The following is a 57,671-nucleotide window of genomic DNA, read 5'->3' on the forward strand; positions in this document are numbered from 1 at the left end:
TATTCTAAAATCAACCCCTTGAAATAATAAGAATGCTTTTAAGTGAATTCTACCACAGTGATTGTTGAACAATGCAATATTGAGTCTAATACGACATTATTATCAACAAACAATTATAATTAACATAAATTTCTAAAAAAATATTCCCAACAGCTCAACTTATGCATTTCGAAAGAAGCGAGGGGAGGACTTAAAACCTGTATCCAGAGCGGTGGTGGGTGGTGCATAGTGGTTAGCGGGTGGTGAATACGGTTTTTACCAAGAATCTGGACGCGTGACGTCGAAACAACCGCTCTTTCGAAGGACGGCTTCTAATGCTCTTCTTGCATCTCGCCTCTACCCGGCTCTTAGTTTTATCTCAAAGGTGCTACCTTTGTCTGGCTCGCTTACGAGATTTATCTCCCCTTTCATGGTTCCCACCAGCTCTCTGGCGATGGCGAGTCCCATTCCGCTTCCGGTGCTGTTGTGAGATCTTTCGGATTTGTAAAACCTTTCGAAGATTTTCTCATGTTCCACAGGTTCGATACCCGGACCGTTGTCTATCACCTGTATGTAAAGATATCCGTCGTTAAGAAAGCTTTTTAGAACAACTGTCGATCCGTCGTAGCTGAACTTCACCGCGTTCTCCAGAAGATTGCCAAGCGATGTGGTGAGCGGCTCTATCATCACGGTCGACACGAGGTTGTCTTCACATTCTATTTCTATCTCTATACCTCTCGGATCGGAGAGCGGTCTGTAAGACAAAGCGATGTCCTCCAGCAGTCTCTTTATGTTCACCGGTTCGGCTTTCGCCTTAATTTCCTGCGAGCTCTGTATTCTCGCCATTTTTATGAGCTGGTTCACGAGGTTTTGCATGTTCCTGGTCGCAGTGTCGATCATGCCGATCTTACTCGAAACCTCGGGATCGAGCTCCTTCTCTCCAAGCATATCTAGGCCGAGTCTTATTATCGAGAGCGGTGTTTTGAGCTCGTGCGAGGCATCGGCCGTAAAGCGCTGAAGTCTCTGGTAGCTCTCCTTAAAGGGATTTAGAACGTATCCGGCCAGTGCCAGACCGATTATCCACGATATCGCGGCCGTCAGCAAAACAAGACTCAGGAGCGCCCAGAGCAGGTTTCTCATGATATTGCTCAGCTCGCTAACCGGTTTGCCTACCCTCATGAACACGACCGACTGACCGGCAAGGCTGGTGAGCGATCTGGTCAGAAGCCTGTATTCGCTTTCCCTGTCGGAGTAATCGACCACCATACCGTTTGCGAAGCCTTCTTTGAGAGGAATTACACTGAGCAGTCTCCCTCCCAGCTGGAGAATGCTTTCACCCGAGGTGCTGAGGAACTGCATGTATTCGTTCTCGGCGGTGAAGAGATCGGGATTCTCGGCGTAGTTTCTAAGAATTCTCTCCAGGGTTATCAGGGGTGCCCTGCCTATTCTCGTGGCTATCCTGTCTGCCATCTGGTTGAGACCGGCGTAAGAAGACCTGGTTTCGTATCGCAGCGCGAAAAAGAAGACTATCACGCACAGGATCGAGACTATCGAAACGACGACTATGGTAAAAAATGTTGTCCATCGTATTCTTGCGCTTTTAAAGGATAGCTCCTCACTCTTCACTGATTTCATAACCCATACCCCGCACGGTTTTTATCAGTTTCTTTCTGTAACCGCCATCGATCTTCTTGCGCAGGTTCTTTATATGGCTCCGGATAACGTCCGACCAGAGTTCGTCCTCCTCGTTCCAGATATGATCTTCCAGCTCGCTCTTGGAGATCACTCTCCTCTTGTTGATCATCAGGTATTCGAGTATCTGGTACTCTTTCTTTCTCAGTTCGATCTTCGTCGAGCCCCGATAGACGCTCTTGTCGGATATATTCAGAACGAGATCTCCGCAAACGAGTTCGTTCGTAGGTGCCGCGACGGGCGCGGTTCTTCTCAGAAGCGACTGTATCCTCGCCAGTAGTTCGCGCATATCGAAGGGCTTGGAAAGATAATCATCGGCTCCCAGATTGAAACCCCTTATTTTGTTATCGACGCTATCTAGCGCGGTGAGCATCAGTACGGGCGTAGTACAGCCCTTTCGTCTCATCCCTTCAAGCACTTCCCAGCCCGATAGACCCGGCAGGAGAACATCCAGCACCACAAGATCGAAGGGGCCGTTAAGGGCCATGTAAAGCCCTTCCTCCCCTTCTGCGGAGAGCTCTGCCGCATAGTTGTTACTCTCGAGGACCTCTTTAAGAAGCAGTCCCAGGTCGTGTTCGTCTTCCACGACGAGTATCTTCACAACGATCCCACCTTTCGTGAGAATAATATCACGGTGGAAGCACGCAGAGAAATCCCGTAGGATAAGTAAGTACTTTACAGACCCTTCAACCGGGAAACGGACAGGATAGAATATAATATTATTGTGAAACTAATCACAACTGGAGCCGTACCTATGCTTATAAGAATCTGTATGGGAAGTGCGTGTTATGTTCTTGGAGCTTCGAAAATCGCCAAAAGATTGCAGGAGTTGATCGATGAGAAGGCTCTGGCCGACAGTATCGATTTCAAGGCCTCTTTCTGCATGGGCCCATGTTCTGAGGGTGTGGTGGTGGAAGTCGATGGCCAGAGGCATTGCCGGCTTTCACCGGAAAACGTCGAGGAGTTTTTTCAAAGGGAGATACTCAACCAAATCGAAAAAAGAAGCGATCGGTGAACCGGGCTCACATATCTTCGAGGGCCGGGAACTTCCTTCTCCAGGCTCTCATTCTTTCCACAGCCTCATCTTTCAATTCCCATATAAGCAGCTCTCCGACCTTTTCCACCTCGACTTCGTCTCCGTTGTGATCGATCAACATGGATTTTGTGCCGCCGTACTCCACTCCCTTTCCGTCGCTACCTGTCCTGTTTACCCCGAGAGTGAAGCATTGATTCTCGACCGCTCTGGCTCTTAGAAGTACTTCCCAGTGTCTGGCTCTTGCGGACGGCCAGTTAGCTATCACTACCAGCAGTTCGGCCGGAACGTTCTCCCTGAAAAGTTCGGGGAAGCGGAGATCGTAACATACGTTGAGAGATATTTCTATGCCTTGGTGAATCAGAGATATGGCCTGCCTGCCGGGAACGTAGCTTTTATGTTCATCAGCGTAAGTGAAGAGTTTGCGCTTTCCGTAGGTGACAGGTCCCAGATCGGTAGATAGGAACGAAGCGCAGTTGACATATCCGGACTCTTCTCTCTCCACGTGACCGTAGACGGCCGCGATCGAAGTTTTCCTCACCAGTCCATCGAAAAAGCTATCGCTGTATGGTGTACAGGTCTTTTCGGGATTCAGGGAGAAGCCGCTCAGAGACATTTCGGGAAAGACCAGCAACTCCACGTGTTTTTTAAAGGCCTGATCGAAGATATCCGCGATCTTTTCCATGTTTTTTGCCGGATCCTCCCAGGCTATGTCTAAGGCCGCTCCGCCGATGATCATCTTCCATCACCCACGATCACGTCTATCATCCGGGAGAGAATTGCGGCCGACAGGGCTGCGTCCATAGATGCCAGACCGTTCTTTCCAACCGTCTGCTGGGGGATGCAGGGTATGTGCACGAAACCGACCGGAAAATCTTTGCCCGTCGAGACCAGGTACTCCATCGTCCTGTAGAAGAGATAGTTGCAGACGAAGGTGCCTGCCGTGAATGAGAGCGATAAGGGCAGACCATCTCGCTGGAGCGAGTCGATTATCTCCACAAGCGGAAGTGTGGAAAAGTAAGCATCGGCGCCTGAGATTGAGATTCTCTCGCCCCGCGCGATGTAGCCGTTGTTATCGGCCTTCGTCGATTCCTTCCAGTTTATCGCTACCTTCTCGGGAGTGACGGCCGTCCTTCCGGCAGCCTGCCCTAGCATGATAATCGCTTCCGGCGCCGTTCTCTCTATCTCTGTCATCAAAGGGATGAAGGCGTCGTCGAAGACCGTGGGCAGTTCGACCACCCTCAGATCTGACCTCATACCCGCCACTTTCTGTGCGACGATCTTAGATGCGTTGATCCCGTCGCCGCCGAAGGGGTCAAAATGACTCAGGATAACCATTTCTCCACCTCGCAATCTCTATAAGACAATGATATCATTGATATCATTTTACTCGAACGTACAGTCTGAATGAGAGACTGCGGAAGATTTCTTTGACAAGGAGTGGTTGGTTTGAAGAAGATAAGACTCGAAGACGTTCACAGATACTCGGCCGTAGGCGATGTCCACTTTCTCCCAAACGGAAGGGAATTTCTCTTCGTCCACAAGACCATCGACAGGGAGAACAACAAATACCTGAGCAACATCTGGTCGGGTGACCTCTCCACCGGTAAGGTCACCCAGCTCACCAGGGGCGATAAAGACGGCTCACCCGTGGTCGACCCCGAAGGCAAGAGTTTGCTCTTCACGTCCAGAAGAGAGAAAGATGCGAAAGGCACGGAGCTCTACCTTCTGCAGCTGGGTGGAGGTGAAAGCAGGCTCGTTAAGACTCTCAAAGGGGGTTTCTCGTCTATATCCTGGGTCGACGAGGGAAATATACTCTTCACCACGAAAGTGGCTCCCGGCGAAAACCCGGAGAAACCGGCCGAGGAAGAACCGGTAGAGAAGAGAATCTACGTGATAGACAAAATCCCCTTTGTTTCAAATGGATCGGGCTTCACCGAAAACAGGATCTCTCAACTGCACACTCTGAACGTCGAGACCGGCAAGATGAAACCCCTGGAAGCCGTCAAGGGCGATGTTCAATCGGTCGAGCTCTCGCCCGATAGAAAGAGGGCGGCCATCATTGTCAAAGAGGATGCCGAGAGACGCCCGCGCTGGAACAATCTGTATATTCTCGATCTGAAAGGCGGAAGTACTGAGAGGATCGGAGATGATTCGATCTCCGTGTATGCCTGTGTATGGGCCTCCAGCGACGAACTCTTCGTTCTAGGTACCGATCTGGCAAAGGGCTTTCCGACGAACCCTTATTTCAACTTCGTGGATCTGGAGAGCAAAGAGCTGAAGCCTCTACGCAGGGATCTCGACCTCTATTTTGGAAACAGTCTCAACAGCGATGTTAGAGGCTTGTCTGGAGAGTCTCTCAGGGTGAAAAAGGGAAAGCTATACTCGATCATAACCTCGGGACCGGACTCCACGATCGTCTCACTGGATAAGTCAGGTGAAGTGGAGGACGTTATGCTCTCCGACGGGAGCATCGATTGCTTCGACATCAACGATTCAGGCGATCTTATTTATACGAAGATGACGCCGGTACAACCTCTAGAGCTATACTGCAGCAAGGCGACCGGCACGAAAAAATTAACCAATTTCAACTCCTGGATGAAAGGCTATCAGCTATCGGCGCCGGAAAGCTTCAAAATCCAGGCCTCCGACGGTGTCGTCATCGACGGCTGGATAATGAAGCCGGTGGACTTCGACGAAAAGGGCAGATACCCGGCAATAGTAGAGATACACGGAGGTCCAAAGACGGCTTATGGCAACGGTTACATACACGAGTTCCAGGCTCTGGCGGCCTCTGGATACGCGGTAGTTTACTGCAATCCCAGGGGAAGTTCGGGATACGGCACGGATTTTGCAGATATACGGGGCCACTACGGCGAACGGGATTTCGACGATATTATGGAAGTCCTGGAATTCGTTGTGAATGAGTACGATTTCATAGACGAGGAGAGGCTGGGTGTCACGGGCGGTTCCTACGGCGGTTTCATGACCAACTGGATCGTCGGCCACACCGACGTTTTCAAGGCGGCCGTTTCACAGCGGTCGATATCAAGCTGGATCTCTTTCTTCGGAACTACGGATATAGGATACTATTTCGCACCCGACCAGGTAGGCGACGACTTCTTCCAGAACCTGGAAGGCTATCTGCGCCAGTCGCCGCTTACTTACGCGCCGAACGTCGAGACGCCCATACTGTTCATACATTCTCTGGAAGACTACAGGTGCTGGGTGCCTGAAGCGATGCAGCTCTTCACCACCCTGAGGTACCTCGGCAAAGAGGCCAGGATGGTCCTCTTCCCAGGTGAAAACCACGAACTCTCCAGGGGCGGAATGCCGGTGCATCGTGAAAAGCGACTGAAAGCCATTGTTGAATGGTTCGACACCCATCTCAAAAAATAGACGGGGAGAGGTATATTGGATATAAGGTTCGCCACAAAAGAGGATAACGAAAAACTGCTGGATATCGAGCGTAGATCGGCGCAGGAGGGCAAAATCTGGGTCGTAGGCTATAAAGAAAACTTCTTCGACAGGCTGAAGTATTACGGTAACGGCTCCATTCTCCTGGCCGAGGAGAAGGGCGACATAATAGGCTGTATCGGTATAGCCTTCGACGAGTACCTTGTCGATTCCGTACCGAGAAAGGCGATATACCTCTTCGGGCTGAGAACCAACCCGGCCTACAGGATGAAGATAGCCCGCTGGTTGAAGGCTATAATACAGGAACTCGAGAACAGGTACGGGGAGAGCGAGTTCGATTTCGCCTACGCTTCCGTAAAGGCAGACAACACGGCATCGAAGAAGATTCTGGCGCACATGGGTTTTTCTCGCTTCGCGACACTAGATTTCTACGCCTGCCCCGTTCTGCATCGCATCAAAAGTACCGGGGTCTACGTGGAAAGGCCCGACATGAATAGAGTGCGCGGCCTTTACAGCGGCATGTCCGGTCGTTTCGACCTCGTTCCAAAGCATACGCGTATCTTCGAACCCATGATAGAAGAGGAGAGGTTGAAACTCTTCACCGGAGAGGGAGCCAGTGCGCTGGTCTTCGACACTTCGGGAGAGTCGGATTTCGGGATAGCGAAGTTGTCACCTGGATTGAGAGCCTTCCAGGTAGCAGGCAGGTCCCTCCTTTCGCCTCTGGCGCGTGTCCCGGGAATGAAGGAAAGGCTCAGGATCTGGGATGTGCTCATTCTAGATTACGGGACTCCCCGCGCCGCCAGAAGAGTGGTCGCGGAGATCCACAAAGAGGCCTGGAAAGAGAAAGTGACTCTGCTCAACTTTGCGCGGGACAGCACCCTTGGCAGCCTAAAGTCTGCGATCGGCCCTTTGAGTTTCAAAATACCCTTCGATATAATGATCTTCGAAAAGAAAGAAATACCCAGAAAGGGCCGGCCAGTGATCTGGGTGCCGGCCCTGTAAAGAACAGAGACACCGGAAGACCGGGGCGATGCTTTCGCCGCCGGTCTTCACTTTTTTCTTATTTTGTATCCATCACGGTCGTCGAGGATTTCGTACCCTTTCTCCGAGATCAGGTCCCTCAATTCGTCGGCCCTTTTCCAGTTCCTGTCTTTTCTGGCCTGTTTACGCTGCAGCGCGAGCTCTTCGATCTCTCCGGGTATCGTATCGCTCTCGACTTCAGCCAGCCCGAGCGCCAGAACTCTGTCAAACTGTTCTATCAGCGCGAGTTTTTCGCCGGCCGACAGATCTTCGCTGTCGATAACCTTCCAGAGCACCGCCAGGGCCCTGGGCGTGTTGAGATCGTCGTTTATGGCTTCGTGGAACTCTTCAAGCAGTTGCGGGTCGGCGAAGGCTGAAGGGCTTTGACTCTCCTTCAACTCAACTATACCGATCTTGAGTCTTTTCATGGCGTTCCTCGCGCCGTCGAGAGCTTCGAAGGTGAAGGCCAGCTGCTTTCTGTAATGAGCGCCGAGCAGGTAATACCTGTAATCCATCGGGTCGTATCCCATGTCGATCAGCGTCTGGAGGGTGATGAAGTTGCCCAGCGATTTCGACATCTTTTCACCCTCTCCGATCACGAGAAACTCCGAGTGCAACCAGTAATTGACCCACTCGTGGCCGAAGGCCGCCTCGCTCTGGGCTATTTCATTGGTGTGATGTATGGGGATATGGTCGATCCCGCCGGTGTGTATGTCGAACCTCTCGCCCAGGTATTTGGAGGACATGGCCGAGCACTCTATGTGCCAGCCGGGGAAGCCTCTTCCCCAGGGTGAATCCCACTGCATCGCGTGGTTGGTGTATTTGTACCGGGTGAACCAGAGCACGAAGTCGAAGGGATTTCTCTTGTATGGATCGCTTTCCACCCTCGATCTCATTCTATCTTCATCTAGTTGCAGTCTGGCGAGTTTGCCGTAATCGGGAAGTTTGGACGTGTCGAAATAGACGTTTCCGCCGGCAATGTAAGTGTAGCCGTTGGCCTCTATCTTTTTTATCATCTCTATCATGTCGCCCACGTGTTCGGTCGCCCTGCACGTGGTCGTGGGAAAGAGTATACGCAATCTTTCCAAATCTTTGAAAAAAGCCTTCGTGTAGAAATCGACGATCTCCCAGACGGTCTTTCCTTCTCGTCTGGCACCAGCCTCCATCTTGTCTTCGCCTTCATCTTCGTCGCCGGTGAGGTGGCCGACGTCTGTAATATTCATCACGTGGTTCACTTTGTAGCCGTTGAAAAGGAACATCCTCTTGAGGGTATCGGCAAAGATATAGGCCCTCAAGTTGCCTATGTGTGCGTAGTTGTAAACGGTCAGTCCACAGGTGTAGAGTTTCACCTCCCCCGCAGTCAGCGGTTTGAAGACTTCCTTCTCTCTCGACATCGTGTTGTTGAGTCGTATATCCATGCTCTGCCTTCCCTCCTTTCCCCGTCAGGGGATCAGATATTTATTATCAGGTCGTTCCTGGTCTTCATCTCTTCGGTTTTAGGACCGTAGGAGATGTAGTCGATCTCGACGCCGGTCTCTCTCTCGATGAAGGTCATGTACTTCAGGAAGTTTATGTGGTCGGTCGTGGGCCAGCCCTTTACCGTCTCATAGATTGGCTTTGCCCTGAAGAAATCGTACGAGGTAGAGGGCACTTCCTTCACTACCCCATCCACATCGTAAGCCACGCAGACTTTGACTTCTTCCAGTCCGTTGAGCACATCGCCTTTGGTTATGACGAATCCGGTGAGCCCCGATCTGATCCTGGCGTACCTCAACGCCGGCAGGTCGAGCCAGCCCACCCTCCTCGGCCTTCCGGTTGTAGCGCCGTACTCCTTGCCTATCTCGCGTATCTTCTCTCCAGTTTTGGTGAAGTCCTCGGTGGGGAAGGGACCGGCCCCCACTCTTGTGGTGTAGGCCTTCAGCACGCCGTAAACGCTGTCTAGCTCGAATGTAGAGAAACCAACCGACGAAACGCCATGTGCCATGCATGCTCCGGAGGTCACGAAGGGATAAGTTCCGAAATCGAGATCGAGCAGAACGCCCTGGGCTCCTTCGAAGAGTACCGAGGTACTCCTGAAGACGCGCGACATATCTACGGCGCTGGTGAAATTTACCTTCAGTCTTTCCAGTTCACCGCGCAGCTTCTGGAGGTATTTGAACATATCCTCCGGCGAAACGGTGAGCCTGTTGTTGTATATATTCTGTTTCATATGGTATATCGATTCCAACCTCTCCCTGAGCAGGTTCTCGTCGAAGAGTGTATAGAGTTTCAGGCCTTCTCGCGACACTTTGTCGGTGTAGGAGGGGCCAATCCCTCTGCCCGTGGTTCCGATAGGCTCTTTACGCATAGTCTCGAGCAGCACGTCCTCCTCTTTGTGCCAGGGGAGAACTGCGAAGGCCTCCGGGTCTATGTAGAACCGGCAGGAGATGCCCGGGAAGTCGGCCTCCAGAGTCTCGAACTCGTTTATTAGCTGCTCCACGTCTATTACCATTCCGGCCCCAAGAAAGCCCCTGGAAGCGTTCCTGGGTTGTATCGAAGGCAGAAGATGATTCACATATTTCTTGCCATCGACGTATATTGTGTGGCCGGCATTGGCCCCGCCGGAGAACCTGACTATCCACTCGAAATCCTTCGAGAAGTAATTGACTACCTTTCCCTTTCCTTCGTCGCCCCACTGGGCTCCCACAATGGCCAGTCTCTGCATTGGATCAGCCTCCGTCCAAGATTCTTTTGAAGATCGGATCTACGTTTCTCAGATAGTACTCAGGATCGAAGAGTTCATCTATTTCGCGCGAATCAATGTACTTTTCTATCTCACGGCTTTTCGCGACGGCTTCTTTGAAGTCCCGGCCTTCGTTCCAGCAGTTCAGGGAGAGCTCCTGGACAAGCTTGTAGGCTTCTTCCCTTGCCATGCCCTTTTCGACCAGCGTCAGCATTACGCGCTGGGAGAAGACCAGGTTTCTGGAAGCTTTGAAGTTTTCCAGCATCCTCTCTGGATACACTACCAGATCCTTCGCCAGATCGATAGACTTCTTCGCCATATAGTACAGAAGCATGGTGGCGTCGGGTAACATTATTCTCTCGACACTGGAATGAGAGATATCTCTTTCATGCCAGAGGGCTATGTCTTCCAGGGCCGCGCCGGCGTAACCTCTCAGAAGCCGGGCCATTCCGGTCAAGCGCTCGCAGATTATGGGATTCTTCTTGTGGGGCATGGCCGAAGAACCCCTCTGCCCCTTCTTAAAGGGTTCCTGGACTTCCAGGACTTCCGTCCTCTGAAGATGCCTGAACTCGACGGCCATTCTCTCGATTGAAGAGGCCGCAATCGCCATAGCCGAGATGAATTCGGCGTGGATATCCCTTGGCACGATCTGCGTCGATACCTCCGTAGGTCTCAGACCTATCTCCCTGAGGGCTATAGCCTCAACCTCTGGCGGTATGTTGGCGTAGTTGCCCACGGCGCCGCTAAGCTTTCCGACCGAAGAGGCCTCCACACTCCTGCGAAGTCGCTCGATATTCCTATCGGTCTCGACCATGAAGGAGAGAAACTTCAGGCCGAAGGAGGTCGGCTCGGCGTGTATTCCGTGGGTCCGTCCCATGCATACCGTATCCTTGTAGATGAGAGCCCGCTCAGCTAGAGCCTGCGAAAGCTCCGTCAGAGCCTGTATTATCGCCAGGCCCGATTTGCGCAAAGCCAAGGAAAGAGCCGTATCGACTATGTCCGACGATGTGAGGCCGAGATGGAAATAACGGGCCTCGTCGCCCATATCACCCGTGACGTATTTTATAAAGGCGATGACGTCGTGATCGACCACCTTTTCGATCTCTGCGATACCTTCGACATCTATTCTAGCCTTCGATCTTATCTTTTCCGCCATTCCGGCCGGTGCAAGACCGGTCTCTTCGTAGGCCTTCACCACCGCGAGCTCAACCTCCAGCCACCTCTCGTACTGGGCTTTGAGTTCCCAGAGCTCCTTCAGGGGCGAAAGTGCGTAACGTTCGATCATAATCAACCTCCCGTGCTGACAAACTCTAGTTTACATCAAATTCGACGCCTATGTCTTTCCTGAATGTCATCCCTTTGAAACGGATCTTTTCCAGCGCACCGTAAGCCTTCCTCACCGCTTCGCCAAAATCTCTCTCCAGTGCCGTCACGGCAAGCACCCTGCCGCCCGTCGTTACGACTTTCTCTCCGCTGTATCCCGTACCGGCTTGGAAGAGAGTGCAGTTGCCCTCGGTCAGTCCAGACACCTCGCAACCCGTTACGTAACGGCCCGGGTACCCTTTCGAACAGGCCACGACCGTCACGGCGCACTCCTGCTTTAGCCTGAGCCGCTCCTCTTTCAGCTGGCCTCTGGCGCAATCGTACAGAACTCGTGCCAGATCGAAGTCGATCCTGGGCAGTATCGCCTGCGTCTCGGGATCGCCGAAACGGCAGTTGAACTCCAGAACTTTCAGTCCGGCCGGCGTATTTATGAGGCCAAAATATAGAAGTCCCGTGTAGGTGAGACCTTCTCTCGCTAGCCCTTCCACCGTCGGGAGAAGGATTTTATCCCTGAACTCCTCGCGAAGCCGGTCCGTATAATCGGGTACGGGAGAGATGGCTCCCATTCCACCGGTGTTGGGGCCGAGGTCTCCGTCGAAGGCTTTCTTGAAATCCCGGGCCTCTGCCAGCTCAACCATACGCTTTCCGTCGGACAGGACGAAGACGGAAAGCTCTCTCCCGCTCAGGTATTCCTCTATAACAACACTTGAGCCGGCCTCTTTCAGAGAGTCGTCGATAAGCAAATCCTTGAGTATTCGATGCGCTTCCTCCTGCCGGTCTGCTATGAATACACCCTTGCCCGCGGCCAGTCCGTCGGCCTTTATCACCAGGGGTAGCTCAAAACTCTCCAGCTCGGCAAGAGCCTGCAGGTAGTACCTGGCGCTCGCGTGACGGGCTGTGGGAATACCGTGGCGGTTCATAAATCCTTTGGCGAAGATCTTGCTGGTTTCGAGCCTGGCACAATCTCTGGTGGGACCGAATACGGCCAGATCCCTTTCCCTGAAGCGATCGACCATGCCCATTGAAAGAGGTTTCTCCGGACCGACGATAGCCAGGTCTATCTCCTGTTCTTTTGCAAAGGTCAGCAGACCGTCTATATCGCAGGGATCTAACGGAACGTTTTCCGCGATTGAGGATGTTCCGGGGTTTCCCGGCGCGCAGAAGAGCCTCTCCAGCCCTTCGCTTTGGAAGAGTTTCCATGCAAGTGCGGCCTCACGGCCGCCGTTTCCTATTACCAGTATTCTCATGATTTTCGCCCTCAATGCTTGAAATGACGCATGCTCGTAAAGACCATCGAAAGCCCGAGTCTGTCGGCCGCCTCTATGGAGTCTTCATCTTTGATCGAACCCCCGGGCTGGATTATAGCTCCGATCCCGGCCTTCGCGGCCGCTTCCACACAGTCCGGGAAGGGAAAGAAACCATCCGATGCCAGAACGGCCCCACTCAGGTCGTAATTCGATTGTCTTATCGCGTTCTCCAGGGCCCAGATCCTGCTGGTCTGACCCGGTCCTATTCCAAGGGTCTGACCTTCCCTGGCCAGAACTATGGCGTTAGATTTGACGTGTTTTACGACCTTCCATGCGAAGAGCATATCTTCCATCTCCCTCTCGTCGGGTTTTTTTGCCGTAACGGTTCTCAATCCCTCCCCCAGCAGGGCGTTATCTCTGTCCTGAACCACCATTCCACCGGGGATCGATTTGAAATCGTACCCGTTGCTCTTGAAAACCGGATCGATCTCCAGGATCCTTATGTTCTTCCTGGCCGACAGCATCTCAAGCGCTTCGGATGTGAAGGCCGGCGCCATTATTATCTCAAGAAAGATGTTTTTCAGCTCTCCTGCCAGCGGGCCATCGACGGTCCCGTTGGTCGCCACTATGCCCCCGAACACAGATACCCGATCGCAACCGTAAGCCTTTTTCCACGCCTCTAAAGTTGTGTCGGCCAGGCCGACGCCGCAGGGATTGGTATGTTTCAGGGCTACAAGAGCCGTATCGCTGGTAAACTCTCTCAGCAGTTCAATCGCGGCTCCCGCGTCGGTGAGGTTGTTGAAGGAGAGCTCCTTTCCCTGTATCTGAACGTACCCTCCGAGCGGGTAACTCAAGGGATAGCGGTAAAGCGCCGCCCTCTGGTGCGGATTTTCACCGTACCTGAGGTCCTGGACCTTTTCGAGCGTAACGCTCATCTTCTCAGTCAGAGTCTCGCCGCACAATCCGCTCAGATGCGAGGCGATCATAGAATCGTAATGGGCCACGTGCCTGAAGACTTTTGAGGCCAGTTTGAGTCTGAAGATTCTGGAAGGACCGCCGGCGTCCAGTTCCCTTAAAACACCTGTGTAGTCGGCTGGATCGACCAGCACAATCACATCGCCGTAATTCTTCGCGGCCGAACGGAGCATGGCCGGACCTCCTATATCTATATTCTCTATCGCCTCCTCCAGCATGATGCCGTCGCCGGAGATCGCCTCTTTGAAGGGGTAAAGGTTCACGGCTACGAGATCTATCGTATCGATCCCCAGTTGCGCCAGCTTCTCCATGTGTGCAGGCAACTCCCTTCTGGCGAGTATTCCGGCGTGAACGGCCGGATGGAGCGTCTTCACACGTCCGTCAAGGCATTCCGGAAAACCGGTCAGATCCGATACGGCAAAAACCTCTACCCCAGAAGCGACCAGCTCCCTCTGTGTGCCTCCGCTGGAGAGAATCCGGAAACCTCTATCTGAAAGCTGTTTCGCGAAATCGACTATCCCTTCTTTGTTAGAGACGCTCAACAACGCTGTTTTCATACGAACCTCCTGTTATCAAAACTCTCTTTCCCCTGACGGTCAATCTATCCTTGCAGAAGAGAGAGACGGCCTTCGGCAGCAATCTGTGCTCGACCAGAGCCACCCTTCCGGAGAGGCTTTCGACCGTATCGTCGCAGAGGACAGGAACGGCTTCCTGCAGTATTATCGGACCGGTGTCGGTTCCTCCGTCGACGAAGTGAACCGTTGCGCCGGTTATCCTGACTCCGCTCTCGATAACCGCTCTGTGAACCCTCTCCCCGTACATCCCCTTCCCGCAGAAAGAGGGTATCAGAGAAGGGTGCAGATTTATTATCCTGTTCCTGAAACGCTCTATGATCTTTCCAGATAGGATCTTTAGAAATCCTGCGAGGACGATCAGATCTATTTCGCAATCTACGATGGTCTGTAAAATCACATCGCTGTAGGCGTCACAGGATCGACTGTTAAAATGCAATATGCGCGAGGGTATAGAGTGTCTCTTTGCTCTCTCAAGCGCGAAGGCCTTTTCGTTGCTAGAGATTACCAGCGAGATCTCTCCATCTATGAAGCCGGCCCTGGAGAGTTCGATCAATCTTTCAAGGTTGCTCCCGTTACCCGATACCAGGACGGCTATCCTCTTCGACAAAGTGTAACACCGCCCTCCCCGGCCACGACAGCACCGATCTCTACAGGTTTTTCATCCTTCATTCCGTGCAGAACGGCATCTACATCGTCGGGAGAGACCACGGTGACAAGACCGAGCCCCATGTTGAAGGTCCTGTAGGCTTCCCTGGTTTCGACGCTGCCCCTCTCGACAATGAACTCTATCAAAGGAGGCACCTCCCAGGAGTCGGTGTGTATCTCGCACTTCAAACCTTTGGGTATCACCCTCGGTACGTTCTCTAGAAGTCCCCCGCCGGTGATGTGTGCGATTCCTTTGGGCTTACAGAGCCCTTTCAATCTTTCAAAGAGCGAGACATATATCCTGGTGGGGGTGAGCAATTCGAGACCGATAGGCCTCGCGATGCCGGGGACGGTCTCGTGCAGATTTATCTTTTCATCGGAGAGGATCTTTCGAACGAGTGAAAAGCCGTTGGAGTGAAAGCCTGATGAGGGCCAGCCTATGAGGATGTCTCCATTCTCGATCGTCGAGCCGTCGATTATCTCCTGTCTATCGACCAGCCCCACGGAAAAACCGGCCAGGTCGTACTCGCCTGCTGCGTACAGCCCGGGCATCTCGGCAGTCTCTCCTCCGATAAGGGCGCTGGAGGCCTGTCGGCATCCTTCGCATACGCCGCTCACGATCTTCTCGATCTTAACTGGCTCAAGCCTTCCGATCGCTATATAATCTAGAAAGAAGAGCGGTGTCGCGCCCATGGAAATTATATCGTTGACGCACATAGCCACGCAATCTATTCCAACGCTATCGTGAATATCCATCGCGAAGGCAAGTTTCAATTTGGTGCCGACACCATCAGTTCCCGAGACCAGAACAGGTTCCTTCATTCCGTCAAAATCCGGACGAAAGAGTCCTCCAAAGGAGCCTATGCCTCCCAGAACCCCTGGCCTTCTGGTAGTCTCCACGTGTCGCTTCATGAGCTCTACGGCCCTGTCACCGGCGTCAATATCGACGCCGGAACTCCTGTAATCGCTCATGTTCTCACCTTCTGATCGGTATCCAGCGTGTACCTTCCGTCGGCGCCTTCTATATCCACCGGGTACTGTCCCGAGAAGCAGCCCGTGCAGAAGCCCGATCGGGAGGTGGCCTCGACTAGTCCCTCCAGGCTGAGGTAACCGATGCTGTCGGCTCCAACCAGCCGTCCGATCTCCTCCACAGAGAAACGCGCCCCGAGGAGCTCGTCCCTGGAGGGGGTGTCTATTCCGAAAAAGCAGGGCCACATAACGGGCGGCGCGCTGATCCGCAGATGTATCTCTCCCGCCCCACAGTCCCTGAGTCTGGAGATAAGCTTCTTTATGGTAGTTCCCCTGACGATAGAATCGTCAACGAGAACGATCGATTTCCCTCTTACAACTTCTTCCAGTACGTTTAGCTTAAGCGCCACTCCGATCTCTCTCTGATTTTGAGAAGGCTTTATGAACGTTCGGCCTACGTACCTGTTCTTCACAAGCCCCTCGAGAAAAGGTATTCCCGAGGCCTCGGAGAAGCCTATGGCCGAAGGCGTACCGGAATCGGGAACGGAACAGACGAAGTCGGCTTCGGCCGGAAACTCTCTGTACAGAATCTTCCCGGCCCTTTTTCGACTCATATATAGACTCTGGCCCTTCATTATGCTGTCGGGCCTGCCGAAATATATGAACTCGAAGATGCAAAGCTTCTCTTCGTTCTTCTCTTCGGGAAGATAGCCCTTCATTCCCGACCTGTCTATCACGACGATTTCGCCTGGCAACACGTCCCTCATAAGGTTCCCTCCAACCGTTTCGAAGGCGCAGCTCTCAGAGGAGAGCATCAGGTCGTTTCCTTTCCTTCCTATACACAAAGGTCTTATACCTAAGGGATCTCTAACGCCGATCAATCTGTCGCAGGTCATTATTATGAGAGCGTAAGCGCCCTTCAATTCCTTCATCACATTCCGTATAGAGACCACGAGATCTTCGTCGGGACTACCTGCCAGGAGCGCCGCGATGACCTCCGTATCTACCGTCGTCTGGAAGATAGATCCACGCTCTTTGAGACTTTCACGAAGTGCGAGAGAGTTGGCCAGATTACCGTTATGACAGAGGGCAATCGCCCCGTGCTTTGTCTTGAAAACTAGCGGCTGCGCGTTGATCACACTGCTGTCTCCCGAGGTTGAGTAGCGGACATGACCGACCGCGAGATCTCCCTTCAATTCCTCCAGCCTCGCATCGTCGAAGACCTCCCCGACCAGACCCATGGCCTTGTGCAGGCGTATGTCCTCGCCTTCCGAGATGGCTATTCCAGCACTCTCCTGCCCCCTGTGCTGGAGAGCGAAGAGACCGTAGTAGGTCGTCCTGGAGGCCCTTCCCTCTCTCGAGAATAAGCCGAAAACGCCGCATTCTTCCTTTAATTCCTCTCTCACGATCTCATCGCGCATTCGATCGCCCCCTTCCAGCGAGCTTCAAGCTCCCCGACCGGCACAGACAAGACCTCCCTGCCGCATACATCTATCTTCAGCTCACTACGGTCGACCCTGCCCAAGACCTGAACGGGCACGCCAAACTCTCCGGCCAGCCCGAGAAGAGAGCCTAACTTCGACTCATCCAGCGAGACCACGATCCTCGACTGGGCCTCCCCGAAGAGAAGCGCATCGATCGGCAAAGTATCGTTAAGTTCGATTTTCGCCCCGAGGCCTTTTCCAAAACAGCATTCGGAAAGCGCAACGGCCAGTCCGCCCTCGCTGCAATCATGCGCCGAGTTGAGTAGCCTCCTTTCTATGGCTTCAAGACAGAGCCTTTGAACTTTCTTCTCCCTTTCGAGATCTATCGCCGGACACTCTCCGATAGTTTTACCTGTGAGCATTCTGAGGTATTCACTACCGCCCAGTTCATGAGTATTCTCGCCAAGGAGGAGTATCGCGTCGCCCTCGTTGATGAAAAAGCTCTCTGTCACCTTAGAGATGTCCTCTATCACACCCACCATTCCAACTATGGGAGTGGGGAATATCGCGCCGGTCTCGGTTTCGTTGTAGAAGGAAACGTTTCCGCTTATAACAGGAGTCCCCAGAACGTTGCAGGCAGCGGCCAGACCGGCTATCGTCTCTTTGAATTGCCAGTAGATCTCTCTCTTTTCGGGATTTCCGAAATTCAGGCCGTCAGTTATCGCCAGCGGTCTGGCGCCCGAGCAAACCAGGTTTCTCGCCGCTTCAGCGACGGCTATCGCAGCGCCCCTGAATGGATCGAGATAACAGTAAGAACCGTTGCCGTCTATCGTTAGGGCTATCGCTCTATCCGTACCCCTTATGCGCAGTACGGCCGAGTCGCTTCCCGGAACCGTTACCGTGCTCGTCCTAACCATATGGTCGTACTGACTGTAAACCCATTCTTTGCCGGCTATAGTCGGTCTTGCCAGGAGCGCGATCAGCGTCTCTTTAATATTCATATCTTCACGTTCGTGTAGATCGAAAAGCCCGACACTTTCCAGGTAGGCCGGTCTGGTTGACTCTCTCGTATAGACGGGTGCATCGTCGGCCAGCAGTCTCGCCGGTAGCGAGGCGACGACTTTCCCTCTCTCCAGTACGGTGAAGAGCCCATCGTCTGTCACCTCTCCTATCACCGTTCCGCTGAGCCCCCACTTCTCGAAGATACTCCCGACCTCCTTCTCTCTTCCCCGTTTCACGACGACCAGCATCCTCTCCTGGGACTCCGAAAGCATTATCTCTACCGGCGTCATGGCCTCTTCTCTTCGCGGAACACAGGAAAGCTCTATCTTTATTCCGCTCCTGCCGCGGCTGGCCATCTCACAGCAGGAGGAGGTCAACCCGGCCGCCCCGAGGTCCTGTATGGCGATCACGGCATCGGTCTTGAAGAGTTCTATGCAGGCCTCTAGAAGCAGTTTCTCCATGAAGGGATCTCCAACCTGAACGGCCGATTTTCTCTCCAGAGACTGTTCGGTCAGCTCGACGGAGGCGAAGGCCGCCCCGCCCATACCGTCACGCCCCGTGGTGGCGCCCACGAGCATCACGGGGTTGCCAACTCCCTTTGCCCTGGCGTACTTTACCTCTTCGTGTCTCATTATTCCCACACACATCGCGTTGACCAGGGGATTGCCCGCGTAATGATCGTCGAAGTAGATCTCCCCGGCCACGGTCGGTATCCCCATACAGTTGCCGTAATCGCCTATCCCCTTCACCACGTTCTCGAATAGGTACCTGGTCCTGGACTTATCAAGTTCCCCAAACCTCAAAGAATTTAGCAGAGCGATCGGTCTTGCTCCCATGGTGAAGATATCCCTTATGATTCCACCGACGCCGGTTGCGGCCCCCTGGTAGGGCTCGACTGCCGAGGGATGGTTGTGACTCTCGACTTTCATCACTACCGCCAATCCCTCACCGATATCGACTATACCGGCGTTCTCGCCCGGACCCTGAAGGATCGCGTTGCCGCCTGTCGGAAGTGTCTTGAGGAGCGCTCTCGAGTTTTTGTAACTGCAATGCTCGGACCACATCACCCCGAACATGGCCAGCTCAAGTAAATTCGGCTCTCTGCAGAGTTTCTCGCAGATCAGGTCGAACTCCGATTGACTGAGACCTGCCAGCGAGTAATCAAGAGTTGACGAGCTCACCGGCCATACCCCCCTTCAGGAAAGAGATCATGGACTTGAAGAGAAGGAGTCCGTCGGTGCCTCCGGTGATCTCCTCACATACTCTCTCCGGGTGCGGCATCATTCCCAGAACGTTTCCCCGTGCATTGGAAACCCCGGCGATGTTCGAGACCGATCCGTTGGGGTTGAACTGCGGGGCGACTTCTCCATCAGCCGAGCAGTAGCGGAAGATCACCTGGCCGTTTTCTTCTAAACTCCAGAGCGTTTCTCCATCGACGAAGTAGTTTCCGTCCCCGTGAGCGACCGGTATCTTGAGAACGCTTCGGCTTTCGAGAGCCTTCGTGAAGGGGCTAGCAGTCGATTCGACCCTCAAAAAGACGTTCTTGCAGATAAATTTGAGATCCCTGTTTCTGAGCAGAACTCCCGGCAGGAGACCGGCTTCGGTCAGTATCTGGAAACCATTGCAAATACCCAGAACAGGCCTTCCACTTTCGGCCATCTCCCTGACGGACGCCATGATGGGTGAGAAACGGGCTATTGCACCGCACCTGAGATAGTCGCCATAAGAAAAGCCTCCTGGAAGTATGACCGCGTCGAAACCTTCGAGGCTCTTCTCCATGTGCCACACGTAACTCGCCTCTTCTCCGGCTTCTATAACGGCGTGATAGGCATCGAGATCGCAGTTGGATCCCGGAAAGACCACGATGGCCACCTTCATCTTTTCTCACCGCTCATTTCGAATGTGAAATCTTCCATGACCGTGTTGGCCAGAAGGGAACGACACATCTCTTCAACTTTTGTCTCGTCCAGACAGCCATCTTCAAGCTCTATCTCAATGATCTTGCCTATCCGCACTCTCTTCACCCCGTCGAAACCCATTGAATCGAGCGCGTTCCTGACCGCCAGTCCCTGTGGATCGGCGATGCCGTTTTTGAGAGTTACATAGACGGTTGCCTTCATTTTCCACCTCCGAGGACTCTTTTCAAAGCCTTCCTGTAACCTTCCTCGATGTTTCCCAGATCCCTCCTGAAACGATCCTTATCCATCTTCTCTCCCGTCTCGCTATCCCAGAACCGGCAAGTATCGGGACTGATCTCGTCGGCCAACAGGATCTCCCCGTTATCCAGCCTGCCGAACTCCAGTTTGAAATCTACCAGTGTTATTCCGGCTTTCGATAAATACTCCCTAAGTATCGTATTCACCCTCAGCGCCATCTCTCTCAACTTGGCGAGTTCTTCTTCATCTGCAAGGCCCAGTGCCAGGATATGGTCGTCGTTGACCAGCGGATCGCCCAGATCGTCCCTCTTGTAGGAGAACTCGACGACCGGCCTGGCGAGTTGCGTTCCTTCGGCAATTCCCAGTCTTGCGGACATAGAACCGGCAGCGATGTTTCTCACGATGACCTCGAGCGGGATTATCTCCACCCTTCTGACGACCATCTCGGTCGAACTCGTCTGTTCCACAAAATGGCTCTCCACACCTTCGCTCTGAAGTAGCTGGAAAAAGTAGGCCGACATGGTGTTGTTAATGGCGCCCTTTCCGATGATGCTGCCCTTTTTCTCTCCATTGAAGGCCGTTGCGTCATCCTTGTACCTTATGAGGTATCTGTCGTCCCTGTCTGTCAGGAAGACCTTCTTGGCCTTTCCCTCGTAAAGCAGATCTCTCGCTATCAACTCAAATCCCTCCCTCTGTATTCGAACGTAACTCTTCGTCGCTATTCAAGACTTCCTCTCGCATTTGCCGAATATACGATTCCAGTCTTTCCCTCACTTGCGGGTATTTTATGGACAGTATCCTGGCAGCCAGGAGCGCTGCGTTCTCGGCACCATCGATCGCCACCGTGGCCACCGGCACGCCTTTAGGCATCTGAACTGTGGATAGCAGCGAATCCAACCCATCGAGCGTGGAGGATTTGACCGGAAGGCCTATTACCGGCAGGCATGTGCAGGCGGCGATCACACCGGCCAGATGAGCCGCCTTCCCTGCTATGGCCACTATCACATCTATTCCTTTTTCCCTCGCCGAGAGTGCGTATTCCATTACAAAAGAAGGTGTGCGATGCGCGGACATGATTCTCAATTCAAAACCAACGGAAAGTCTTTCGAGTGTTTCGGTACATCTTCGGGCCACGGGGAGGTCGGACTTGCTCCCCATAACCACAGCCACTAAAGCCATTGAAAACCTCCACAATAGACTGACCCCGCAAAGGCGAGCCCGCGGGGTCGTTAAATCACAGGACTCACCCATAGCCAGGCAATTTACGGTTGCCGGTAGAGACTCGCGGGCCATATTCCCGCGATTATACAGGTGAAAAATAAAAACGAGAGCCTCAGGCGACTCTCGTTCGGTTATAAAAACGAAAAGTCACCTGTAGCCAGGCAATTTACGGTTGCCGGTAGAGACTCGCGGGCCATATTCCCGCGATTATACAGGCGATGCTTTATTCAATTTTCTTACTCTGAAATACTACCATAAAACGAGTAACGGGGAGTTTTTCTTTGATAATTTTCTCTGAACACTTCCTATCAGAAGAGAAGCCTTATAATCCACTCAAATAGCCCGCTGATCCCCTCGGTTTTCGAAGTGATGAAGCCCACTATCTGGTGAGCCGTGGCCGGCAGCCTCAGAAGGTAATCTCCAAGGCCTTTCTGGTAATAGACGGCGATTATCCCCCTTGCCTCGCCGCCTATGGCCACTCTGGCCGAAGCGAAACCACCGAGCGCATAGTTCTTCGCCAGTGCCGCTCCGCCTATGGCTATGTCGTAAGCGATCGCCAGGCCGCCGACGGCCATGTAAAGCGCTACGGCCAATCCACCGAAGGCTACCCAGAGGCTCGCCGAAACTCCGCCCAGCGATAGAGAGAGTGCCAGCGAAATACCACCTAGCGATATTACACCCAGCGAGATGCCGCCGAGCGAGATAACACCCACCGCGACACTCCCGATGGCTATTATCCCTTTCGCCAGGCCGAGCGGCCTTGTGTTGATATGAACCAGCGGGATTCCCATGACAGTGGTTTTTGAGGTGTACTCGTAGCCGTAGGAACGACCTGTGGTCCTTCCGCCACCTCCACCTATATACCTGGCCTTAGGGTAGATGGTCCGCATCTCGTCCAGGTATTCCCTGGCAAAGACGGATGGATCGCCCAGAACTTCGTAAGGGTCGTTTCGTCCACTGTCGAAGACTCTGTCCCTGACCATTGATAGAACCTCTCTCTCCATCCTCTTCTTAGTTTCTCGATCGGCCAGGATCCTCATCATAACGGCCCGACCGTACGCCTTTATCTTCTTCTCATCGATCATTTCGATTCGCCTCCAGACTGCAAAAACCATTTCTCTTCAGCAATTATAGCAATCCCGAACCAGAGGCATCAGGGGGTGCCTTCTATACTGAAGTAGAAACCGAATTTGCCATTGTAGTAGCTGAAGCCGATTTTGGGATATAAATCGCCAAGGCCGATCGTGGTACCGGCGTTAGCAAAAAGATAAACCAGGGCACCATCAAACGCCAGATTCTTGCCGAGGACCTTCGCACCCAGCCCGACCTCCTTGAAGAAGAGAAGGGGACTCCAGCCGCGGTCTATCCTGAAGAGCACCTGTGCCGCTCCCGCATACCAGTAAAATTCTTCGTCGAAGCCCACCCCTATCTCCACCAGCGTTCCAAGGGTCGGAACGAATAGAGCGTCGAGCGACAGAATCAATCCTATCTTCCCTGCCGTTAGCCTCAATCCAGGATTAAGCGTCAGGTTGAAGATATTTCCTCCCAGAGAAAGCGGCACTTTCATGGACAGATTGCCAGAAGTGTCTATCTGCAGAGTCGCCGAAGAACGGAACCTCGTAGAGGGGTTGATCGGCATCTGGAACAGCTCGGCCGATATCCCGGCGCTACCCAAAGGAAGGTCGGTCTTCCCGAGATTGAGATCGAGAGCGAGATCTATACCGCCTATTATTCTTCCGCTGTATTGAACAGTCAGGGAAGGCTTTAACGTTCCTAAATTGAACGAAGGATTCACGGTGAGCGTGTGCTCTCCGTCGAGCGACATATTCAAGAACAAAAAGCCCAGTGAAAAATCCTTACCGTCGTACTCGATTAGGGGTGCCCGCAGGATAGGGTTCACAAAGTGAAGGAAGGCCTTTTTAAGGTAATCTCCACTTTCGTACTCCGATTCGGCCGGCTCGAAGCTGTCGCTCTCCACCTCTTTAACTTCATAAGGAACGGCCGAGTAATCGAACCGGTAAATGGACATACCCTTCGCCAGGCGTGACTGTCCGAAACCGTATATATAGTCCTCAGATAGAACGGCCTTCTCGAGGTTGGCCCCCTCGGTGAGTCTGTAGATTTCCCCGGTGGAAAGATCCACTGCGAAGGCGTCCATATAACCCGCCTCGTAAGCGGCCGTATAAACTACCAGTCCATTACGGACATCGATCCCCCGGCCCTTCATGTAAGGATCGTCGAGGATTATCTTGAGCTCTCCCTCGCCGAAAAAGCCTATCGCTCCGTTGGTACCGTTTCTGGAGAGGAGCATGACGTAACTGCTATCTTCCGTGACGATCATATCCCTGACCAGCCAGGGGAGTCTCAGAACTTCCATTTTATCGAAGTAGACTGTCGATACGCCTTCTTTTTTGTTGTAAACGGCCGTTACCAGCTTCCCGTCGAAGACATCGAAGGCCGACATCTCGCCTTTATCGAGGAGTCTGACGTTGATCGCGGAACGCTGCTGCCATATCTCCCGCGATACACGGCCTCTCTCAGCGACGGAAGTCATGAGATATGTGCTTCCGTCTTTCCATTTGAGCGAGGTAGCCCCGAAATCGGAGAGTCTTCTATCGAAACCACTGTCGGTTATCTCTCCAAGACCGCGATCGTAAGCTCCAACCCATGCGCTGACCTCTCCGTTGCGTATGTAAGAGAAGACCACGCCCTCTCCCGTGCCTGCCATGTCCATGATCTGCCCGTTCTCGATGGTTTTGATTTCGGTCAGAGTCGCGTAGGCAGTGGATCTCAAAGCCACTTCTTTCTCCCAGTCACTGTATAGATCATCAAGAGTGGCGCCGAAGGCGTTTTTAGCCGAGGTGATCGTACCGATCACAGGCAACAGCCTGCCCGCTCTCTCACGATGAAAATCTTTGACGGCGTCTATTCCGAAGCGTCGGACGAGATAATCGTAAAAGGCCGCCATATAGTTGTAGTAAAGGGCGCCGCTCCGGTAGTCCTCCCTTGAAACGGCGAGAGCATATGCCAGATCAGGAAATACGCCGGCCACATAGTTCTGGTAGGCCAGTTCTCTTCCCCAGAGAGGGTTGTTCAATCTTCCCTCTGAAAGATAACTGGTCGATTCTGCGAAGACGGTCACACCCTCAATGAAGGGCGAGAGATTCTGAGGCGACAATAGCTCCGTTCCCAGAAGGATTCTAGAGATAAAGGCCGGTATGCCCGTAGTATAGGTCAGATGGACGATGTGCGTGAATTCGTGGATCAGCAACTGCCTGTAAAAGTTGGAAACGTTCAGCCTGTTTGACAATGCGGCATCCGATGGCCAGAGATATATATGGATCGTCTTGTGGTTGAAAGGAAGCGCAACGCCGTTCGTATCGGTGCCTTTGTCAAGGAGTACGATGTTGATTCTCCCGGGATCGTTCCCGATGAGATCTATGGCCTTCTGCCTTATAGATTCGAAAGTGTTGCCTATATAGACAGCCAGATCTTCGTAGTCCCCGGGGTAGTAAACGTCGGCGTTTGGAAAGACGAGCACATTTCTGGCCAAAACAAGAACGGGCAATATGAACAGAAGTAAAATAAAAAGCTTTTTCATGATACCCTCACCCTCCTGCCGAAAAGATTTCGGTCGTCCTGTGGATGTTCGATCCTTTGAAATCGTCCCGGGCTTTTTCCAGTTCCCTTACGACTCCTCTCAGATCGATCATCCGGTCGGTCAGCCGCTGCGATAGAATACCCTCGGGCAGAACCCGGGCACCGGGGATTGATTTTTCAGAAACCTCGAAGAATTTCCGGAGGACCCCGTACCAGCGTTGTTCACCGGAAAATAACCTAAAGACGAGGGGTTAATGTGATCTGGCCTGCCCGTTTCGAGTATATTCTAACATTGTTTTCAACCCTTCCGTTCCAAAAGACATTTTCCTATTGCATAATAGACTTTAAGGAGAAACTGATTTCACTTTCGGAGGTTAATATTATGTGGGCATTTCTGGACGGGGAGTTCGTCGAAGAAAAAGATAGGCATATCAAGCTGGAGAACAGGGGTTTGACCTTCGCCGACGGTCTCTTCGAAGTGATAAGGACCATCGAAAACAAGATCCTCTTCTTTGAAGATCATTTTTCGAGGATGCAAAAGAGCGCCGCTCACTTCGATATCACTCTCCCTTACGGCAGCGGCTACGTCAAAAACGCCGCTCTCGAACTTATAAAGAAGAACGGGATTGAGGACGGAGAGCTGTACCTGGAACTCACACGCGGCACCGATCTTCACAGAGAACACAGATTTCCCCCTAAGAGAACACCTTCCACTTTCTTCATGCTGGCACTACCCCTGAGGCACATAGACAGAGAGAGCTGGAAGAAGGGCGTTAAGCTGCTGACATACCCGGACCTGAGACACAGACTCTGCGAGCACAAGACGATAAACCTTTTGCCGAACGTCCTGGCCAAGAACTACGCCTATTCGAACGGTGGGTACGAAGCCCTCATGTATAGAGAAGAGGGTAGCTACAGATATGTTACCGAAGGCGGGAGCTCCAACTATTTCATGGTGAAGGACGGAGTCATTCACACGCCGGAGATAGACAACATACTACCGGGGATAACGAGGGGAAAGGTCGCGAAGATGATTTGCGAGCTCGGCTACGAACTGCACGAAAGAAGGGTAGGGGTAGAGGAGTTTCTCGCCGCCGACGAGGTCTTCCTGGTCAGCACGGTCTCACGCGTCATGCCCGTGCATTCCATAGATGATTTTCACTTCAATGCACCGGGCGCCGTTACTTTGAAAGTTCAAGAAGCTTATGAGAAGATTTTCTTCTCGTTTTTATGATCAGGGGAGTTTGGTAAAATGTACTTGTCGGTTGGCTTTATCTTCCCGATCTGAAGCCGTTCTGATATATAATAGTATCTATAATTGTAGTACCACATCATCTTTCTTGGAGGTGTTTCATAATGAAAAAGCTCCTAATTTCCACGTTACTGCTGCTCTTTGCGGTCATGACCTTTGCCCAGATCTCTCCCGAAGAGGCTGTTCCCATGATAGAGGGAAAGGGGATAATAACCGCCGCGGATGATTCCCCACTGACCTTCGAAGAGTTCAAGACCGCCGTAGAAAAGGCCTTCCCCGGCAAGGGGCAGCTTATAACTGGAACTGGAGAAGTCTCGAGAGCCGACTTCGCAATGGCCATGGTCAAGGTTCTTGGGCTGGAAGCCGAAGCGAACGTCGTGGAAGAGATCTGCACCACCGCTATCGACGAATGGGAAGCTCCCGAAGAAGCATGGGGCGCATTGACGGTAGCCTACAGAAGCAACAGACAGATTCTCGATTTCAGGTACGGTCACGTAATAGAGGCCACTTCTCCTATTACTAAGAAAGAAGCCGCCGTTTCCATCTACATGGCGATGAATCCTCCCGTCAAGGGGGGAATCGCGACAACCGCAGTAGCCGCCGACGCTCCCGGTTTCAACACTATCTTCACCTCTTCCGGTCTCACATGGACGATCTGCAACATAATCGGAGACGGATACACGGGAACGGACAACAACGGCTTCTATTTCCCGAGAATGATAAAGAGAATGCCAAGCCTAGAGAACGGTCTAATGAAGGCAAACGAAGACGGTTCTCTAACCATTACCTACGAGCTTCGCAAAGGTATGAAATGGCACGACGGCACACCGGTAACGGCAAGGGATGCCAAATTCCAGTGGGAAGTAATGACCAGCGGCGCCCCGGTGACCGCCAACTACTTCGAAAATTCCGTTTCCGAGGTCACGATAATCGACGATCTCACCTTCTCTATAACCCTTCCAGAAGCGCTTAGCAACGCCGAGCTGGGTTCCTCGGTTTACGCCTATTACTTCGGCTGGTTCCAGCTCCCCGAACACGTATACAGGAAGGATTTTGAACAGGCCAAGGCAAGCGGTATGTGGGACAGTTTCGTTGATAAGGCTACCAAGAATCCAGTTATGACCGGTCCTTACAAGCTCAAGGAATATGCCGAAGGCCAGTTCGTCATTCTAGAAGCCTTCGACGATTACTTCATGGGCAGACCGAACATAGACCAGATAGTGATGAAGATAATCCCCGACAGCGACGTTACCTTCGCTTCCACGCTCAACGGCGAAGTCGATTTCGGAAGATACACGCTAGACCTGAAGCAGTCCATACAGCTTCAGAATCAGCTTCCTAACGTGTTCAGCGTCTTCTTCACTCCAAACATCGCTTACGACAACCTGAACCTCAACCTCAGAGATCCAAAAAACACTTCGAACCCCAACAAATTCTTCGGTGACAAGAGAGTAAGACAGGCCGTTCTCCACGCGATAGACAGACAGCAGATAAGCAACGTCGTTTACTCGGGTCTGGCCGAAGTCGTGGATACATGGATCACCGACCTCCACCAGATGAGAGACGCCCTCAAGAGTCCCCTCGTAAAGCACTACGAGTACAACCCCGCCAGGGCGAAGGAACTGCTAGCCGAGGCTGGCTGGAAGCTTAACAACAGAGGCATACTCGAGAAGGACGGAGTTGTTTTTGAATTCTCCATAGTAGGTCCGGCAGGAAGCACGCAGTACCAGATGATGGCACAGATAATTCAGAGCATGCTCAAGCAGGTCGGCATATCCGTTAAGGTCGATCTCAAGCCTTCTCTGGTTGTCTGGACCGAAATAATGCCTTACGGAGATTTCGACGCGCTCCTCTCCGGCTGGGGCTACGGAGTCAGCGACGATGCTTCCAACTACTGGACCACCGATCTGATACCATCCGATGCCAACTACTGGGGCGGCACGAACTACACAGGCTGGGCTAACGCCGAGAACGACGAAATAATCTATGCTGCTGCCAGAGAGCTCGATCCAGCTAAGAAAGTCGCTCTCTACGAAAAGCACTTCGCGCTCTGGACCGAAGAGCTGCCGGTGCTCCCGCTGGTTGTTGCGCCGACTCCGCACTTTGCGAAGAAGTACATAAAGAGCTTCGATTCCGGTTACGATAACGGACTGGGCTGGATAATCCAGAACTGGTACATACAGAAGTAATTCTCTTTCGGCGGGGACGGGTCGATCCCGTCCCCGCTCTATCATAATTCCGGAGGTTTGACATGAAATTCACCGAGCTTATAGAAACAGTTCCCGATTACAAGAAATTTTTCACCGTCGAAGAGATGGACAGAAGATCACTGGCCCTGGCGGAGAAATACCCCGATAGAGTGAAGGTTTACGAGGCCGGGAAATCTAGGGCGGGCCATCCTATATACGTTCTTGAGATAGGCAAAGGCTCCAAAAACGCGCTCCTTTTCGGCTGCCCCCACCCGAACGAACCGATAGGCGCGATGATGCTCGACTACCTCAGCGAGAGACTCGCCAGCGACGACGAGCTGCTGAGCAAGTTCGACTACACCTGGCATATGATAAAGGTGATAGATGTCGATGGCACCAAGTTGAACGAAGGCTGGTTCAACGACTCCTCTTCCATAAGAAAATACGCGGCCAACTTTTACCGGCCACCGGGCCACGAGCAGGTCGAATGGACCTTCCCGATCGACTATAAAACGCTCCACTTCCACTCTCCACTCCCGGAGACCGAAGTGTTGATGAGACTGATGGAGGATAAGAAGCCTCAGTTCATGTACTCCCTCCACAATTCCGGCTTCGGAGGCGTCTATTATTACATAAGCGACGATGTCCCCGAGCTTTACGAGACCTTCAGCAAGCTGCCCGGTCTCTTCGGCCTCCCCCTTAACCTCGGAGAACCTGAGGCACCGTATCTGACAGAACTGGCTCCCGCCATATTCAAGCTTTTTGGAATGGCGCAGGACTACGATTACCTCGAAAAGAACCTCGGTCCGGACAAAGACCCGGCAAGCGTGATAAAGGCCGGAACGAGCTCGGACGACTACGCCTCGAGTGTGGCCAACACCTTCTCGCTCGTCTGTGAAATGCCATATTACTACGATCCGCGCGTCGAGGATCAGTCAGAGGCAGATATCTCCAGAAAAGAGGCCCTCAGATTCAACTACGAAAAGTCCGTTGAATCTTTCAACTTCACCAAAGAGATCATGACCTCGCTAGAACCGGAGATAAAGAACAGAAACTCACCCTTCTACAGGGTCTTCAAGAACGTTCTGGAGACCTATCCCGATCAGCTGCAGGCTCAGAAGAACTGGATCGAAAACGATCCCTCCCTCGAGAGAAAGGCTAAAAAGGCCGAGGTCTTCGACAACAAAATCGTGAGCCAGTTCTACCAATCGCTGATGCTTGGTATGCTTAGACGGCTTATAGCCGAGAACAACGATGGCTCGGCAAAATTGAGCGCGGTAGCGAACATGGCCGACGAAGCCTTTGACAGGAAGATCGAGTATCTCGAGGAGAACCTGGACTACACGACTATTCCAATAAAGAGTCTCGTCTGCGTTCAGTTGCTCGCAGGGCTGAACCTGGCGGATTATCTGCAAAGGAAGAGCGATAAGTGAAGGTATATTTTCTGAAGCGGTTCCTCGAACTCATACCGATCTTCTTTGCGATATCCATAATAATCTTCGTAATAATGAACTCGATGCCGGGCGATCCACTGCTCCAGATGCGAATGCAGAACCCCAGGGCGATGGCGAACGATCCCCAGCGAATGAAAGAACTCAGAGAGTACTACCGGCTGGACGACCCGCTGCCGCTCAAGTATTTCACCTGGCTGAAGAGCGTACTCACAGGAGATCTTGGATATTCCAGCATGTACAAGACACCGGTCATAGACCTGATCGCCTCCAGGCTTCCCAACACTCTGATACTTACGATCACGGCCTGGCTGATCGGTCTGGTCGTGGCGCTGCCTATTGGCATACTGTCGGCCGTGAAAAAATACTCGACCTTCGACTACACTACGACGGTTTTCGCCTTCATCGGGATCTCTCTGCCGAGTTTCTGGTTTGCCCTGATCGCGATAATCATCTTCAGTGTCAACCTGAAGTGGCTGCCAGTTTCGGGAATGGCAACCTACGGTGTCACGGGTTTTTGGAACATTTTCGTGGACAGGCTGAGATACCTCATCCTGCCGGCTGCGATTCTGGGGCTGGTTCAGGTGGCCTCCTGGGTTAGGTACATAAGAACCTCCCTGCTTGAAGTGCTGGACCAGGACTATGTCAGGACAGCCTACGCCAAGGGGGTTCCCGACAGGAAGGTAATAATAAAGCACGCTTTGAAGAACGCTATGATACCTATCATAACGATAATCGCGCTCGATATCCCCTACTTCTTCGGGGGAGCGCTGATAATCGAAACAGTTTTCTCCTGGCCGGGTATGGGCCGTCTCATGTACCAGGCCGTCATATCCAGCGACTACAACCTGGCAATAAGCTGCCTGATGTTTCTGGCGATAATAACCCTGATCTCTAACCTCATCGCCGATCTGCTCTACGTGTTGGTCGACCCGAGGATAAGAATGGGAAGAAAGGGGGCCTGAATATGCCGAAGCTATTTTATCGAAAGAAACTGGACGAACTCGAAGAAAAGGCCCGCCCGATACATATAAACAGCTACTGGCAGCTCGTATGGGTCAAGTTCAGAAGCCATAAGCTGGCCATGTTCGGAGCGGTCGTGCTTATAATAGTCGTGGCCTTCACCATCTTCGGCCCGCTATTCGTAGAGGTCGGCTACGAGGACATGGATTTCTCCTCCCTCTTCAAGCCGCCTCTGAGCCAGGGTCATCCGCTGGGAACAGACGAGCTTGGACACGATGTTCTCGTCAGGGTGATGTACGGCGGCCGGATCTCTCTCTTCGTCGGATTCGCCTCTTCGGTGATCACCACACTGGTCGGGACTCTGATCGGTCTGCTTTCCGGCTTCTACGGCGGCCTGATCGACAGGTTCCTCATGAGGTTCGTCGATGTTATGCTTTCGATTCCAATGTTTCCGATACTCCTCACTCTGACGCTCGTCTTCGGTTCGGGTATCATGAACATCATACTCGTTTTAACGGTCTTCGGCTGGATGGGTGTAGCACGGCTGGTCAGGGGACTTGTGCTTTCCATTAGAGAAACGGAATACGTGATGTCGGCCCGGGCAATGGGTGTGAGGAGCGCGAGAATAATACTCAGACATGTACTGCCAAACGTCATACCGATAGTGATCGTCTCGGCCACGCTGAACATGTCGTACGCAATCCTCTCGGAATCGTCGTTGAGCTACCTGGGACTTGGGATACAGCCTCCGATGCCCTCCTGGGGCAACATGCTCCAGAAGGCGATGAACTACATACTTGGAACGGCGACAGGTGCCAATCCCTGGTGGCTGACCTTCTTTCCGGGCTTTTTCATATTTCTGACCGTCCTGAGCGTGAACTTTCTGGGCGATGGACTTAGAGACGCACTCGATCCGAAATTCGTGAGTGAGAGCTGATGATTATGCAAGAGATACTAAAAGTTGAAAACCTAAAGATAACCTTCAAAACGCAACTGGGAAAGATAACACCGGTCGATGGAGTTTCGTTCGGACTTTCCGAAGGCGAGACGCTCGGCATAGTTGGCGAATCGGGCTGTGGCAAAACTATAACGGCCTTCTCGATAATAAAGCTCCTCCCCAAAAATGCCATACTCGGAGATGAAACGAAGATCTCCTTCAGGGGCAGGGATATCGCGACACTGGAGAAGTCCGATCTCCACAAGATCCGCGGTAAATCCATCTCGATGGTCTTTCAGGAGCCGATGACCTCTTTGAATCCCCTCTACACTATAGGCTGGCAGATCTCGGAGGTTTACAAGCTGCACGAGGGTCTGGATGACGAAGAGGCCATGGATAGGAGTATCGAGATGCTCCGACTCGTCGGCATACCGGAACCGGCCAAGCGGGTCAAAGAGTTCCCGCATCAACTCTCCGGCGGAATGAGACAGAGAGTGATGATAGCGATGGCACTGGCCTGCAGCCCGGCCCTTCTAATCGCCGACGAACCTACGACCGCGTTAGACGTGACTATACAGGCCCAGGTTCTCGAGCTCATGAACGATCTCAAGAACAAGCTCGACACGGCCACGATCATAATTACCCACGATCTTGGCGTGATAGCCGAGATGTGCGACAGGGTGCTGGTGATGTACGCCGGCCAGATCGTCGAGAGCGCCGACGTCTTCAGAATATTCGACAACCCCCTACACCCCTACACCAGGGGATTGATCCACTCGATACCCCGGATAGAGGTGGAGAAGCGCGATCAGAAGAGGCTCAACGTTATCACGGGCTATGTGCCTCACCCTTCTAAATTCCCGACAGGTTGCCGTTTCGAGCCGCGTTGCCCCATGGCGATGGAGAAGTGCAAGAAAGAGACGCCACAGATCTACAGCCCTGAGGAAGCCCACACGGTGCGCTGCTGGCTGGCCGAAGGGAGTGAGACAAATGGCTAACACCCCCATGGTGGAGATTCATCAATTGAAGAAGTGGTTTCCCATCAAGAGTGGCTTCAAAAAGAAATCAGACCTGAAGGCCGTCGATGGGGTCGATCTGCATATCTACAGGGGCGAAACGCTTGGGTTGGTCGGAGAATCGGGCTGCGGAAAGACTACCATCGGTCGGACGCTCATAAAGCTTTACCAGCCAACCGGAGGAAAGTTCATTTACAGGGGCAAGGGCGTCACTGGAGGATCGATCGATATCTTCTCGCTGAATGAGTCGCAGATGAGACCCTTCAGAAAGGAAATCCAGATGGTCTTCCAGGACCCATACGCTTCTCTGAATCCCAGGATAACCGTACAGGACATACTTTCGGAAGGTCTGCGCGTCCATTCGATCGGCAAAGGCCGGGATGAGCGAAAAGAGATGATCGCGGGGATACTCGAGAAGGTAGGACTGAGACCGGAATACATGTACCGCTACCCGCACGAGTTTTCCGGCGGCCAGAGACAGAGGATAGGCATCGCCCGTGCGATAGTTTTGAATCCCGAACTGGTGATTTGCGACGAACCGGTCTCGGCGCTGGACGTCTCCGTTCAGGCACAGGTAATAAACCTTCTTGAGGACCTGAAGCACGACTTCCAGCTTACATACCTCTTCATCGCCCACGATCTGGCGGTTGTGAAGCATATTTGCGACAGGATATCGGTTATGTACCTGGGTAAGATAGTGGAGACCGCCGAAACGGACGAGCTCTTCAGAAACCCTTTGCATCCTTACACACAGGGACTTTTGGCCTCGATACCGATCCCCAATCCCCACATGAGAAAGATCGGCAAGAGAGAACTCGTTAAGGGAGATATTCCCTCGCCGGTCGATCCACCGGATAATTGCCGATTCGTTAAAAGATGCCCAAAAGCCTTCGATAGATGCTTGAAAGAAGCGCCCCGGCTAACCGAAACGGGAAGCGGGCACTACGTCTCCTGTTTTCTGTACGAATGAAGCAATGCCGAGAGGGATCAGTTGAAGACGAAGATCCAGGAGAAGAGACTCTCGACGAGCTCACGATCGACGTGACGGAATTCGTAGTAGTCGTCGGGAGTCGACTTCTCTCTCTCTACCGGCATGAAGTAATGGTCCAGATTGGGAAAGAGCTGGAAGTAAACGTTTAGACTGGTCCAGAGAGAGTTCATGAAAGTCATATAATCATCGGTCGTCGATTCATAATCTGCCCCACCCTGAAGAATCAAAACCGGTATATTCAATTTCTTTATCGTTTCTATCGGATCAAGGGCATCTATTTCGTAGTAATAACCTGCCGTCGCTGCCAGAACAGGCGTTCCTGGAAGCAACTTTCCATCCAGGGCTTTCTGGAGGTAATCTATCAGAAGTTTCAGCTGCTGCCGTTCCCTGTCCGAATAGAAGAGCTCCGAGACATAATTCTGGCGGTCTATTATCACCTGCAATTCCCTTCTGGCCGATGTTCCCATAAGTACAATACCGTCTACATTCTCATTTCTAGCTGCCACGATTGGGGCTATCTTGCCACCCAATCCGTGACCAACAAGAAAGATAGAAGAGACGGCCGGCATCTTCGAGGCCATATTCACAGCATTCATCACGTCCTCAATAATTTCTGTCTCGATACTCGGCGAAGCTTGAGACAGTTTTTCTCCGAAGACGAAAGTCCTTTTGTCGTAACGCATTACAGCCACGCCGCGCGTAGCAAGTCCCCAGGCTATGTTTCTGAAGGGTTTGTTTGGTCCGATCGTCGAATCTCTGTCGAGGGCGCCCGAATCGTGTATGAGAATGACCAGGGGATATCTGTCCAGGTTCTTCGGCACGGTCAACACTCCCGGGAGTTTCCATCTGTCGCTCCCGATGGTTATCTCAAACTCGTCGAACCGGCTCGTATCTATGTAGTCGGGGATGGCGCCTGGTTGAAGAGTTGGTTGCACGACAAAAGCATCGACCTTCCCGAAATTATCGATCACTATGTTGAAATCTATGTAGCCCTTCTCGAATTGCGAATGAAAGATATAAACAGTGTATCCCCGGATCTCGCTTGTTTCGGTAGAGAAGATGAAGAGATAATTGCCATAATTTTCCCTGAGGCGCTCGAGCTCCTTCTGCATGTCGTCCACGGTGTAGTCTTTCCGCACTTTCACGCTCTGCATCTCGTTTGCCAGATAAAAGCTCCCCCGCAGGAACAGTTGAAGATACCTCTCGGCCAGAGCCTCAGACCTGGCGTATAGAAAAGTTGCCGAAACGCATAAAATCAAAATGGTCGGTACGATCCTTTTCAAGACAACGCTTCTCCCAAAATAGACTGAGAGGCAAATACACACCTCGATTAAATATTAAACCACACTGCACCGTCTTTACTATTAAGAGATAGAGGCAAGATTAACCTTCACAAATTCGGTCCAGGCTTGCAAGAAGGAAGCATCTTTGAAATGTTCCTAATTAAGAGATGAAAGGCATCTCACTCTTCTCAAAGGACACCGGGTAAGAGATGGCTCTATTATGCTTGGAACCTGCAACTTGAAACCACTCTCGATGGACGGACCCATAATCCGTGACTCGAAAGTTGATTGAATAGCTTGTATAATTAAACTGAGTCAATAAGTTGGAATAAAGATAACAACGATCGGTTTGTGGCTTTGATATCTTTGAATACACCCATCAAGACGGGGGAATATAAAAGCTTATTGTACCGGAACCGGCGCCGGGATCAAAGTCAACGGTCTATTGTGTATTGAGCGGTTGGATTTATATATTTAAGTGATTATAATTAATTGAAAGCATGCCTGTATTTGAAGGGAGATAGAGAAATGCCTAGAGGTGGAGGTTCGGGTAGCAGGAGCAGTGGTGGCTCTTCTTCGAGCAACAGGAGCAGCGGCGGGCGTAGCGGCGGTTCTTTTTCCAGCGGTAGATCTAGCAGTGGAAGTAGTTCCTCTTCCAGCAGTAGCAGGAAAAGCAGCGGCGGCTTCTTCAGCGGCGGAACCGGGAGCAGCTCGAGCAGTTCAAGCAACAAAGTCAGCAACAGAAAAATCGGCGTTCCCATTATCGGAGGACTCGGTACTTTCAGACGTGTCAGTAACAGCGGTGGAGGAGTCAATCAGAGCGTCGGAGGAGTCGGGAGTGGCTGTAGCGGTTGCAGTGGCTGCAGTTTTGTGGCGCTAGGAATAATCGTTGTAGCGGTGATTATAGTAATAGTTATCGTTTCTGCCCAGGGAGCGCCCAACATACAGACTGTCTCCAAGAACGAGATCACCAGATCGACGATCGTGAGAAAGCCCTTACCCGATGGCTCTGTGAAGGAAACCGCTTATTTCACAGACGAGTTAGGCTGGATCACCAATCAAAACCAGCTTCTTGAAGGAATGAAGCACTTCTACAAAAAGACTGGCGTACAGCCTTATCTTTATATAACCGATACGATATACGGTTCGCACTTTCCGTCCGAGGAGCAATTGAATGCATTCACTCATGAACTTTACGAAAGGCTTTTCACAGATGAAGCCCACTTATTGCTCGTATTCTTCGAATACGAGGAAAGATACATGGACAGATACGTTGCCGGAGTACAGGCCAAAACCGTAATCGATGAAGAGGCGGCCGATATTCTGCTCGATTATATCGATCGCTACTATTACGATACCGGCCTGACAGATGACGCTTTCTTCAGTAAAGCCTTCACGGATGCGGCCAACAGGATTATGACGGTTACCAAATCACCCTGGATAAGCGTACTGATAGTTTTCGGAATCGTAGTCGCTATTCTTATACTATTCGCCTGGTGGAGCCGGGTGAGAAGACAGAAATATCTCGAGGCCAAACAGACCGAAGAAATGCTCAAGGTACCGCTCGAAAAGTTCGGTGACAAAGAGGCCGAAGATCTTTCAAAAAAATACGAGGAAAACAATAGCAACGAAAAGTAACGTTTAGGCCAAAATGAGCAGATTTGTCTATGACGGTCAGGCTTAAACTAAAGGGAGGACAAAGAGGATGGGTATTTTGGAAAGATTCAACGACATTATCAAGTCGAACATCAATGCATTACTGGACAAGTTTGAAGATCCATCCAAGATGATCGACCAGTACATGCGGGAGATGATTGAAGATCTGGCCGAAGTAAAGAAAGGCACGGCCTCCGTTATGGCCGAAGAAACCCGCACCAAGCGTCTCGTTGACGAAAACGCGGCCGAAGTGGCGAAGTACGCCAACTACGCCAAAAGAGCTCTGATGTCCGGGAGCGAAGAAGATGCCCGTGTTTTCATCGCCAAAAAGCAGGAGCTTGAAGATGCCGGTGCCGGCCTTATGACGGCCTACGCGGCGGCCCACGAAAACGCTATAAAGATGCGTCAGATGCACGATAAGCTGGTAGAAAACATCGAAACTCTGAAGGCGCGGCGCGAGATGATAAAAGCCAAAGTCTCTGTGGCCAAGACTCAGAAGACGATCAACGAAGCGGCCTCAACTTCTGGAAGAACACAGGGAGCGATGGATGCCTTCAACAGAATGGAGGACAAGGCCCAGAAGATGCTGGACGAGGCAACCGCAATGGCCGAATTGAACAGCGAGCCCATCGACAAGGCAAAAGCCCTGGAAGAGAAATATGCCTCAAAGAGCTCTTTCTCAGTTGAAGAAGAACTGAATAGAATGAAGAGTGAACTCGAAAAGTAGCAGCAACCGATATTAACCCTACCAGGACCCCGCTCACTGAAAAATGTGCGGGGTCTTTTTCATTCTGTGAGATGCGAGATACTTTCATTTCAGGTGTCGCTTACGTCTCCGGATTCGATCTATCCTGAGCTATAATTCAAACGTTGAAATGTTTCTAAAGGGAAAAGGGGGAGAAATCATGAAGAGTAAAACGATACCGGCGTTCTTTCTGTTGCTCTTTCTTTCTTTTACGTGTATTTTCGCCACCAGGATCATGGTGATTCATAGCTACGACGAAGATTACGTGTGGTCGAGGGAGATGCTTGAAGGTATCAAGAGCGTTTTCGCCGACGAATCGATCGAATGGAAGGTCTTCTACATGGACACACGTCTTCAAACAAACGAAGAGTGGAAGATAAAAGCCGGAAAGATGGCCGCCAGGGAGGTCGAAGCTTTTCAACCCGATATAGTCATCGCCTGCGACGATAATGCGCAGGAGTATTTCGCGAAAGACTTCACCGCGCTCCCGCTAATTTACTGCGGTGTCAACCTCGATCCGGCAAGATATTCGTACCCGCGCAGCAACGCCACGGGTATCAGGGAAACCCTATTTTTGAAAGAGACGGTCGAGATGCTTCTCGATTTCTTTCCACAGGTCAGAGAGGTCCATTTCATCGGTGACGATAGCGAAACCGTCGCCGGTATGAGAGAACAGCTCGAGGCGACTTCCTTTGGCGATTTATCTACGAAAATACATACGGTCGGCAGTTTCAACGAATGGAAGGAAATTGTGAAAAGCTTATCCGGAGAAGGGAACGCCATAGTTATCCTTGCCGACAGGACACTCAAAGACGAACACGGAAGAACGGTAAGCACTGAATATGTTACCGAATGGACGGTTAAAAATACGGGTTTGGCAGTCTTTTCTGTTCTCGATTTTGTAGTGGCCGACGGCGCGATGGCCGGTGTTGTGAACTCCGCTTTCGAGGAAGGTAAACGGGCCGGGTTAATCGCCTTGAAAATACTCTCCGGACTTTCTCCCGATGAGATCCCACCCGAGAATTCCTCAAACGGCCGGTCGATGGTCAACATCGAGGCTCTTCTCTCGGCGGGTGTCGAACTGGATCCCTCCAGACTCGAAAAAGTCGATGACCTGATCTCGCAATCGTCGGTACCTCTCCAGACCGCTTTGAATCTGCTGGTAACTTCTTTCGAGGAGCGCGTCCACGGAATAATGACCTCACTGAGGGTGCTGGCAGGCTCTCCCGGAGTGATATCGGGAGAGTGGTCGAGGATGAAACCTCTCCTTAGCAGCTTCAACCAGGGCTATGAAGGACTGGCCATGTACGTGGAACCTGACGGGGGTTACTACACCGTCCAGAGGGACTGGACCGGCCTGAACCTTTCCGACAGGGGTTACTTTTCTGCGCTTCTGATGGGCGGAGAAGTTCTGGGATACCAGGTTTTGAGCAGATCTACCGGAAAACGTTCGGTCGTCTTCGCAACGCCTGTCCGTAAAGAGGACAATATATCCGGTTTTGTCGGTATTTCGGCCTTCTTCGATGAATGGAACTTCGAATTGATTTCGGATTTCAAACAACTGCCGGAAGTCCATTTCTACGCCTTCGACGAACAGAACACGCTGGCACTATCGGACGATACCTCCCTGCTTCTGGGCTCTCTGGAAGTTCCGGTTCCTGGAATTACCGAAAGGCTTGCAACTCTCGATAGAGATAGCGGCGACTTTCTCTTCACCGGTAATGACGTTCTCCATCTGGCGGCTTACAGGCGATCGCTGAAGACCGGCTGGACTTTCGTCATCGCACGGGAGCTACTGTCCACGACGAGAGATCCACGCCCCGAGCTCCTATTGAGTAAGGTGCAGAAGGAGATCCAGGAACATTTCAATAGACTCGACACTTCGCTTTCGAAAGGTGCCGAGGATATGAGAAAGATACTGAACGATGACGAAGAAGTTCGATCGTTGCTGAAGAGACTATACGAAGCGAACTCTGAAGTGGTCGATGTGTCTTACATAGACGGCGATTGTGTGCTGAGATTGATCCATCCTCGGGATTACAGTTACGTTGAAGGGGAATGGATAGGTGACCAGGAACAACTCATAAAACTTCATGAAACAGGCAGGCCGGTCCTGAGCGAGGGGTTTCTAGCCGTTGAAGGTTTCCAGGCCGTAGATCTAGAGTGGCCTGTTTTTGCGGAAGATGGCACTCTTGCAGGATCGTTGAGCTTCCTGATTAAGCCCGAAACCTTCCTGGCCCCGGTAATAATTCCCAACAATTTGGAACCCTACGAATTCTGGATAATGCAGCCCGATGGCACGATATTCTACGACCAGGACAGCCTGGAAGTCGGAAGAAACCTCTTCGAGGATGAACTATACGAATCTTTCGATACACTTGTCGAGTTGGGATATTCGATCTCTAAAAACGAGAGTGGTCAAGGTTATTACACTTTCTACTCGAGAGGTTTATCCAGCACTGTCAAAAAAGAAGTCTGGTGGAGTTCCATAGGACTTCACGGAACGCAGTGGAGGCTCATTTTGACCAAAATCATCAACCCGACCTCGGTATCTCAATAGCGTGTTGCAAATCTAGAACTCAGAACAACTTCTCCGCCGGAAAACCGATTGGCGAATAAAACATCGCCCTCAGTCTTCGCCTTCGGCTGAGTACAGTTGCGCATAATTGATCAAAGGTACTATGAATGGGAACCATAGATGGTTCCTGAGACTCTTCCATCTTTTAGATTCCTGTCTATACACCAAATCCTTCGGGGAATTCCTGGCACGCTTTTGCATAAATACCCTTGAGGGGCATTTGAAGCAGGAGAGAAAAGAACATTACAAATTGTAATAATTATAAAATAATACGATCATTTGAACTTATTGAATACGAAATTTATAGTAATCGACTAAGTGTATAATTAAATTGAAAACGATATAAGTACCATATGAGTCAATCACAGATAAAAAACACAGGAAATATAATGCGATAATTATATGTCAAACGATTTTATAAATAAACACAAAATGGAGGTAAATAATGAAGAAATTTCTGGTAATTCTGGTAATGGTAACTCTGTTAGGCGGATTCGTGTTCGCGCAGGATACAAATACTGACACTCAAACGATCACTGTCACGATGAACGAAATAGCGTTGCTGGCCGTAACGGGCGCGGCGGCATCTACAGGGTCCACAACGGCCGACGCCCCCGCTGTTGCTATCTCGGTGACTCAGCCCGAGCTGGCAGGTGCGGCTCCTGTAGTCACGGTTGTACAAGACCCTACATATCTCAGATACACATCCCTGAGATTTGGAGGCCTCGAGAGAAAGGTCACCACAACCTTCAGCACTCTTCCCGCGGGTTTCTCCATATCTCTGGCGGCAGGCACCACCGACTCTTCGGCAAAGGGTAACGTAGGGACCGGCGCCACGCTTGAGTTTGTAGGAACAACTCTAACTGGTGATCTCGTAACTTCTATAGGAGCTGGCCTGGCAAGAACTGGCATAGAGTCCAACGCCGGTCATCCCCTGACCTACACAGCCATGATCGATGAGACTGCACTTGCAAACCTTGGAGACGGCCTTGCGGACGGTGGTTTCTTGAACGCAGTAGATACAGTAATAACTGTCACGTTTACTCTGACGGATATCTGATCTGAAAGATGAGTCTTCTTCCCGGAACATATCTGGCATTGAAGCAGCGCAAAGCGCTGCTTCTCTGTCTTGGTGTTCTGATTTTCGCCGTTTCGACCGGTGCGGTCACGTTATCGGCCACGGGTAAAGTTACGGGCGATATCGCCTGGGAAATCATCGCGGTGTCTCCGGAATTGGCCGGGGATGGCCCTGTGCTTAATGCGTCTTCGCAGATGGTGAGTCCGGCAGATTCCACGAAGATAGTGGTGAACAGACCGGAAATCACTGGCGGTTACGGACAAGAAAGAAAGTACAGAGTAATCGTGACCCGTTCTTCCGGTATGAAGATATCGCTGAGGTTGTCAGAAATACCGGTAGCGTGGACTCCTTCGAATCAAAGCGGTTCTGTCACGCCACTCTACACAGGTTATCTCGAACTTTCAATGGCCGGGGTATCTTACGATTTCGTGGATATAGTCTTCAGACCTCGGGGAGAAATCGTGACCTTCTACATTCAGTATGCCTTAGACCCGGATGATCTCGACTTGATGGGTGGCACTTCAATTACTTTCACGGTAATCGATATGGGTAACCTATAATACCTTTGGTAGTGCTGTTGATTTGGAGCTGATTCATATGATTAAGAAAATCGTACTGTTAATTTTTATACTCGCATTTATATCCGTAAAGGCAGATATCCTTATAATAAACGGACTCACACATATTTTTCAGGCCTCTCCCGGACAGGTTTTGTCCGGAGTTATCGAGCTGCAAAACAACTCGATGGACCCGGCACGTGTTCGTATTTATCTGTCGGATTATTTTTTCTACCACACAGGTTCGACGGAATACCCCGAAGCCGGTAGCCTGCAGCGATCCAATGCGAACTGGATTGAGCTTCAGGCACCTGAAATAACCGTTCCGGGCAACGCGAACCTGACTTACAACTTTTCGGCGGTCGTTCCGTCCGATGAGAGCTTATCTGGAACTTACTGGGCAGTGATCATGGTCGAACCCACCGATGACTTCAAAGACGACGAAGTAGAGGGAATTACCGTCAGAACTAAGACACGCTACGCGATTCAGGTTGTCACCAACTTCGGGGAGCCTCAAGCCAAGAGCGTTGCGATTTTAGGAAGAAGTCTATCGAAAAATAACGGCCTTTACTCGCTGAACATGGATATTCAGAACACCGGAAACTGGTGGATGAGGCCGGAGCTTTCCGCGAGTGTCTTCAATCAATCCGGTGAAACTGTCGGAGAGTTCATGGGAAATTCGATGAGACTGTACCCAGGGACCTCCGGGCATTTCGTGGTTTCGTTCGTTGATTTGGCCCCGGGCGATTACAGGGTTCTGGCCCTGATAAGAGACGGTGAAGATGTATGGGGTGCCCAGTATTCGATGAAAATAGAGTGAATGGAGACCGGCCGATAAAACTACTTTTACCTCTTCTCTTTCTAATTCTCATACCGGCTTTTCTGATCGCTGCCGACTTTGAACTCATTCTTTCTACACCCCCTCCCGGCCAAGTCAGGCCTGGAGAGATAGTTACTCTGGCCGTGCTTGTGACCAACAACTCGCAAGATAGACTGAATCTCAGCGAAGAACTGCTGCTACCTTCAGAATGGAGAAATGTATTCGGGACCTCTTCTTTCGAGATCGAACCGGATTCCTTCGATATCAGGCTTTTGAGTTTTCTTGTACCGGCCAGAACGCTGGCCGGTGATTACCAGTTGAGTTACAGGGTCAAAAGCGACGATGGAAGGGTATCCGGGTTGAACTTCACAGTGAAGGTCGCGTCGAATGTGGCGATAAGGGTTGAGCTTATCGACGGTCCCTCGTATGTTCGGGCCGGCGAGGGGTACTCGCTGGTTTTTTTGATCACCAACAATGGCAATATTCCCGTAGCGCTTAATTTGAGAGTGAACGATAACCTGTCGTACGCTTTGAAATCAAGCGTATCCAAACTCGAGCTTGAACCGGCCCGATCGGGAAGGGTAACGGTAGAAGTCAAAACATCCAGAACGCTTCTGGAACAGAACAATCACATCGTAATTCTCATAGCCGGCATAGAGTCGGGAGATGGCGGAAGCGTTTCGGGCCGTTCCTCGGTCTTGCTGCTTCCACCGATCGACTCTCTGGCCAGCAGGTTCAGGTTGCTTCCAGCCAGAGTATCGATAACCACAGGTTACTCGCAGAGCTTCTTTCTGGCAGCCGGTCTAAGGATGGAAGGCTTTTTAAACGACGAAAAGACTAGAAGCGTGTCGTTGAATACTTCCATCCCTGTGACCGGTGCCAACAGGGACAACAGATTCGAGGCGGATCTGCGGTACAGAGGAGAAATCCTTGAAGCCGGTTATGGAAGCCTCCCGGCGGCAGGACAGGCATCGACACCAGTCGGCACTTCCACAAGAGGCTTCGATCTCCAGTTGAAACTCGATTCATTAAAACTCGGGATGATAGTTTCGAACAACCTGTCCAGGTACGGTCTTTTTATCGACTGGAGACCTACTCAAGAGCTGCTGGCGAGCTTTGCCTTCGACAGGAATCTCGACTCCTCCGGTCCTTCTTACGCGTCCGTGGTTCTCGAATCCGATGAGAAGCCCGTCGGTGCAAGGTCGGTTTTGCGTGTCCCCTTTGTCGAGGGTAAATTCGATGGTATCCTGCTGGATTACACTTTTGTCAGTCGTCTCGAAAGTTGGCAGCTAAGATCTTCGATAGGTTACTCCAAAAGGCTTACCGGCCCATCGAACAATGAGCTACTCAAGCTAGATGTAGGTGCCACATGGAGCAGGAAGGACTCTTTACGGGTCTCCCTCGAAGGGACGGTACAGAGAAACAATCCCTTCGATTTTATGTTGCCCGGAGTATTGAGCGGTTATTCTTTGCGTGCTCGCGTGGATCTTCCAGCGATGTCGGGTTTGAGAGTTAGCCTGGGAGCTCACTACGTCTCAAGCGGTACGAGGAATCCCGCCTCAACAGTCAGGAACTACGGTGGTAACCTCTCGCTGGCCTACTCTATTTCGATTTTGAATGTTTATGGCTCTCTGTCTGGACAGGCAAGCCAGATAGGCGGCCTTTTGAAATCGACGCTGCAATTGGACATTTACGGATCCTACAGGTTCTCCGATCTGGCGTATCTATCGGCGAGAATAACGCTGAAAAATTATGTGGGAGAGTGGTTCGAAACGACAGCGGCGCTCTCGGGTTCTTATATATTCGAAAGCGGCACCAGAGTGAACTTATCGCTGGGGTATGCGATGAAGGACCTTACTCCTTCAAATATCAGCGTCGGTGTTGCGCTTTCTAAATCCTTCGTGGATGGAGGTAACTTCATGGCATCCGCGGCGGTGTCTATCGCCGAACGGGACAGCTGGAAGCCGGCGTTTGAATTCAAGGCCGGTTATTCCTTTCCGTTCTCGCTTCCCGTATGGCCCAGAAACGATCTGGCTTCTCTATCTGGAAAGGTGGTAGTTATCGAAGACGGGAAAGAAAGACCGATCGTGGGGGTTGTTGTAAGGCTCAACAACCTGGTCGCCATCACTGGCAAGGAAGGTGAGTTTGCCTTCAAAGGTATAAGGCCGGGGACTTACTATGTGGAAATAGATGGCCAGTCAATTGAGAGGGGACTGGTAAGCGTCGATAAGCTGCCGCTTAAGCTTGAACTGAAAGCCGACGAAGAGTCCGGGATATCGTTGGGCTTTCTTAAGTCTTCGACCTTGAGGGTAAGAGTAATAAACGAGGAAAAGGAGCCCGTCAATCTGGGCGGGATATATTTCACGTTGAGTAATGGCGAAGAAAACTTCAGATTGAGCACCAGGGAGAACGGCGAGATCTCGGTTCCAAACCTTAGGCCGGGAAAATGGACTCTGCGTATCGACGGCGATACTCTGCCCAGGGGTTTTGTGATAGATAATCAAACCGCCGAACTCGAACTGAAATCGGGAAGTGAAACCACGATCGACTTCAAAATGAGGAAGAAGAGCGAACAGATAATCATAATAGATTCCGGTGTACTCTGATCACTCCTCGGCGAGTGTGAAGAGCACATCTATAGTTACGGTACCGCTTCCAAGGTTGTCCGCCGACAGTATATCGATATCATAGAAAACACTGGCACCATCGGTCTCTTCCGTTCCCGTCCAGCCGTTGCCTATATCTGCGATAACCGGCTGCGGTATCGAGCTGAGAGAGATCCTTCCCGTGGATACTCCCAGTTTTCCAGTTCCCTTTTCAGGCGCCGCCACGGTTATTCCTATTTCAACATAGTCGAGGATCGACGTATCTACCAGCGAAGCCGTTATCTTTCTTGACCTGCCCTGCTCGATGAGCGAGGTGTATCTTATATTCCCGCCTTCTATGTTTTCAAAATGCAAAGGTGCACCGGGGACTATCTCCTGGGGGATTTCGAAGACCACCGTCAGGAGAGATACATCCAGTAATGCCACTGGCTGCACAACTATTCTAAGCTCCTGGGTAGATGTGTTCTGTACTCCAAAAGCTGTCGAAGATAAAATAAAAGCCAGCAAGACTGCTAAAATCACTCTTTTCATCTATTTCATCCCCTCATAAATGAGCTTCTCGAACATATTTTACCATTAAAACCGATAAAAATAATCTATGGATTATATTATTATATTAAATCATATGATTGAATAAGAAAGATCAACAGGAGCCACAGTGGGTGGTGGATAGTGAGTAGTGGTTAGTGAATGGTGTGTTGTGGGTAAGAATCGAGAAAGAGCGTCAAGAGTTAACCAGGAGCCGTTATCCGTCGTCCGTCCACCGCCCTCCGAGAAGAGCAAGAGCGGGATGCCGGATCGCGATCCGGCATGACGGGAAGGGAGTAAGACTGTCATCCCGTAGTGATCCTATCACGAGAAGACGAGAGCGAAAAACACGAGAGAAAGAACGTTGAGAGTCCGCTTCACTCACGAGAAGGCGTCTCGCTCTCTCTACTTCTCTCTCTTACTCTCTCATTCTCTCTTTTCCTCTCTCTTCCTCTCCTCTGACCTCTGTTTTACCAGGAACCTGGACGCGAAAGCCTTGAGTTATGGGGTCATATTTCGCAGCAATTTCTTCATCATCTTCGAAAATCCGTTTTCATCGTTCGATACAGTTGTTACAGTCGCGATTCTCCGCACTTCTTCGGAACCGTTAGACATGGCCACGGAAAGACCGGCCGCTTTAAGCATTTCGATATCGTTGTCACTATCTCCAAAGGCTACGGCGTTTTCGGGCGCTATACCTTCTCTTTCGCATATTTCAATCAATCCACGACCTTTGTCAACGTTCGAGCGCGTGACATCCAGGTAGATTCCTCCGGATCTGGTGAAACTGACCTCTGGAAACTGCCCGGCGAGCTTCTCCCTCAAAGAGGGAAGATAGCCGGGTTCTGAGAGTACGACCAGCTTGATCGGCGGGTTCTCCTGGAGATATACAGCAAGATCTCCAACGATCATCGGCTCTAAGCCGGTATGTATTGCATACCTTTCCGCCGTAGGGGTCAGTTTCGAAAAGACCAGCTCGCCATCCACATAAGCGTGAATATGAATATTGATCTCACTTACAGTCCTGACTATTTGCGAAGCCGTTACGGAGTCTAGCTTAGTTCTGGAAATCACCTCTCCCCTCAGGGTAACTTCAGAACCGTTGAAGGCAATGGCGTTGAAATTATGTTCATCGAGTCCGGCGAAGAGGTTTCTGATCGATCCGGTCGATCTACCGCTGGCAAAAACCATTAAAATGCCCCGGTTCACGATCTCCTGGATCGCCTTCAGGTTCTCACCGGACAATCTCTCTTCGCTGTCTAGAAGCGTGCCGTCTATATCACTGAAAACGGCCCGCACGTCTTTTAACTTCCACTTCTCCGGCTCTTTCATGGAGGTCATCCTTTCATCCCGGAATTGGCGAAGCTCTGAACGAAAAGCTTCTGAAATATAGTGAACGCGATCAAAAGAGGCCCTATGACTATCAGAGTCGCTGCCATGAGCAAACTCCATTCGGCCCCTCCCTCGGCCTGCTGGGCGAAGATCGTCAGACCTACCGTCAGGGTTCTCGATCTGGACGTTTCGGTAACCAGGAGCGGCCAGAGAAATTCATTCCAGTGATATGTGACGCTAATTATCGAAAAGGCTATCAGCGAAGGCCGGACGATCGGCAGAAAGACGTGCCAGATCAACTGAAAGGTGTTGCAGCCGTCGAGTTTGCCGGCATCCTCCAGCGATTCCGGAACGCTTTTGAAAGCCTGCCTCATCAAAAAGGTGCCCATGGCCGAGGCGAAATATGGGAGCATGACCCCCAGCCTTGTATCGATCAATCCCATCTGGCTTATGGTCAGGTAGTTTGGAAGAATCGTGCTCTGCGGGGTGATCATAAGTTGAGTGAGGAAGAGTATGAAAAAGAAATCCCGCCCGGGAAACTGGAGCCTCGCGAAGGCGTAGGCCGCCATCGTTATCGTAACGAGCTGTATGGCCAACAGTCCGAAAGAGGTTATTATGGTGTTCAGATAGTAACTCGCGAACGGCGCGTATGACCAGGCGTTTGTGAAATTGTCGAAATTGAGACTGCCCGGCAAAAAGTTGAACGGGTTGGAGAAGATCTCGGTTTTCGTTTTGAAAGCGGTAGTCGTCAACCATATTAGAGGCATTAGAATCATGAGCGAAAAGATCACCAGTACGAAATAGACTGTTGCTTTCGATACCAGATTCCCCCACTTCATACGATCACCTCTCGTAGTGGACGAAGTGTTGCAGTCCGAAGTAGTAAATGAAGGTGAAGCCCAGCAGAATCGAGAAGAGAACCACAGACGCGCTGCTGGCTAATCCAGTGTCCCAATAAACAAATCCATTTTGATAGATATAATAGAGCAAGACGTTGGTGGTGTTGTAAGGTCCTCCTCTGGTCATGACATATACCTGATCTACGGATTGAAACGAGTTTATGATCGCCATCAAAGTTACGAAAAAAGTAGTCGGAGAGAGCAGTGGCAGGGTAATCTTTCTCAACTTCTGCCAGGCGTTGGCTCCTTCAAGCACCGCCGCTTCATACAGACTTTCATCGATTGACTGAAGCCCAGATAGAAAGAGCAACATATAATAGCCGGCGAATTTCCAGATAGAAACAAGGATGATCGAGAGCATCGCGTAAGGAGTGGTATTCAACCAGTCGATGTTCGACGAAAGACCAAAAAGGTTCAAAACTTTGTTCAGCAATCCATAGGACTGGCTGAAAAGAAAGATCCACACCATCGAGGCGGCTGCTATTGGAATCATAGTGGGGTAGAAGATAGAAAACCGGAAAGCCCCTCGAAGCTTCAGACGTTTGTTCAGGAGTATCGCGAAAACCAACCCGAGAAGTATTGCCGGTATGACGCTTCCGAGTGAGTAAACGAGATTGTTTTGCATTACCTGCTTGAAGAGACGGCTTCCAAACATGTATTCGTAGTTGGCCAGACCGACGAACTTCGTGACTCCTCCCGCCATTTTCTGAAAGAGGCTCAACCATACGGAGCGAACCACCGGATAGTAAGTGAATACTATTAGAAATACGAAGCTTGGAAGAATAAGCAAATAACCGAGTAAATAAGTTCTCCACTTACGGGACAATCTCATTCTCTCACCCCCGATTCAAAAAAGGAAAGGAGGAGCAAGTTTCGCGCTCCTCCTTCCACGCTTCTTATCTGTAAGGTCTCAGAACTCTTTCGGCTTCGGCCTGAGCCGTGTTCAGAGCATCTTTCGCGCTTATCATTCCGGCGATTGCCCCCTCCAGTGCATCAGTCATGAAGCGGGAGATCTGTCTTGCCGCGTGAGTTGCCGGCGGTTCACCGACCAGAACGAACTGGAGCTGTTCTCTCGCGACTATCGCGAAGGGAAATCCTTCGACGTATGCTTTCATTTCAGGAACATCGAAGGCATCCTCTCTTACGGCCACGTACCCTGTCTTCATGCTCCAGGTTGCAGCCTGTTCAGGAAGCGTCATCCATTTAATGAATTCCCACGCCGCCTTCTGGCGTTCTGCCGGTATTCCCGCCATTATTACAAGCTGCCCACCACCCGTCGGAACGGCCCTTCTGACGTTCTCGGGAAGATAGGCCACACCCCAGTCGAAGGTCGCGCTGTCCCTGACAAAAGTTAGACTGCCCGTAGAGTTGTACATCATGGCCGTAGTGCCGGCGACAAAATCGGCAGAAGAGTCTCCGAAGAGTCTTCTGGCAGGCATAAGACCTTCAGCAACTAGAGATCTCATGAACTCGAGAGCCCCGATCGCTTCTGGGCTGTTGAGATAGGTTTCCGTTCCGGCCTGATTGTTCACGAGTCCGCCATTTTGCATTATGAAGGCCGAGAGCAACCACTGATCTATCGGGATTTCCACTCCCCAGCGCACGGTGTTCCCGCCTTCCTTTTTCGCGAGTTTTGTCGCGTATTCTTTCAGTTCCGTCCATGTCGAAGGCGGTCTGTCGGGATCGAGGCCGGCCTCTCTGAACATGTCCTTGTTGTAGTAGAAGATCGGAGTGCTTTTCTGGAATGGTATCGCGTAAAGCTCTCCGGCGACGTCACAGTCCTCCAGAAAGGCCTGGAAGTAGGGTTCGAGGAAGGTCTCTCCTCCTTCGGCTTCGATAAACGATTCGAGAGAGATGATGATCTTCTCATCGGCCGCGGTCCATATGTCGGCGGCGGTGAGGAGAGCCACATCCGGCGGGTTCCCGGCCTTTGACGCCGTCAGAGCCCTCTGGAGAGTTTCCGGATAACCACCGGAGTATATCGGTTCGACGATGATATCCGGGTGGGTACTGTTGAACTTGTCGGCCAGCTCTCCCATGTACCTGGCCAGCGGACCGGCGACACCCACAGGGAAGTAGAATCTAAGAATTACCGGATCGGCTGCGATCAACGATGTTGCAAACACTGCAAAAACAACTAGAGCAATTACAAAGAACTTACGCATGCATTTCCCCTCCTTTTCTCTGGTTGATTCCTATAAAGAACTGCACGTGCTGTTCCAGAAGAACTTCCCCAGGATTCTTCGAGGATTCAAGCTTCGTATGGTCAGTTCCAGACGACCGTTTTCTGAAATAAAAACCTGCGCAAACATTCCGGGGGCGCCGCTCTTCTCCGGCCACGCTTCCGTAAAAGACGGTACTGAGATATACGGTATTCGATTGCACTCGTACAGGCCTAACCAGTGTACATGCCCGTTGATATAAGCCAGGACATTCTTTCCTCTACCAACCGTCTCCCTTACTTTTTCTCTGTTCTCCACGAAGGCCAGTTGCGGAAACTGAACGAAGTGAGGGTTGTCTCTTATCTCCTGATCGTCGGCGGGATGGTGGGCAAAGATTATTTTCGACAGATCGTCGGAATTCAGTTCGCGTTCAAGCCACTTCAGCTGTTCATTAGAGACACTTCCGCCGACCCCTTCTATAACCGGCTCTTCCGTATCCAGAAATATCAGCTTGTAACCCTTCACGAAAGCAACTCTATTTTCGACCGGCTGTCCGTAGATTTCCCTGTTCTCTTCCTTTGTGAGGTAGTGTATGTCATGATTTCCCAGGATCGGATAATAAGGTACCGATAGAGAGTTCATTATGCGGGCGAATTTCAGCGCGTTTTCACGGTCTTTTTCGTAGTTTAGGTTGTTCACTCTGTCGCCGAGTTCGACCAGAAAATCCATGTCAGGTGTGCCATTTATCTCTTCCACGAACCGCTTCATCAGGCCGGGTGTCTCTTCGCCCGGTCTCGTAGAATTGCTTGGACCCATGTGCACGTCACCTACAAGAGTAAAACTCAACTGTTGCCGATGCGAAATGGAAAGCGATGCCATTTATGGTCTCCTCCTTTATATAACTCCAAGCATACTTTCGATAGATCTTTCAAACGCCACGGTGTTCCAGCGAATTGGACTCGATTGAACCGACCTGCCTCATCTTTTCCCTTATGGCGACGGCAAGCGCCCCGATAAGGCCCGAGCGGGAGCCATAATGATTCTTCACAACCTCCGTCGAAATGAAGAGTCCCGGCAGGGCTTGCCTGGTGACCTCTTCGCGTATTATTGGCTCTACTACTGACCAGGCCTCGGTTATGAAGCCTCCGATAACCACGTAATTCGGGCTAAGAAAATTTATAACGTTCCCGATCCCGACACTCAGATTTCTCGCCATTTGCTGTACGGCCTTAATGGCCGGTTCTTCTCCACGAGAGGCCATCTGCGCTATCTTTATGGCCATGTCCCTTATACTTTTGGTTGGAAGGCTGAGTTTGTCCAGCTGATCCACATAGCTCTCCACAAGCTTCTTGTCGGATACGTAAGCCTCAAGACAGCCTCTTCTACCGCAGGTACATGTATTGCCGTTAATATCAACGGTGGTATGACCGATCTCTCCGGTGCTTATGCCGTCGTTTTTCAGAATCTCTCCGTTGAGCATCACCGCGCCGCCGATACCTTCTATAACATTCACGAATACTATCAGACCATCCCTGGGATATAACTCCTCGTGAAACCATGTCTCCGCGATCAGGGAGGCTGCCGAACGGCTTTCCCAGAAGACCGGCGCCGGAAAACCTACTATGTACCGCTCCAGTTCAATTTGCGGCCAATGCATATGACTTGGAAATTTCAGCACTCCATTTTTCGTATCTACGACACCGTAAAGACTTACGCCTATCGCCGATATCCTCCCGTAAAAGTCATCTTTGTGAAAGACTCTGTTTGCTCTTTCGCTCAACACGCCGAAATACTCTTCTGGAGAGAGTCTCCTGTCGAAACGATATACATCCTCTGTGACGATCTCGCCCAGTATGTTAGACACTGCTATCTGAAAATAGTCCCAGTGAAGATCAATCCCCGCAAAAAGCTTGCTTTCCCCATCCAGACTCAGTAGGACTGGTTTTCGACCACCCCTGCCTTTTTTCGAGTCGCCCACCATTAGCTCCTTAAGAAATTTCTCCTCGATCAGCTCTCCGGTAAGAGCCGACACGGTTGCCCGGGTGAGTCCCGAAAGTCTCGAAAGATCCGCTCTCGAAATCGCCCCTTTCCTTCTCACAAGATCCAGAACGAAGCGTTTATTCGTGGCTTTTACTTCATTCAGATTGGCCAACTCACCACCACCAATTGTTTGTTTGGTTATTGACTAAACAAATAATAACTCATATCTTTGGTTAGTCCCAAGTATGCGCCGGTCCGTTCTTTTAGATCTACAGTTAACTATACGCGATTAAGATCGATTATTGTAAGTTGTCGCGCCGAAGCTGTTTCCTCCTATAAAACACTATCTCAATTTGATTTGTGATACTTACTTTCATATATCCTTCAGAATATCTCAAGAATAATTCTGTTATCATACTTTTGAGGTGATGAGATGTACAAAGTTATTTCTAGAGAGGCTATTGCTCCAGATACATTCGATATCTGGCTTGAACATCCCAATATCCACAAAAGGGCAAAACCAGGACAGTTCCTTATTTTAAGGCTAGACGAGTTCAGTGAGAGAATACCCTTAACTATCGTATCGACAGCCGAAGGGAGAGTAAGAGTCATTATAAAGGCCATCGGGAAGAGCACGTATAAGCTCTGTGCCGTCAAGCCCGGAGACACGATCGCCGACATAGTGGGGCCCCTCGGTAACCCGAGTGAGATAGATCGCTTCGGGACTGTTTGTGTAATCGGAGGAGGAGTTGGAATAGCGCCGCTCTTTCCAATCGCCAGGGCGCTTAAGGAGGCAGGAAACAGGGTGGTGGGTATCCTCGGAGCCGCGAAAAAAGAACTGCTGATCATGAAAGATGAATTCCTTCCTTATCTGGATGAGCTTTACATCACTACCGATGACGGTTCGGAAGGAATCAAAGGTAATGTCACAGTCGCTTTGCAGGAAGTCTTGAAAAAAGAGAAAGTCGAATTTATCTGGGCTATTGGACCCATGGTAATGATGAAATTCGTATCGCTCATGGCGGCCGAAAATGATATCCTGTGCTGGGTATCGCTCAACCCGATAATGGTCGACGGCACAGGCATGTGCGGAGCATGCAGAGCGGAAGTGGGGGAAGAGGTCAAGTTCGCCTGCGTACACGGGCCGGAGTTCGACGGAAGAAAGGTCAAATGGGACGAGCTGATCAAAAGGCAGTACCAGTACAGAGAAGAAGAGAAACAGGCCATGGAAGATTATGTGAAAGAAATGGGTGGTAAGAATGCCTGAAAAAAATAAGACTAAGATGAGAGAGCTCGATCCTATCGAAAGGATCGGATGCTTCGAAGAAGTGGCACTGGGATACAGTAGAGAAGAGGCTTTGAAGGAAGCCGCCAGATGCCTTCAGTGCAAGAACCAACCTTGTGTTGATGGCTGTCCGGTTGGAATAAACATTCCGGGTTTCATAAAGGCACTCAGAGAAGAAAGGTATAAAGATAGCACCGTGATACTCAAGGGTGACAACAACCTTCCGGCGGTCTGCGGAAGGGTCTGTCCTCAGGAGAAACAGTGTGAGGCAAGGTGTATTCTCGGAAGGGTACCCGGAGGCGATGCTGTTGCCATCGGAAGACTGGAGAGATATGTCGCCGACCTGGAGATACCTATTGAAAGCGTTGTCAAACCACCGGTTCACAAAAAAGTCGCAGTCATAGGCGCCGGTCCGGCCGGATTGACCGTTGCGGCCGATCTGGCAAAAGAAGGAGTTTCAGTAACCGTGTTCGAAGCCTTTCACACCGCCGGTGGCGTTCTTGTGTACGGAATTCCCGAGTTCAGGCTTCCAAAAGAGATAGTTTCGAACGAGGTGCAATTTGTAAAGGAAATGGGTGTTGAGTTCAAATTCAACGAAATTGTGGGACGAACCGTTCCCTTCGAAGAACTCTTGAGTGATTACGATGCGGTTTTCATAGGAATCGGGGCCGGTGCGCCTAGATTCATGGGAATACCCGGAACGAATTTGAACAATATATTTTCGGCCTCGGAGTTCCTCACAAGAGTCAATCTGATGAAAGCCTACCTCTTTCCGAAGTACGATACTCCGGTTAAGATAAAGGATCGTGTAGCGGTGATAGGCGCCGGTAACGTTACGATGGATGCCGCAAGGACGGCGAAAAGACTCGGTGCCAAGGATGTCCATATTGTTTACAGGCGGAGCGAGGAAGAGATGCCCGCGAGGCTTGAAGAGTACCATCACGCCATGGAAGAAGGGATCAAGCTCCACTGTCTGACTCTGCCTGTGGAGTATTTGGGAGACTCGAACAACAACGTTATAGCCATGAAGTGCGTGAAAATGATTCTGGGAGAACCCGATTCGTCCGGCAGAAGGCGTCCCGTGCAGCTGGAAAATTCCGAGTTCACCATGGAAGTAGATATGGTAATCGAGGCGATCGGTCAGACACCCAACGCGGTCCTCAAAGCAGGCTTCCCCTCTGTCCAGCTCAACAAATGGGGATCCATACAGGCAGACGAGGAAACCGGCAGAACCAACTTCCCGAACGTCTTCGCCGGGGGAGATATAGTAACCGGAGCCGCGACCGTTATCGAAGCCATGGGTGCGGGAAAGAGATCCGCCAAGGCTATACTGGAGTACCTGGCCGGCGCCTGAGCCAGGAGTATCATTAGAAGCTGAGTACTTCCATACATATGTGAAGTAGTCGTTCATACGATAGAAAAATATTAGCGGTACGATTTATCGTTTCCTCTCGAAGGAGATACTTTCTTCGTAACCATTTTTTTGATTACACATCCCTAACTTTTGTAAATACAGACTTACAGACTGGAGTGCTCCGGCACTCCAGTGATGTCGGGAGGCATATATGGCAGATGCAAGAGAAACAAACGCGGTAAAGGCGCTCCAGGCGACGGCAAATCCTTCGCCACTCGGGTTGTTTGGACTGGCTATCGTGACTCTGGTAGCTTCGACTCAAAAGCTCGGAATAACGGAAGGAACTGTGAACATAATTCCATGGGCGATTTTTCTTGGCGCGGCGGCCCAGCTTCTGGCAGGCTTCATGGATTATAGGTTGAACAACACTTTCGGAGCCACCGCATTCTCCGGGTACGGTTTCTTCTGGCTTGGAGTTGCCATGACCTGGATGATGGGAAACGGCATTATCGCCATGAATCCAGCAGCGGTTGTGGACACGTCTCAACTTGCCTTTGCCTTCCTTGGATATTTGATCTTCACCCTCTATATGACATTGGGGGCTATGGGTACCAGTAAGGTACTCTTCGTAATCTTCTTTCTAATCGACATCCTCTTCCTGGGCTTATTTGTTAGTACTCTGGGTGTCGGCGGAGTTTTCTGGAAATATCTCGCCGGTTGTGCAGAGATGGGCATAGCGATCTTTTCATTCTATGGTTCGGCGGCTAACTTGCTGAACACTCATTACGGAAAGACGGTGCTTCCTGCCGGCAAAGCGTTTGGTCCGTGGGCGATGAAATAGAAAGATAGATTGAAACTTCACAGGTGGTATGTGTCTTTGCACCGTTCACCGGTTCGCACCGTATCGGATACGGTGCTATAATTTTCCGGGCAGGGTACTGTAAGAGCGGCACCCGGGCGGTGGGAGTTAATAGAATGGCCGGAAATTCGAAGAGAGTATATTCGGAAAAGTCGAAATCGATACTTCTTATGTTGATCGCCTCAGCGCTCTGGAGTACCGGAGGGTTATTCATAAAGAACGTTAACGCGCACCCTCTTGCTATAGCCGGTGTGAGAAGCGCCATAGCTGCAGTGGTAATCTTTGCCGCGAACAGAAAGCCCAAATTCAACTGGTCGCTTCCCCAGATCGGGGCGGCGCTTTCGTATGTCGGTCTGGTCTTTCTCTTCGTGAGCGCGACCAAGCTAACTACCTCGGCCAACGCAATCCTTCTTCAGTTCACATCTCCGATCTATGTTGCGATACTGGGTGCCTGGATTCTCAAAGAGAGGGTGAAGCTCTTCGACTGGATAACCATTTCGATCGTCTTCGGAGGTATGGTCCTCTTCTTCCTCGACAAACTCGATCCAAGAGGAGTGCTAGGCAACTTACTCGCCATAGGCAGTGGCGTTTGCTTCGCCCTTTTAACGGTCTTTATGAGAATGCAGAAAGATGGCTCGCCTATGGAGTCGATTCTACTGGGCAATCTGTTGACGGCCGTTATAGGGATACCCTTCATCGCTTTCGGAGTACCGGATGCCTTCGACTGGCTAATTCTTTTAGTTATGGGGATTTTGCAGCTGGGTATTCCTTACGTACTCTATTCGAGAGCCATAAAACACGTAACGGCGCTTGAATCGGTTCTAATCTCGGGCATAGAGCCGATATTGAACCCGTTCTGGGTCTTTCTTCTCATCGGCGAGGTCCCGGGTCCGCTGGCTCTGGTGGGCGGCTGTATAGTCTTCGTGATAGTCACGGTGCGCTGTATAATCTCCGCCTTTCCTCCGTCAGGTTCGAGAAAGGCCATCATGGTGACTATCAGTAAAGACTCAACGGACCCGTCCCGAAAAGACGTTCGATGACATCTTTTACGGTGGTTATTTCCTTTATTCTGTAACCCTCGGTTCCTGAAAAGGCGAAACCGTTTTCCAGGTCGCCCCTGCACGCGTTCATTAGAGCTTGCGCGATACAGTAGGGGGTCTCTCTAAAGTTGCAGGTCTTTATGCAATGATAGACACATTTGAAGGGCTTCTTGTTTCCGGCCTCCACATCGACTAAGAATTTATTCCTGATCGCTCTTCCGGGCATACCGACGGGACTTTTGATTATAACGATATCCTCTTTTTTAGCCTCTATCAGAGCCTGTTTGAATCTAATATCGGCATCGCACTCCTGTGTCCCGATGAAGGCCGTTCCGACCTGTACGCCCGAGGCTCCAAGTTCGAACATCTCCTGAACGTCTTTGCGTTCGAATATGCCACCCGCGGCTATGACGGGTACATCCTTTCCGTACTCGCGCTTTATCTCTTCTGTCAGTTGACGTACCTGCGGGATGGTACTGGAAAGCGAAAACTCCTGTGATTGCAGGTCTTCAATCCTGTAGCCTAAATGTCCGCCAGCCTTCGGCCCTTCTACGATAAAAGCGTCTGGAATGTAGCGGAATTTTCCGAACCATCTCTTCAGGATCACCTTCGCCGATTTAAGAGAAGAGACTATCGGTATTATAGCCGTTTTCGAACCTTCTTCCAGATAAGAAGGCAGGTCCAGAGGCAAACCGGCACCGGAGATTATCATGTCTATCTTCTCCCTTAAAGCTGTTACGACCATATCCTGGTAATTGGTCAGGGCGACCATTATATTCACGCCGAGAAGCCCGTCGGTTTTACTACGAGCTTTCCTTATCACATTTTTCAATCCTTCTATACTGGCCTGTTTGAAGTTTCTAGCGTACCCTTCTATCGTCATACCGATCCCCGCGGTACCGATAGTACCCACGCCTCCGGCGGAAGCGACCGCCGCAGAGAGACCGTCAAGAGAAATGCCTACGGCCATTCCCCCCTGTATCAGCGGTAGTGCCGGTTCGTGACTCTTTATTTTCAAGATGCCTATATCTCTCACCCCTTCCGGTCCAGATAAGATTGGATTATAAATTCTAACTGTAAAACATCCCTGAGGGGTTAGCGCGATGTCAG

49 protein-coding genes and 2 riboswitches are annotated in these 57,671 nt (G+C 51.2%); of the genes, 21 read left to right on the forward strand and 28 right to left on the reverse strand.

Going from position 1 to position 57,671, the window contains the following annotated elements; genetic code table 11:
• Window positions 1–336: 336 nt before the first annotated feature.
• Together PKX57_RS01260 and PKX57_RS01265 are read right to left on the reverse strand one after the other, a co-directional pair.
• Window positions 337–1,614 carry a sensor histidine kinase gene (locus tag PKX57_RS01260; protein WP_472415839.1) on the reverse strand — a complete coding sequence of 426 codons (1,278 nt, stop codon included), beginning with the start codon at window positions 1,612–1,614 and terminating at the stop codon, window positions 337–339.
• A complete protein-coding gene (locus PKX57_RS01265) occupies window positions 1,595–2,272 on the reverse strand; it encodes a response regulator (protein WP_213921173.1) in 678 nt (225 codons plus the stop codon). The genes PKX57_RS01260 and PKX57_RS01265 overlap by 20 nt, the downstream gene beginning before the upstream one ends.
• A 153-nt stretch (window positions 2,273–2,425) precedes the next feature.
• Between PKX57_RS01265 and PKX57_RS01270 the strand changes: the two genes are divergently transcribed.
• On the forward strand, window positions 2,426–2,686 hold the full coding sequence (locus tag PKX57_RS01270) for an NAD(P)H-dependent oxidoreductase subunit E (protein ID WP_213921172.1): 261 nt from the start codon (window positions 2,426–2,428) through the stop codon (window positions 2,684–2,686).
• A 7-nt stretch (window positions 2,687–2,693) separates the two neighbouring features.
• Here PKX57_RS01270 and PKX57_RS01275 read toward each other — a convergent pair whose 3' ends face one another.
• Both PKX57_RS01275 and PKX57_RS01280 read right to left on the reverse strand, forming a co-directional pair.
• Entirely contained in the window at window positions 2,694–3,443 is a 750-nt protein-coding gene (locus PKX57_RS01275; protein ID WP_214049978.1) for a nitrilase-related carbon-nitrogen hydrolase, read from the reverse strand.
• Entirely contained in the window at window positions 3,440–4,042 is a 603-nt protein-coding gene (locus tag PKX57_RS01280; RefSeq protein ID WP_213921170.1) for a pyroglutamyl-peptidase I family protein, read from the reverse strand. Before PKX57_RS01280 ends, PKX57_RS01275 begins: the two co-directional genes overlap by 4 nt.
• Before the next feature lie 111 nt (window positions 4,043–4,153).
• On the opposite strand from PKX57_RS01280, the gene PKX57_RS01285 reads away from it, so the two are divergent.
• Together PKX57_RS01285 and PKX57_RS01290 are read left to right on the forward strand one after the other, a co-directional pair.
• Entirely contained in the window at window positions 4,154–6,103 is a 1,950-nt protein-coding gene (locus PKX57_RS01285; RefSeq protein WP_213921169.1) for a prolyl oligopeptidase family serine peptidase, read from the forward strand.
• A gap of 15 nt (window positions 6,104–6,118) precedes the next feature.
• A complete protein-coding gene (locus tag PKX57_RS01290) occupies window positions 6,119–7,123 on the forward strand; it encodes a GNAT family N-acetyltransferase (RefSeq protein ID WP_470745798.1) in 1,005 nt (334 codons plus the stop codon).
• A 47-nt stretch (window positions 7,124–7,170) separates the two neighbouring features.
• Here the strand turns inward: PKX57_RS01290 and cysS are convergent, their stop codons facing one another.
• The 15 genes from cysS to PKX57_RS01365 form a co-directional block, all read right to left on the reverse strand.
• Window positions 7,171–8,559 carry a cysteine--tRNA ligase gene (gene cysS / locus PKX57_RS01295; protein WP_472415841.1) on the reverse strand — a complete coding sequence of 463 codons (1,389 nt, stop codon included), beginning with the start codon at window positions 8,557–8,559 and terminating at the stop codon, window positions 7,171–7,173.
• A gap of 32 nt (window positions 8,560–8,591) precedes the next feature.
• On the reverse strand, window positions 8,592–9,845 hold the full coding sequence (locus PKX57_RS01300) for an adenylosuccinate synthase (protein ID WP_472411751.1): 1,254 nt from the start codon (window positions 9,843–9,845) through the stop codon (window positions 8,592–8,594).
• A 4-nt stretch (window positions 9,846–9,849) separates the two neighbouring features.
• Window positions 9,850–11,148, reverse strand: coding sequence for an adenylosuccinate lyase (gene purB / locus PKX57_RS01305; protein WP_213921166.1), 1,299 nt, complete (start codon window positions 11,146–11,148; stop codon window positions 9,850–9,852).
• A gap of 25 nt (window positions 11,149–11,173) precedes the next feature.
• Window positions 11,174–12,433, reverse strand: a complete 1,260-nt coding sequence (gene purD, locus PKX57_RS01310) for a phosphoribosylamine--glycine ligase (protein WP_213921165.1) — start codon at window positions 12,431–12,433, stop codon at window positions 11,174–11,176.
• Between the two features lie 11 nt (window positions 12,434–12,444).
• Complete coding sequence (gene purH, locus PKX57_RS01315; RefSeq protein WP_214047452.1) at window positions 12,445–13,965, reverse strand: bifunctional phosphoribosylaminoimidazolecarboxamide formyltransferase/IMP cyclohydrolase; 1,521 nt, start codon at window positions 13,963–13,965, stop codon at window positions 12,445–12,447.
• Window positions 13,937–14,590 (reverse strand): phosphoribosylglycinamide formyltransferase, encoded by a 654-nt coding sequence (gene purN, locus PKX57_RS01320; RefSeq protein ID WP_214047451.1) that lies wholly within the window; start codon window positions 14,588–14,590, stop codon window positions 13,937–13,939. Before purN ends, purH begins: the two co-directional genes overlap by 29 nt.
• The gene (gene purM / locus PKX57_RS01325) at window positions 14,575–15,600 is read right to left on the reverse strand and encodes a phosphoribosylformylglycinamidine cyclo-ligase (RefSeq protein ID WP_213920361.1); all 1,026 of its coding nucleotides are present in this window, start codon (window positions 15,598–15,600) and stop codon (window positions 14,575–14,577) included. The genes purN and purM overlap by 16 nt, the downstream gene beginning before the upstream one ends.
• Window positions 15,597–17,018, reverse strand: coding sequence for an amidophosphoribosyltransferase (gene purF, locus PKX57_RS01330; RefSeq protein WP_472415843.1), 1,422 nt, complete (start codon window positions 17,016–17,018; stop codon window positions 15,597–15,599). The genes purM and purF overlap by 4 nt, the downstream gene beginning before the upstream one ends.
• Window positions 17,000–19,204 carry a phosphoribosylformylglycinamidine synthase subunit PurL gene (purL, locus tag PKX57_RS01335; protein WP_214047450.1) on the reverse strand — a complete coding sequence of 735 codons (2,205 nt, stop codon included), beginning with the start codon at window positions 19,202–19,204 and terminating at the stop codon, window positions 17,000–17,002. Before purL ends, purF begins: the two co-directional genes overlap by 19 nt.
• Window positions 19,185–19,901: a phosphoribosylformylglycinamidine synthase subunit PurQ gene (purQ, locus tag PKX57_RS01340; RefSeq protein ID WP_213920358.1), complete on the reverse strand. Its 717-nt coding sequence runs from the start codon at window positions 19,899–19,901 to the stop codon at window positions 19,185–19,187. Before purQ ends, purL begins: the two co-directional genes overlap by 20 nt.
• Entirely contained in the window at window positions 19,898–20,143 is a 246-nt protein-coding gene (gene purS / locus PKX57_RS01345) for a phosphoribosylformylglycinamidine synthase subunit PurS (RefSeq protein WP_213920357.1), read from the reverse strand. Before purS ends, purQ begins: the two co-directional genes overlap by 4 nt.
• Window positions 20,140–20,856, reverse strand: a complete 717-nt coding sequence (gene purC / locus PKX57_RS01350; protein WP_169698417.1) for a phosphoribosylaminoimidazolesuccinocarboxamide synthase — start codon at window positions 20,854–20,856, stop codon at window positions 20,140–20,142. The genes purS and purC overlap by 4 nt, the downstream gene beginning before the upstream one ends.
• Before the next feature lies 1 nt (window position 20,857).
• Complete coding sequence (gene purE / locus PKX57_RS01355; protein ID WP_472411744.1) at window positions 20,858–21,358, reverse strand: 5-(carboxyamino)imidazole ribonucleotide mutase; 501 nt, start codon at window positions 21,356–21,358, stop codon at window positions 20,858–20,860.
• A gap of 51 nt (window positions 21,359–21,409) precedes the next feature.
• A riboswitch (purine riboswitch) is annotated at window positions 21,410–21,510 on the reverse strand.
• A gap of 24 nt (window positions 21,511–21,534) precedes the next feature.
• A riboswitch (purine riboswitch) is annotated at window positions 21,535–21,635 on the reverse strand.
• A 73-nt stretch (window positions 21,636–21,708) separates the two neighbouring features.
• Window positions 21,709–22,485, reverse strand: a complete 777-nt coding sequence (locus PKX57_RS01360; protein WP_213920354.1) for a hypothetical protein — start codon at window positions 22,483–22,485, stop codon at window positions 21,709–21,711.
• A 68-nt stretch (window positions 22,486–22,553) separates the two neighbouring features.
• Entirely contained in the window at window positions 22,554–25,001 is a 2,448-nt protein-coding gene (locus PKX57_RS01365) for a hypothetical protein (protein WP_470745795.1), read from the reverse strand.
• A 381-nt stretch (window positions 25,002–25,382) separates the two neighbouring features.
• Between PKX57_RS01365 and PKX57_RS01370 the strand changes: the two genes are divergently transcribed.
• From PKX57_RS01370 to PKX57_RS01400, 7 genes are all read left to right on the forward strand, one after another.
• On the forward strand, window positions 25,383–26,234 hold the full coding sequence (locus tag PKX57_RS01370) for an aminotransferase class IV (RefSeq protein ID WP_213920352.1): 852 nt from the start codon (window positions 25,383–25,385) through the stop codon (window positions 26,232–26,234).
• Between the two features lie 122 nt (window positions 26,235–26,356).
• Entirely contained in the window at window positions 26,357–28,441 is a 2,085-nt protein-coding gene (locus tag PKX57_RS01375) for an ABC transporter substrate-binding protein (protein ID WP_214047448.1), read from the forward strand.
• A gap of 62 nt (window positions 28,442–28,503) precedes the next feature.
• Window positions 28,504–29,874, forward strand: coding sequence for a M14 family zinc carboxypeptidase (locus tag PKX57_RS01380; protein ID WP_213920350.1), 1,371 nt, complete (start codon window positions 28,504–28,506; stop codon window positions 29,872–29,874).
• Complete coding sequence (locus PKX57_RS01385) at window positions 29,871–30,857, forward strand: ABC transporter permease subunit (protein WP_213920349.1); 987 nt, start codon at window positions 29,871–29,873, stop codon at window positions 30,855–30,857. The genes PKX57_RS01380 and PKX57_RS01385 overlap by 4 nt, the downstream gene beginning before the upstream one ends.
• A 2-nt stretch (window positions 30,858–30,859) precedes the next feature.
• A complete protein-coding gene (locus tag PKX57_RS01390) occupies window positions 30,860–31,792 on the forward strand; it encodes an ABC transporter permease subunit (RefSeq protein WP_213920348.1) in 933 nt (310 codons plus the stop codon).
• Between the two features lie 5 nt (window positions 31,793–31,797).
• Window positions 31,798–32,790: an oligopeptide/dipeptide ABC transporter ATP-binding protein gene (locus PKX57_RS01395; protein WP_213920347.1), complete on the forward strand. Its 993-nt coding sequence runs from the start codon at window positions 31,798–31,800 to the stop codon at window positions 32,788–32,790.
• Window positions 32,783–33,778, forward strand: coding sequence for an oligopeptide/dipeptide ABC transporter ATP-binding protein (locus PKX57_RS01400; RefSeq protein ID WP_213920346.1), 996 nt, complete (start codon window positions 32,783–32,785; stop codon window positions 33,776–33,778). Before PKX57_RS01395 ends, PKX57_RS01400 begins: the two co-directional genes overlap by 8 nt.
• 17 nt (window positions 33,779–33,795) lie before the next feature.
• On the opposite strand, the gene PKX57_RS01405 is transcribed toward PKX57_RS01400, so the two are convergent.
• The gene (locus PKX57_RS01405; RefSeq protein WP_472415068.1) at window positions 33,796–35,082 is read right to left on the reverse strand and encodes an alpha/beta hydrolase; all 1,287 of its coding nucleotides are present in this window, start codon (window positions 35,080–35,082) and stop codon (window positions 33,796–33,798) included.
• Between the two features lie 528 nt (window positions 35,083–35,610).
• Between PKX57_RS01405 and PKX57_RS01410 the strand changes: the two genes are divergently transcribed.
• The 7 genes from PKX57_RS01410 (at window position 35,611) to PKX57_RS01440 (ending at window position 45,122) form a co-directional block, all read left to right on the forward strand.
• Window positions 35,611–36,720, forward strand: a complete 1,110-nt coding sequence (locus PKX57_RS01410; RefSeq protein WP_213923065.1) for a hypothetical protein — start codon at window positions 35,611–35,613, stop codon at window positions 36,718–36,720.
• 67 nt (window positions 36,721–36,787) lie between these two features.
• Window positions 36,788–37,465 (forward strand): PspA/IM30 family protein, encoded by a 678-nt coding sequence (locus PKX57_RS01415; protein ID WP_213923066.1) that lies wholly within the window; start codon window positions 36,788–36,790, stop codon window positions 37,463–37,465.
• Window positions 37,466–37,643: 178 nt separating this feature from the next.
• Window positions 37,644–40,043 (forward strand): ABC transporter substrate binding protein, encoded by a 2,400-nt coding sequence (locus PKX57_RS01420; RefSeq protein ID WP_472415845.1) that lies wholly within the window; start codon window positions 37,644–37,646, stop codon window positions 40,041–40,043.
• 463 nt (window positions 40,044–40,506) lie between these two features.
• Window positions 40,507–41,121 (forward strand): hypothetical protein, encoded by a 615-nt coding sequence (locus PKX57_RS01425; protein WP_213923068.1) that lies wholly within the window; start codon window positions 40,507–40,509, stop codon window positions 41,119–41,121.
• A 38-nt stretch (window positions 41,122–41,159) separates the two neighbouring features.
• On the forward strand, window positions 41,160–41,699 hold the full coding sequence (locus PKX57_RS01430; RefSeq protein ID WP_472415847.1) for a hypothetical protein: 540 nt from the start codon (window positions 41,160–41,162) through the stop codon (window positions 41,697–41,699).
• 37 nt (window positions 41,700–41,736) lie between these two features.
• Entirely contained in the window at window positions 41,737–42,516 is a 780-nt protein-coding gene (locus PKX57_RS01435) for a hypothetical protein (RefSeq protein WP_213922438.1), read from the forward strand.
• Window positions 42,483–45,122: a hypothetical protein gene (locus PKX57_RS01440; protein WP_472415849.1), complete on the forward strand. Its 2,640-nt coding sequence runs from the start codon at window positions 42,483–42,485 to the stop codon at window positions 45,120–45,122. The genes PKX57_RS01435 and PKX57_RS01440 overlap by 34 nt, the downstream gene beginning before the upstream one ends.
• Here the strand turns inward: PKX57_RS01440 and PKX57_RS01445 are convergent, their stop codons facing one another.
• The 7 genes from PKX57_RS01445 to PKX57_RS01475 form a co-directional block, all read right to left on the reverse strand.
• Window positions 45,123–45,653: a hypothetical protein gene (locus tag PKX57_RS01445; RefSeq protein ID WP_213922013.1), complete on the reverse strand. Its 531-nt coding sequence runs from the start codon at window positions 45,651–45,653 to the stop codon at window positions 45,123–45,125.
• Between the two features lie 498 nt (window positions 45,654–46,151).
• Complete coding sequence (locus PKX57_RS01450; protein ID WP_213922202.1) at window positions 46,152–46,982, reverse strand: Cof-type HAD-IIB family hydrolase; 831 nt, start codon at window positions 46,980–46,982, stop codon at window positions 46,152–46,154.
• 5 nt (window positions 46,983–46,987) lie between these two features.
• On the reverse strand, window positions 46,988–47,821 hold the full coding sequence (locus PKX57_RS01455) for a carbohydrate ABC transporter permease (protein ID WP_169698402.1): 834 nt from the start codon (window positions 47,819–47,821) through the stop codon (window positions 46,988–46,990).
• Window positions 47,822–47,825: 4 nt separating this feature from the next.
• Window positions 47,826–48,713: a carbohydrate ABC transporter permease gene (locus tag PKX57_RS01460; RefSeq protein ID WP_472415851.1), complete on the reverse strand. Its 888-nt coding sequence runs from the start codon at window positions 48,711–48,713 to the stop codon at window positions 47,826–47,828.
• Window positions 48,714–48,777: 64 nt separating this feature from the next.
• Window positions 48,778–50,046: an extracellular solute-binding protein gene (locus PKX57_RS01465; RefSeq protein WP_213922199.1), complete on the reverse strand. Its 1,269-nt coding sequence runs from the start codon at window positions 50,044–50,046 to the stop codon at window positions 48,778–48,780.
• Between the two features lie 30 nt (window positions 50,047–50,076).
• Complete coding sequence (locus tag PKX57_RS01470) at window positions 50,077–50,889, reverse strand: metallophosphoesterase family protein (protein WP_472415853.1); 813 nt, start codon at window positions 50,887–50,889, stop codon at window positions 50,077–50,079.
• Window positions 50,890–50,971: 82 nt separating this feature from the next.
• A complete protein-coding gene (locus PKX57_RS01475; RefSeq protein WP_472411730.1) occupies window positions 50,972–52,195 on the reverse strand; it encodes an ROK family transcriptional regulator in 1,224 nt (407 codons plus the stop codon).
• 261 nt (window positions 52,196–52,456) lie between these two features.
• Here PKX57_RS01475 and PKX57_RS01480 point away from each other — a divergent pair, with 261 nt between their 5' ends.
• The 4 genes from PKX57_RS01480 to PKX57_RS01495 all read left to right on the forward strand — a co-directional run bounded on the left by PKX57_RS01480 (window position 52,457) and on the right by PKX57_RS01495 (window position 56,561).
• Window positions 52,457–53,290, forward strand: a complete 834-nt coding sequence (locus tag PKX57_RS01480) for a sulfide/dihydroorotate dehydrogenase-like FAD/NAD-binding protein (protein WP_472415854.1) — start codon at window positions 52,457–52,459, stop codon at window positions 53,288–53,290.
• Window positions 53,283–54,662 (forward strand): NADPH-dependent glutamate synthase, encoded by a 1,380-nt coding sequence (gene gltA, locus PKX57_RS01485; RefSeq protein WP_214047556.1) that lies wholly within the window; start codon window positions 53,283–53,285, stop codon window positions 54,660–54,662. The genes PKX57_RS01480 and gltA overlap by 8 nt, the downstream gene beginning before the upstream one ends.
• Before the next feature lie 211 nt (window positions 54,663–54,873).
• Window positions 54,874–55,503 carry an acetate uptake transporter gene (locus tag PKX57_RS01490; protein ID WP_213922194.1) on the forward strand — a complete coding sequence of 210 codons (630 nt, stop codon included), beginning with the start codon at window positions 54,874–54,876 and terminating at the stop codon, window positions 55,501–55,503.
• Between the two features lie 134 nt (window positions 55,504–55,637).
• Entirely contained in the window at window positions 55,638–56,561 is a 924-nt protein-coding gene (locus tag PKX57_RS01495) for an EamA family transporter (RefSeq protein ID WP_213922193.1), read from the forward strand.
• Here the strand turns inward: PKX57_RS01495 and PKX57_RS01500 are convergent.
• Complete coding sequence (locus PKX57_RS01500) at window positions 56,518–57,531, reverse strand: NAD(P)H-dependent flavin oxidoreductase (protein ID WP_472415868.1); 1,014 nt, start codon at window positions 57,529–57,531, stop codon at window positions 56,518–56,520. The two genes, PKX57_RS01495 and PKX57_RS01500, sit on opposite strands and share 44 nt — an antisense overlap.
• Between the last annotated feature and the right edge of the window lie 140 nt (window positions 57,532–57,671).

The organism is Mesotoga sp. (assembly GCF_035363035.1).
Classification (GTDB): domain Bacteria; phylum Thermotogota; class Thermotogae; order Petrotogales; family Kosmotogaceae; genus Mesotoga.

What these genes read in the sequence shown, in the direction of transcription:
- PKX57_RS01260 (WP_472415839.1), bottom strand. Translation starts at nt 1,614, where the DNA reads ATGAAATCAGTGAAGAGTGAGGAGCTATCCTTTAAAAGCGCAAGAATA.
- PKX57_RS01270 (WP_213921172.1), top strand. Translation starts at nt 2,426, where the DNA reads ATGCTTATAAGAATCTGTATGGGAAGTGCGTGTTATGTTCTTGGAGCT.
- PKX57_RS01275 (WP_214049978.1), bottom strand. Translation starts at nt 3,443, where the DNA reads ATGATCATCGGCGGAGCGGCCTTAGACATAGCCTGGGAGGATCCGGCA.
- PKX57_RS01280 (WP_213921170.1), bottom strand. Translation starts at nt 4,042, where the DNA reads ATGGTTATCCTGAGTCATTTTGACCCCTTCGGCGGCGACGGGATCAAC.
- cysS (WP_472415841.1), bottom strand. Translation starts at nt 8,559, where the DNA reads ATGGATATACGACTCAACAACACGATGTCGAGAGAGAAGGAAGTCTTC.
- PKX57_RS01300 (WP_472411751.1), bottom strand. Translation starts at nt 9,845, where the DNA reads ATGCAGAGACTGGCCATTGTGGGAGCCCAGTGGGGCGACGAAGGAAAG.
- purB (WP_213921166.1), bottom strand. Translation starts at nt 11,148, where the DNA reads ATGATCGAACGTTACGCACTTTCGCCCCTGAAGGAGCTCTGGGAACTC.
- purD (WP_213921165.1), bottom strand. Translation starts at nt 12,433, where the DNA reads ATGAGAATACTGGTAATAGGAAACGGCGGCCGTGAGGCCGCACTTGCA.
- purH (WP_214047452.1), bottom strand. Translation starts at nt 13,965, where the DNA reads ATGAAAACAGCGTTGTTGAGCGTCTCTAACAAAGAAGGGATAGTCGAT.
- purM (WP_213920361.1), bottom strand. Translation starts at nt 15,600, where the DNA reads ATGAGCGATTACAGGAGTTCCGGCGTCGATATTGACGCCGGTGACAGG.
- purF (WP_472415843.1), bottom strand. Translation starts at nt 17,018, where the DNA reads ATGCGCGATGAGATCGTGAGAGAGGAATTAAAGGAAGAATGCGGCGTT.
- purQ (WP_213920358.1), bottom strand. Translation starts at nt 19,901, where the DNA reads ATGAAGGTGGCCATCGTGGTCTTTCCGGGATCCAACTGCGATCTCGAT.
- purS (WP_213920357.1), bottom strand. Translation starts at nt 20,143, where the DNA reads ATGAAGGCAACCGTCTATGTAACTCTCAAAAACGGCATCGCCGATCCA.
- purE (WP_472411744.1), bottom strand. Translation starts at nt 21,358, where the DNA reads ATGGCTTTAGTGGCTGTGGTTATGGGGAGCAAGTCCGACCTCCCCGTG.
- PKX57_RS01360 (WP_213920354.1), bottom strand. Translation starts at nt 22,485, where the DNA reads ATGATCGATGAGAAGAAGATAAAGGCGTACGGTCGGGCCGTTATGATG.
- PKX57_RS01365 (WP_470745795.1), bottom strand. Translation starts at nt 25,001, where the DNA reads ATGAAAAAGCTTTTTATTTTACTTCTGTTCATATTGCCCGTTCTTGTT.
- PKX57_RS01370 (WP_213920352.1), top strand. Translation starts at nt 25,383, where the DNA reads ATGTGGGCATTTCTGGACGGGGAGTTCGTCGAAGAAAAAGATAGGCAT.
- PKX57_RS01375 (WP_214047448.1), top strand. Translation starts at nt 26,357, where the DNA reads ATGAAAAAGCTCCTAATTTCCACGTTACTGCTGCTCTTTGCGGTCATG.
- PKX57_RS01380 (WP_213920350.1), top strand. Translation starts at nt 28,504, where the DNA reads ATGAAATTCACCGAGCTTATAGAAACAGTTCCCGATTACAAGAAATTT.
- PKX57_RS01390 (WP_213920348.1), top strand. Translation starts at nt 30,860, where the DNA reads ATGCCGAAGCTATTTTATCGAAAGAAACTGGACGAACTCGAAGAAAAG.
- PKX57_RS01395 (WP_213920347.1), top strand. Translation starts at nt 31,798, where the DNA reads ATGCAAGAGATACTAAAAGTTGAAAACCTAAAGATAACCTTCAAAACG.
- PKX57_RS01400 (WP_213920346.1), top strand. Translation starts at nt 32,783, where the DNA reads ATGGCTAACACCCCCATGGTGGAGATTCATCAATTGAAGAAGTGGTTT.
- PKX57_RS01410 (WP_213923065.1), top strand. Translation starts at nt 35,611, where the DNA reads ATGCCTAGAGGTGGAGGTTCGGGTAGCAGGAGCAGTGGTGGCTCTTCT.
- PKX57_RS01415 (WP_213923066.1), top strand. Translation starts at nt 36,788, where the DNA reads ATGGGTATTTTGGAAAGATTCAACGACATTATCAAGTCGAACATCAAT.
- PKX57_RS01420 (WP_472415845.1), top strand. Translation starts at nt 37,644, where the DNA reads ATGAAGAGTAAAACGATACCGGCGTTCTTTCTGTTGCTCTTTCTTTCT.
- PKX57_RS01425 (WP_213923068.1), top strand. Translation starts at nt 40,507, where the DNA reads ATGAAGAAATTTCTGGTAATTCTGGTAATGGTAACTCTGTTAGGCGGA.
- PKX57_RS01435 (WP_213922438.1), top strand. Translation starts at nt 41,737, where the DNA reads ATGATTAAGAAAATCGTACTGTTAATTTTTATACTCGCATTTATATCC.
- PKX57_RS01440 (WP_472415849.1), top strand. Translation starts at nt 42,483, where the DNA reads ATGGGGTGCCCAGTATTCGATGAAAATAGAGTGAATGGAGACCGGCCG.
- PKX57_RS01445 (WP_213922013.1), bottom strand. Translation starts at nt 45,653, where the DNA reads ATGAAAAGAGTGATTTTAGCAGTCTTGCTGGCTTTTATTTTATCTTCG.
- PKX57_RS01450 (WP_213922202.1), bottom strand. Translation starts at nt 46,982, where the DNA reads ATGAAAGAGCCGGAGAAGTGGAAGTTAAAAGACGTGCGGGCCGTTTTC.
- PKX57_RS01455 (WP_169698402.1), bottom strand. Translation starts at nt 47,821, where the DNA reads ATGAAGTGGGGGAATCTGGTATCGAAAGCAACAGTCTATTTCGTACTG.
- PKX57_RS01460 (WP_472415851.1), bottom strand. Translation starts at nt 48,713, where the DNA reads ATGAGATTGTCCCGTAAGTGGAGAACTTATTTACTCGGTTATTTGCTT.
- PKX57_RS01465 (WP_213922199.1), bottom strand. Translation starts at nt 50,046, where the DNA reads ATGCGTAAGTTCTTTGTAATTGCTCTAGTTGTTTTTGCAGTGTTTGCA.
- PKX57_RS01480 (WP_472415854.1), top strand. Translation starts at nt 52,457, where the DNA reads ATGTACAAAGTTATTTCTAGAGAGGCTATTGCTCCAGATACATTCGAT.
- gltA (WP_214047556.1), top strand. Translation starts at nt 53,283, where the DNA reads ATGCCTGAAAAAAATAAGACTAAGATGAGAGAGCTCGATCCTATCGAA.
- PKX57_RS01490 (WP_213922194.1), top strand. Translation starts at nt 54,874, where the DNA reads ATGGCAGATGCAAGAGAAACAAACGCGGTAAAGGCGCTCCAGGCGACG.
- PKX57_RS01495 (WP_213922193.1), top strand. Translation starts at nt 55,638, where the DNA reads ATGGCCGGAAATTCGAAGAGAGTATATTCGGAAAAGTCGAAATCGATA.
- PKX57_RS01500 (WP_472415868.1), bottom strand. Translation starts at nt 57,531, where the DNA reads ATGGCCGTAGGCATTTCTCTTGACGGTCTCTCTGCGGCGGTCGCTTCC.